This is a genomic window from Devosia faecipullorum (genome assembly GCF_015158295.1).
GTDB classification, from domain to species: domain Bacteria; phylum Pseudomonadota; class Alphaproteobacteria; order Rhizobiales; family Devosiaceae; genus Devosia; species Devosia faecipullorum.
In genome coordinates this window covers 55,087-111,686 of sequence record NZ_JACDXV010000008.1, presented here as the reverse complement: position 1 = coordinate 111,686, position 56,600 = coordinate 55,087, and the positions used below count along the sequence as shown (strand labels likewise).

The 56,600-nt window shown below is 62.2% G+C and carries 49 protein-coding genes (1 of these 49 running past the window's edge); 25 read left to right on the top strand and 24 right to left on the bottom strand.

The annotated features are described in order from the left end of the window. Positions 1 to 567: 567 nt before the first annotated feature. Positions 568 to 1,008: a glyoxalase superfamily protein gene (locus tag H0482_RS15175; RefSeq protein ID WP_193730904.1), complete on the bottom strand. Its 441-nt coding sequence runs from the start codon at positions 1,006 to 1,008 to the stop codon at positions 568 to 570. 280 nt (positions 1,009 to 1,288) lie between these two features. Here H0482_RS15175 and H0482_RS15170 point away from each other — a divergent pair, with 280 nt between their 5' ends. Next, positions 1,289 to 2,056: a sulfite exporter TauE/SafE family protein gene (locus H0482_RS15170; RefSeq protein WP_193730903.1), complete on the top strand. Its 768-nt coding sequence runs from the start codon at positions 1,289 to 1,291 to the stop codon at positions 2,054 to 2,056. A gap of 20 nt (positions 2,057 to 2,076) precedes the next feature. Here H0482_RS15170 and H0482_RS15165 read toward each other — a convergent pair whose 3' ends face one another. Then, positions 2,077 to 4,170 carry a molybdopterin-containing oxidoreductase family protein gene (locus H0482_RS15165; RefSeq protein ID WP_193730902.1) on the bottom strand — a complete coding sequence of 698 codons (2,094 nt, stop codon included), beginning with the start codon at positions 4,168 to 4,170 and terminating at the stop codon, positions 2,077 to 2,079. Between the two features lie 87 nt (positions 4,171 to 4,257). Then, positions 4,258 to 4,875, bottom strand: a complete 618-nt coding sequence (locus H0482_RS15160; protein ID WP_193730901.1) for a hypothetical protein — start codon at positions 4,873 to 4,875, stop codon at positions 4,258 to 4,260. A gap of 307 nt (positions 4,876 to 5,182) precedes the next feature. On the opposite strand from H0482_RS15160, the gene H0482_RS15155 reads away from it, so the two are divergent. Continuing rightward, positions 5,183 to 6,394, top strand: a complete 1,212-nt coding sequence (locus H0482_RS15155) for an MFS transporter (protein ID WP_193730900.1) — start codon at positions 5,183 to 5,185, stop codon at positions 6,392 to 6,394. A 27-nt stretch (positions 6,395 to 6,421) separates the two neighbouring features. On the opposite strand, the gene H0482_RS15150 is transcribed toward H0482_RS15155, so the two are convergent. Next, positions 6,422 to 8,320 carry a DEAD/DEAH box helicase gene (locus H0482_RS15150; protein ID WP_193730916.1) on the bottom strand — a complete coding sequence of 633 codons (1,899 nt, stop codon included), beginning with the start codon at positions 8,318 to 8,320 and terminating at the stop codon, positions 6,422 to 6,424. 281 nt (positions 8,321 to 8,601) lie between these two features. Then, entirely contained in the window at positions 8,602 to 9,024 is a 423-nt protein-coding gene (gene ndk / locus H0482_RS15145) for a nucleoside-diphosphate kinase (protein ID WP_193730899.1), read from the bottom strand. Positions 9,025 to 9,302: 278 nt separating this feature from the next. On the opposite strand from ndk, the gene H0482_RS15140 reads away from it, so the two are divergent. The 4 genes from H0482_RS15140 to H0482_RS15125 all read left to right on the top strand — a co-directional run bounded on the left by H0482_RS15140 (position 9,303) and on the right by H0482_RS15125 (position 14,288). Continuing rightward, the gene (locus H0482_RS15140; protein WP_193730898.1) at positions 9,303 to 10,448 is read left to right on the top strand and encodes a hypothetical protein; all 1,146 of its coding nucleotides are present in this window, start codon (positions 9,303 to 9,305) and stop codon (positions 10,446 to 10,448) included. A 174-nt stretch (positions 10,449 to 10,622) separates the two neighbouring features. Further along, entirely contained in the window at positions 10,623 to 12,491 is a 1,869-nt protein-coding gene (locus H0482_RS15135; protein ID WP_193730897.1) for an ABC-F family ATP-binding cassette domain-containing protein, read from the top strand. A gap of 121 nt (positions 12,492 to 12,612) precedes the next feature. After that, complete coding sequence (locus tag H0482_RS15130) at positions 12,613 to 13,422, top strand: DUF4344 domain-containing metallopeptidase (protein ID WP_193730896.1); 810 nt, start codon at positions 12,613 to 12,615, stop codon at positions 13,420 to 13,422. Positions 13,423 to 13,466: 44 nt separating this feature from the next. Beyond that, positions 13,467 to 14,288, top strand: a complete 822-nt coding sequence (locus tag H0482_RS15125; protein WP_193730895.1) for a DUF4344 domain-containing metallopeptidase — start codon at positions 13,467 to 13,469, stop codon at positions 14,286 to 14,288. Positions 14,289 to 14,306: 18 nt separating this feature from the next. Here the strand turns inward: H0482_RS15125 and H0482_RS15120 are convergent, their stop codons facing one another. Continuing rightward, positions 14,307 to 14,924: a YitT family protein gene (locus H0482_RS15120; protein ID WP_193730894.1), complete on the bottom strand. Its 618-nt coding sequence runs from the start codon at positions 14,922 to 14,924 to the stop codon at positions 14,307 to 14,309. Further along, the gene (locus H0482_RS15115; RefSeq protein WP_193730893.1) at positions 14,921 to 15,388 is read right to left on the bottom strand and encodes a DNA polymerase III subunit chi; all 468 of its coding nucleotides are present in this window, start codon (positions 15,386 to 15,388) and stop codon (positions 14,921 to 14,923) included. The genes H0482_RS15120 and H0482_RS15115 overlap by 4 nt, the downstream gene beginning before the upstream one ends. A gap of 137 nt (positions 15,389 to 15,525) precedes the next feature. On the opposite strand from H0482_RS15115, the gene H0482_RS15110 reads away from it, so the two are divergent. The 5 genes from H0482_RS15110 to rsmA all read left to right on the top strand — a co-directional run bounded on the left by H0482_RS15110 (position 15,526) and on the right by rsmA (position 20,576). Continuing rightward, the gene (locus tag H0482_RS15110; protein WP_193730892.1) at positions 15,526 to 16,596 is read left to right on the top strand and encodes an LptF/LptG family permease; all 1,071 of its coding nucleotides are present in this window, start codon (positions 15,526 to 15,528) and stop codon (positions 16,594 to 16,596) included. After that, positions 16,593 to 17,666, top strand: coding sequence for an LptF/LptG family permease (locus tag H0482_RS15105; protein ID WP_193730891.1), 1,074 nt, complete (start codon positions 16,593 to 16,595; stop codon positions 17,664 to 17,666). The genes H0482_RS15110 and H0482_RS15105 overlap by 4 nt, the downstream gene beginning before the upstream one ends. 103 nt (positions 17,667 to 17,769) lie before the next feature. Further along, complete coding sequence (locus H0482_RS15100) at positions 17,770 to 18,657, top strand: peptidylprolyl isomerase (RefSeq protein WP_193730890.1); 888 nt, start codon at positions 17,770 to 17,772, stop codon at positions 18,655 to 18,657. Between the two features lie 84 nt (positions 18,658 to 18,741). After that, on the top strand, positions 18,742 to 19,731 hold the full coding sequence (pdxA, locus tag H0482_RS15095) for a 4-hydroxythreonine-4-phosphate dehydrogenase PdxA (protein ID WP_193730889.1): 990 nt from the start codon (positions 18,742 to 18,744) through the stop codon (positions 19,729 to 19,731). After that, positions 19,728 to 20,576, top strand: a complete 849-nt coding sequence (rsmA, locus tag H0482_RS15090; RefSeq protein ID WP_193730888.1) for a 16S rRNA (adenine(1518)-N(6)/adenine(1519)-N(6))-dimethyltransferase RsmA — start codon at positions 19,728 to 19,730, stop codon at positions 20,574 to 20,576. Before pdxA ends, rsmA begins: the two co-directional genes overlap by 4 nt. Positions 20,577 to 20,624: 48 nt before the next feature. On the opposite strand, the gene H0482_RS15085 is transcribed toward rsmA, so the two are convergent. The 8 genes from H0482_RS15085 to fabD all read right to left on the bottom strand — a co-directional run bounded on the left by H0482_RS15085 (position 20,625) and on the right by fabD (position 28,444). Beyond that, positions 20,625 to 21,887, bottom strand: coding sequence for an MFS transporter (locus H0482_RS15085; RefSeq protein WP_193730887.1), 1,263 nt, complete (start codon positions 21,885 to 21,887; stop codon positions 20,625 to 20,627). Positions 21,888 to 21,902: 15 nt separating this feature from the next. Continuing rightward, positions 21,903 to 22,541, bottom strand: a complete 639-nt coding sequence (gmk, locus tag H0482_RS15080; RefSeq protein ID WP_230989679.1) for a guanylate kinase — start codon at positions 22,539 to 22,541, stop codon at positions 21,903 to 21,905. A 9-nt stretch (positions 22,542 to 22,550) separates the two neighbouring features. Further along, positions 22,551 to 23,432, bottom strand: coding sequence for a YicC/YloC family endoribonuclease (locus H0482_RS15075; RefSeq protein WP_193730886.1), 882 nt, complete (start codon positions 23,430 to 23,432; stop codon positions 22,551 to 22,553). Positions 23,433 to 23,434: 2 nt separating this feature from the next. After that, complete coding sequence (mltG, locus tag H0482_RS15070) at positions 23,435 to 24,550, bottom strand: endolytic transglycosylase MltG (RefSeq protein ID WP_193730885.1); 1,116 nt, start codon at positions 24,548 to 24,550, stop codon at positions 23,435 to 23,437. A gap of 291 nt (positions 24,551 to 24,841) precedes the next feature. Further along, entirely contained in the window at positions 24,842 to 26,104 is a 1,263-nt protein-coding gene (fabF, locus tag H0482_RS15065) for a beta-ketoacyl-ACP synthase II (protein ID WP_193730914.1), read from the bottom strand. A gap of 28 nt (positions 26,105 to 26,132) precedes the next feature. Next, positions 26,133 to 26,369 (bottom strand): acyl carrier protein, encoded by a 237-nt coding sequence (locus H0482_RS15060; RefSeq protein ID WP_046103861.1) that lies wholly within the window; start codon positions 26,367 to 26,369, stop codon positions 26,133 to 26,135. 339 nt (positions 26,370 to 26,708) lie between these two features. Further along, positions 26,709 to 27,446, bottom strand: a complete 738-nt coding sequence (fabG, locus tag H0482_RS15055) for a 3-oxoacyl-[acyl-carrier-protein] reductase (protein ID WP_193730884.1) — start codon at positions 27,444 to 27,446, stop codon at positions 26,709 to 26,711. Positions 27,447 to 27,493: 47 nt separating this feature from the next. Further along, positions 27,494 to 28,444 carry an ACP S-malonyltransferase gene (gene fabD / locus H0482_RS15050; protein WP_193730883.1) on the bottom strand — a complete coding sequence of 317 codons (951 nt, stop codon included), beginning with the start codon at positions 28,442 to 28,444 and terminating at the stop codon, positions 27,494 to 27,496. Positions 28,445 to 28,677: 233 nt separating this feature from the next. Here fabD and H0482_RS15045 point away from each other — a divergent pair, with 233 nt between their 5' ends. The 9 genes from H0482_RS15045 (at position 28,678) to H0482_RS15005 (ending at position 38,449) form a co-directional block, all read left to right on the top strand. Then, a complete protein-coding gene (locus tag H0482_RS15045; RefSeq protein ID WP_193730882.1) occupies positions 28,678 to 30,171 on the top strand; it encodes a GGDEF domain-containing protein in 1,494 nt (497 codons plus the stop codon). Between the two features lie 210 nt (positions 30,172 to 30,381). Then, positions 30,382 to 30,783 carry a 30S ribosomal protein S6 gene (rpsF, locus tag H0482_RS15040; protein WP_193730881.1) on the top strand — a complete coding sequence of 134 codons (402 nt, stop codon included), beginning with the start codon at positions 30,382 to 30,384 and terminating at the stop codon, positions 30,781 to 30,783. Between the two features lie 18 nt (positions 30,784 to 30,801). Continuing rightward, the gene (gene rpsR, locus H0482_RS15035) at positions 30,802 to 31,056 is read left to right on the top strand and encodes a 30S ribosomal protein S18 (RefSeq protein ID WP_067450285.1); all 255 of its coding nucleotides are present in this window, start codon (positions 30,802 to 30,804) and stop codon (positions 31,054 to 31,056) included. Positions 31,057 to 31,268: 212 nt separating this feature from the next. Then, the gene (gene rplI, locus H0482_RS15030; RefSeq protein ID WP_193730880.1) at positions 31,269 to 31,835 is read left to right on the top strand and encodes a 50S ribosomal protein L9; all 567 of its coding nucleotides are present in this window, start codon (positions 31,269 to 31,271) and stop codon (positions 31,833 to 31,835) included. Between the two features lie 235 nt (positions 31,836 to 32,070). Then, complete coding sequence (locus H0482_RS15025) at positions 32,071 to 33,555, top strand: replicative DNA helicase (RefSeq protein WP_193730879.1); 1,485 nt, start codon at positions 32,071 to 32,073, stop codon at positions 33,553 to 33,555. Positions 33,556 to 33,557: 2 nt separating this feature from the next. After that, positions 33,558 to 34,685 carry an alanine racemase gene (alr, locus tag H0482_RS15020; RefSeq protein ID WP_193730878.1) on the top strand — a complete coding sequence of 376 codons (1,128 nt, stop codon included), beginning with the start codon at positions 33,558 to 33,560 and terminating at the stop codon, positions 34,683 to 34,685. Positions 34,686 to 34,777: 92 nt separating this feature from the next. Further along, a complete protein-coding gene (locus H0482_RS15015) occupies positions 34,778 to 35,494 on the top strand; it encodes a tetratricopeptide repeat protein (RefSeq protein ID WP_193730877.1) in 717 nt (238 codons plus the stop codon). Positions 35,495 to 35,521: 27 nt separating this feature from the next. Then, complete coding sequence (gene der / locus H0482_RS15010; RefSeq protein ID WP_193730876.1) at positions 35,522 to 36,970, top strand: ribosome biogenesis GTPase Der; 1,449 nt, start codon at positions 35,522 to 35,524, stop codon at positions 36,968 to 36,970. A gap of 192 nt (positions 36,971 to 37,162) precedes the next feature. Beyond that, positions 37,163 to 38,449: a hemolysin family protein gene (locus H0482_RS15005; RefSeq protein WP_193730913.1), complete on the top strand. Its 1,287-nt coding sequence runs from the start codon at positions 37,163 to 37,165 to the stop codon at positions 38,447 to 38,449. 82 nt (positions 38,450 to 38,531) lie between these two features. Here H0482_RS15005 and H0482_RS15000 read toward each other — a convergent pair whose 3' ends face one another. The 6 genes from H0482_RS15000 to H0482_RS14975 all read right to left on the bottom strand — a co-directional run bounded on the left by H0482_RS15000 (position 38,532) and on the right by H0482_RS14975 (position 44,716). Then, entirely contained in the window at positions 38,532 to 39,125 is a 594-nt protein-coding gene (locus H0482_RS15000; RefSeq protein ID WP_193730875.1) for a GNAT family N-acetyltransferase, read from the bottom strand. A 2-nt stretch (positions 39,126 to 39,127) separates the two neighbouring features. Continuing rightward, positions 39,128 to 39,862, bottom strand: coding sequence for an SDR family NAD(P)-dependent oxidoreductase (locus H0482_RS14995; RefSeq protein WP_193730874.1), 735 nt, complete (start codon positions 39,860 to 39,862; stop codon positions 39,128 to 39,130). Beyond that, complete coding sequence (gene purF, locus H0482_RS14990) at positions 39,862 to 41,355, bottom strand: amidophosphoribosyltransferase (RefSeq protein WP_407925741.1); 1,494 nt, start codon at positions 41,353 to 41,355, stop codon at positions 39,862 to 39,864. Before purF ends, H0482_RS14995 begins: the two co-directional genes overlap by 1 nt. 127 nt (positions 41,356 to 41,482) lie before the next feature. Beyond that, complete coding sequence (locus tag H0482_RS14985; RefSeq protein ID WP_193730872.1) at positions 41,483 to 42,106, bottom strand: CvpA family protein; 624 nt, start codon at positions 42,104 to 42,106, stop codon at positions 41,483 to 41,485. A gap of 116 nt (positions 42,107 to 42,222) precedes the next feature. Then, a complete protein-coding gene (gene radA / locus H0482_RS14980) occupies positions 42,223 to 43,629 on the bottom strand; it encodes a DNA repair protein RadA (protein ID WP_193730871.1) in 1,407 nt (468 codons plus the stop codon). Positions 43,630 to 43,765: 136 nt separating this feature from the next. Next, on the bottom strand, positions 43,766 to 44,716 hold the full coding sequence (locus H0482_RS14975) for a LacI family DNA-binding transcriptional regulator (protein WP_193730870.1): 951 nt from the start codon (positions 44,714 to 44,716) through the stop codon (positions 43,766 to 43,768). 208 nt (positions 44,717 to 44,924) lie between these two features. Between H0482_RS14975 and H0482_RS14970 the strand changes: the two genes are divergently transcribed. The 5 genes from H0482_RS14970 to H0482_RS14950 are packed head-to-tail and all read left to right on the top strand — an operon-like array spanning position 44,925 to position 50,971. Then, positions 44,925 to 46,034, top strand: a complete 1,110-nt coding sequence (locus H0482_RS14970; protein WP_193730869.1) for a BMP family ABC transporter substrate-binding protein — start codon at positions 44,925 to 44,927, stop codon at positions 46,032 to 46,034. A gap of 18 nt (positions 46,035 to 46,052) precedes the next feature. Further along, complete coding sequence (locus H0482_RS14965; RefSeq protein ID WP_193730868.1) at positions 46,053 to 47,582, top strand: ABC transporter ATP-binding protein; 1,530 nt, start codon at positions 46,053 to 46,055, stop codon at positions 47,580 to 47,582. Beyond that, the gene (locus tag H0482_RS14960) at positions 47,582 to 48,646 is read left to right on the top strand and encodes an ABC transporter permease (RefSeq protein ID WP_193730912.1); all 1,065 of its coding nucleotides are present in this window, start codon (positions 47,582 to 47,584) and stop codon (positions 48,644 to 48,646) included. The genes H0482_RS14965 and H0482_RS14960 overlap by 1 nt, the downstream gene beginning before the upstream one ends. After that, the gene (locus H0482_RS14955; protein WP_193730867.1) at positions 48,643 to 49,566 is read left to right on the top strand and encodes an ABC transporter permease; all 924 of its coding nucleotides are present in this window, start codon (positions 48,643 to 48,645) and stop codon (positions 49,564 to 49,566) included. Before H0482_RS14960 ends, H0482_RS14955 begins: the two co-directional genes overlap by 4 nt. 19 nt (positions 49,567 to 49,585) lie before the next feature. Then, on the top strand, positions 49,586 to 50,971 hold the full coding sequence (locus H0482_RS14950) for an ADP-ribosylglycohydrolase family protein (protein WP_193730866.1): 1,386 nt from the start codon (positions 49,586 to 49,588) through the stop codon (positions 50,969 to 50,971). A 481-nt stretch (positions 50,972 to 51,452) separates the two neighbouring features. Here the strand turns inward: H0482_RS14950 and H0482_RS14945 are convergent, their stop codons facing one another. From H0482_RS14945 to H0482_RS14935, 3 genes are all read right to left on the bottom strand, one after another. Beyond that, positions 51,453 to 52,106, bottom strand: coding sequence for a DUF4276 family protein (locus H0482_RS14945; protein ID WP_193730865.1), 654 nt, complete (start codon positions 52,104 to 52,106; stop codon positions 51,453 to 51,455). A 2-nt stretch (positions 52,107 to 52,108) separates the two neighbouring features. Then, positions 52,109 to 53,338 carry an AAA family ATPase gene (locus tag H0482_RS14940; RefSeq protein WP_193730864.1) on the bottom strand — a complete coding sequence of 410 codons (1,230 nt, stop codon included), beginning with the start codon at positions 53,336 to 53,338 and terminating at the stop codon, positions 52,109 to 52,111. 128 nt (positions 53,339 to 53,466) lie between these two features. Continuing rightward, a protein-coding gene (locus tag H0482_RS14935; protein ID WP_193730863.1) for a type I restriction endonuclease subunit R crosses the window boundary here: on the bottom strand, positions 53,467 to 56,600 show its 3' portion. The gene runs 37 nt beyond the window's last position; 3,134 of the gene's 3,171 nt are visible here — the last part of the coding sequence; its start codon lies beyond the right edge, outside the window; its stop codon occupies positions 53,467 to 53,469.

Genomic DNA, 56,600 nt, shown 5'->3' with positions numbered 1-56,600 from the left:
ACGACAAACCATCCAGCATCGGCGCTTGCAGCACCGCAAGCTCGCCGCATAACATCAACCCAAAGACGAGGCCGATACTCCGCTAATCCAAGACCCAAACTGCGCCAAATGATCTGACGACGGACACATGGGTTTTCTCTCGGGCTCCGCTCCGGGTAGCCCTAGTGTTACGAATGTGGTGATGTGCTTTAGTGTAGGTACCGGCCAAACGGATCGGGCGGCACTGGCGAGAGAGACGGCGTCCCTGGGCGGACAGTCGGTTGCGTCTTATATGGTCCAGAAATGGTCGGGATCGTTTCGACCAATAGGTTCGAACCTAGTCGTACCTGAGTGCTTCCATGTCTCTTATATGGCAACCGAAACCCACGCCGCCCTTCACAGCGACCTTTGCAGTGTTACAGTATCGTGCTACAAAACGTGCCGCAGCGATGAGCCGAGTGGCCCAGAATTGCTGGACTTTCGGGATGGATGAGGAAATTCCCTTCCTCTCCGCCATTTTCATCAAAATGTTCTAAAATGAGCAGTGCCGCACATGCGGTGGTGAGCGGCGCTGTTGGTGTAATGTCGTCAGGCGGGCGTCAGCCGCATCTGGGGCTGGCCGTTGCCGCGCAGGGCGGGAGATATGCCGCGACTGTCGATCGTGGCGGTGACGCGGTGGCGCAGTGCCGCGAACATGAAGGTCGGGGTGACATTGACGGGCCCGTCGAACTGCACGGTGACGGTGAAGTACTCACGATTGCCCGACATTTGGACGCCGATCAGCAGGCCAGTGAAGCTCTGCTCGAGGTAGAAGCCTTTGACCCGCATGCCGACTTGAAAGGGGACGGCGACACGCTCCGGCAGCGCTGCGCGGGCAGTGTTCCAATCGCGATAGCCGTGGGCGCGGGCAATTTCCTCGAGTGCAGCGCCATGGGTGATTGGCTGGCCCAGGCGTACGCGATCTTCGCGCAATTGTTTCGCCTCGGATTTCAGACTGGTGACGGAAGGGGTATCGAGCGAAAAAGACATATCGGGTCTCTCCAGAAAGGAGGCGACGTCTTGCATGGGTGCCCGCATTGCCATGATGCGCCTTGGGAGAAAACAACCGAAGGGACCATAAAAAGGCTGGACTTCACCATGGATCTTGCGATCCGCGGGCGGCAGGCGCCAGCAACCAGTGGCAGAAATGGGCTCGATTGGAGAGCGAGTCAAGTCTGACCCGATCACTTGCAGTGATGGGGTGATCAGACAATTGTGTTAGCGATCGGCCCGGCTTGCGGCTAGGAACGGGTTGATACGGAGAAAAACCATGACCGAGCTATTATTGTTCCTCGCGGGCCTATTGGGCGGCGCGCTCAATTCACTCGCGGGCGGCGGCTCTTTCATCGTCTTTCCAGCACTGCTGTTTTCCGGCGTTCCCCCGGTCCTGGCCAATGCCTCCAATACCTATGCCGCCCTGCCCGGCTATGTCAGCGGCGCCACCGGCTATTGGAAAGCCATGGCGCCTTACAAGGATCGACTGATCGTTTACGGGATCGTGTCGGCGCTGTTCGGCTATATTGGCGCCGAATTGCTGCTGGTGGTGTCGGACGAGCTCTTCTCCATGGTCGTGCCCTGGTTAATGGGCTTTGCAGTAGCCCTATTCATCTTCGGCAACAGGATCAACACGGCGATCAAGGCGCGGAGCGGCGAAAGGCGCGGCATGAAGACGCTTGGCGCCGCACTCTTGCTGGTGCTGCTGGCTGCGGTCTGCGTCTATGGCGGGTTCTTCAATGCCGGGCTGGGAATCCTGCTGCTGGCTTTCCTCGCGATGGCCGGGATGACCGACATTCATGCGATGAATGGGCTCAAGCTCTACATCTCTTCGATCGTCGCCCTGGTCGCAGTGCTGCGTTTTGCCTTTGACGGCAGCATCGACTGGTATCACGGCTCCATCGCACTGGTGGGGGTGACCATTGGCGGCTATGTGGCGGCGCGGCTGGCCCGTTTCATCCCGTCGCTGTGGATCCGAATCGGGGTCATCGTCTATGGCATCGGCATGACCGGCTATTTCTTCTGGGTGGCCTATTTCGCCTGAGCCGGGCCCAGATCGGGGCCTTAGCCGGCCTTCCTGATCCAGACAGCCGCGTCGTGGAAGGCCGCGCCGCCAAATGGCGGGGCGGGACTGGCATTGGTGAGCATGTTGATGCCCCTTCCCCCGCGATGCGCCTTGTTGCGATGTAGGCCCTCGGCGATGAGAACGCCGGTGCGCAGCCCATCGAAAAGTCGGGCGGTGAGTTCGACCTGACCGCGGCGATTGCCAAGGATGACGGCATCGCCGTCAGCAAGGCCGATACGAACGGCATCTTGCGGATGGATGAAAACCGATGGCTCGCCCTCGCGCTTGAGGCTGCCCGGCGTCTGGTTGAAGCTCGAATTGAGAAAAGCACGTGCTGGCGAGGTGGCGAGCTTGAAGGGATGCTCGTCATCCGCCGCCTCGTTGATGGCCCAATGGTCGGCAAAACGCGGCATTGCGACGGGGTCGCAGGTCCAGCGATAGCCCTTGCGATCCGCGACCTCCTGCCAGTTGGGCTGGAAGCGGAAGCGACCATCGGGCCAGCCGAAGCCATTGGCGAAGCGGGCGACGTCATCAGGACGCTCGCGATCGATGAAACCGGTCTTTTCCACCTCGTCCAGCGCCGGATAGTTGGAACGGGCGAAGGTGTCGGCCACCACGTCTCTGTCGCTGGCGTGGAACACCGGATCATCGCTGCCGAGGCGCAGGGCGATGGCGTTGATGACCTCGTGGTTGGAGCGGGCCTCGCCCGGCGCTTCGACCACGGCCGGTCCATAGAGAATACGGGTATGACCGCCCCGCGTGTAATAGTCATTGTGTTCGAGGAACATGGTCGCAGGCAGCACGATGTCGGCCAATTCCGCCGTTTCGGTCATGAATTGCTCATGCACGACGAGGAACAGATCCTCTCGCATCAGCCCCTGCCGGACCAGCGCCTGATCGGGAGCGACCGCCGCCGGATTGGTGTTCTGCACGATCATGGCGTGAACCGGCTTGCCGCCCTGGAGCGCCCCGGCATCGCCGGTGAGGATCGGGCCGATCTCGGACATGTCGAGCAGGCGGGGATTGCCCTTTTGCAGATGGACGCCCTCGAGACGGGATTTGTCGAGGGCCCAGGTGCCGGAATTGGAGTGGAAGGCCCCGCCGCCCCGATGCTGCCAGGCTCCGGTCATGGCGGGAATGCAGAGCACAGCATGAACAGCGGTGGAGCCGTTGCGCTGGCGGGAAAAGCCGTAGCCGAGGCGGAAGAAGCTGCGCGGCGTCTTGCCGACCAAATGGGCGAAGGCTTCGATCTCCGCCACGGACAGGCCGGTGATCGCCGAAGCCCATTCCGGTGTCCGGGTTTGAAGGTGAGATTCAAATTCGGGAGAGAAATCGGTGTATTTCGCCATGTAGCGGCGGTCGGCGAGATTGTCGCGCAACAGTACATGCATGACCGCAACGGCCAGCGCGCCATCGGTGCCAGGACGCAGGACCAGGCCCATATCTGCCTGTTCCATAGTCGCATTGCGGTAGATGTCGATGACCACGATTTTCGCGCCGCGGATTTTGCGGGCGCGCATGGCGTGGGTCATGACATTGACCTGGGTATGCACCGCATTGGTGCCCCAGATGACGACGCAATCGGCTTCCGCCATCTGCTCGGGGTTGACGCCACCAAGAAGGCCGGTGCCGGCGATGTAGCCGGGCCAGGAGAGCCCCACGCAAATGGTGTCATATTGGTGGGAATAGCCGCGCACGGCGCGCAGGCGTTCGATACCGTCGCGATGCACATGGCCCATAGTGCCGGCGTAAAAATAGGGCCAGACCGATTCAGGACCGGATCTGGTTTCGACCTCGAGAAAGCGGGTCGCAATCTCGTTCAGCGCCTCGTCCCAGGAAATGGCCTGCCATTGACCCGAACCTTTGGGGCCGGCGCGGCGCATCGGGTGCAGCAGTCGCTCGGGATGTTGGATGCGCTCGGCATAGCGCGCGACCTTCTCGCAGATCACGCCCGCCGTGTAGGGATCGTCCTTGGCCCCGCGGACACGGCCGACCGAACCATCGGCCAAAATATCGACATCCAGCGCGCAGACGGACGGGCAGTCATGCGGACAGACGGAGCGGATCGTATGCTTGGAAACCGGTGCGTTCATGGCGGCGACGCTATTTCAGCTGGATCAGGGCGGCAAACGCATTGTGGTTATGACCCGGATCAAGCGGAATGATGGCGCCGCGCGCGTCTAGGCGGCAAATGCCTTGGTGGCACTTTCCGCGTTGCGTCGGGCGCGGGTTGCGGCATGTTTGGCCAATTGCGCCGCGCCGCCGTGAAATTGCGAGAAGGTGATGCGGCCATTGGCGGCGCTGATGGTTATGCCGCGCCAATTGGGTCGAACGGCATGAATGTCGGCCCAGTTCAGAACTGTCTCTCGGCCCGTCAAAGACCGATGGGCAATCTGCCGGTGGTCCCAGCGGGTGTGGGTGAACAGGCCGAGCATGCCGATGGACACCGACCCCGCCGCCAGAGTGAGCACCGCTATGTAGGTGGCGATCAGCTGGGTCGTATCGGCAATGCTGCCCATGACGATGACGGCAAAGAGCAGGACAGACGCTAGGGCCGCCGAACCGTAGCAGGCGAAATATTCCACGAGAGACGGCCGCAATTCGGCCCAGCCGCCTTCGATGATGAACCCCTCCTCCGGCTGCACGAGGCGCAGCGCCAGAAACGCCGCATAGCCGAATGCGACGATGCCAGCGGCACGGGCGAGCGGCAAATGCGCGGTGAGCGGCACGTGTTTTAGAATGATAAGAAAGGTGATCGTAAACAGCGGCAAAGCCACTTCCTGCCAACGCAAAGGCACTCTTGTTCTCTCCAGGGTGCAGGCCGGCGACGCAAGTTCGGCAAAGCTGATGAGCCATAAGGGGGTACATCGCGGCGATTTGGCTATTCACAATTTTGCCATAAGTGGGCCAGACCTCGGCTTGAGCGATTTAATGCAAAGAGTCAGCAAGCTTGCGAGTTGAGTCGGATACAGCCGATAACAAATTGAAAAAGCAGGAATAATTCAGAAAAATTCGCTGATCGTCATTTTTCTCAGATCACCGAAAACGATTTAATGGACACATTGCCGCCGGCCCTGTAGCTCTGCGCTCCGCTGGGAGGGGCGGATGACGACAAAGCCACGTTTGCCGGTGACGGCGCTGTTCGGGATGAACATGTTCTTCTCGGGCGTCACCTATGCCGCCACCATCCCCTATGCCTCGCTGGTGGGCGTGGATGCGCTGGGCCTGTCGCCGGCCTTCTTCGCTAGCGTCATGGCGGCAGGCTCGATCCTGGGCACGTTCGTGTCACTGGGGCTCGGCTATCTCTCGGACAAACTGCCCGACCGGAGACTGCTCGTTCTGCTTACCGCACTGGCCGGCATGCTGGCCCATGGCCTGATCTATCTGTGGCCGAATGCGATGAGCTTCATCATTTCCATGGCCCTGATCATGCCCGTCGCGGGGGCGTGCTATGGGCAATGTTTCGGCTATGTGCGGGTCTACTACGTCAAGCACATGCCCCAGCGCGCCGATTTTATGGTGACGGTCCTGCGCACCGTCTTCACGCTGGCCTGGATCGTCGTGCCGCCGCTGGCCGGCTGGGTGGCGGCGGAATTCAGTATTTTCAACGTCTATCTCGCGTCCGCGCTGAGCTATGCCGGGGTCGCCGCGATTTTCCTGTTGCTCATCGGCGACAAGGCGACAGCCGTGCAGATCGCGCCGCCGCCGCGCCTTGAGGGCGCCTCACGCTTTTCGTCATTCGCCTTGCGTCCCGGCACGCTGGCCGGGCTGACAGGGCTCGTGGTGATGACCGGAGCGATGCGGATTCTGACCCTGACCATCGCCCTGTTCATCGTCACCGACCTCGGCGGGTCACTGACCGATGTGGGGCTTTACGCCGGCATCACGGCGGCAATCGAGGCCCCGTTCATGCTGCTGCTGGCCTATTTGACGACGCGGCTGACAAAGGAAACCCTGCTGGCCGCAGCAGGACTGGTCATGGCGCTGTTCATCAGCCTTGCCAGCATGCTCACCAGCGTGAGCGACTTGTTCTGGCTATTGGTGCTGAACGGATTGGGCACTGCGGCGCTGATGAGCGTCAACATCGCCTATGTGCAGGACGCCATCAAAGGCCGGGTCGGGCTCTCGACGTCGCTGATGGATGTAGTGGCGATCGCCGCAAACCTCTTGGGCGCGGCCGGGTTCGGCCTGCTGGCCGCCAATGGCGATTATCGTTTCGCCCTGGCGATTGCGGCGGCCATTGCCATCCTTGGCGCCGCGATCATGGCCTTGGGCAATGTGGGCCGGCTGGGACGAATCCAAGCCGACCCGGCCTGACCGGAAAACCGGAACGGCTTGGCTGGATCAGTCGTCGGCGCGGCGCTTCTTGTGGTCCTTGGGCTTGGCCGCCTTCTTCTTGGCCGGGCGGGGCTCGCCTTCGGCGACGGGCTGGGACCATTTCGGCTTGCCCTTGTCTTTGGCGACGGGCTTTGCCGCTTTCACCGGCTTTTCGGACGGCTCGGCGGGCCGCTCAAAATCATCGGGACGCAGATTGGATGAACCATAGCGCTGCTTGCGGTCGGCGCGCTCGGGGCGCGGCGCCAGTGGATCGTATTTCTCCGGGGGGCCGGGCGGACGACGCCGGGATTGCGGGCGTTCCTGCCGTTCGCCGGGGCCATCGATGGACGAAATGTGGACGCCCCGTTCGCCGGTGCCGTTCTTGCCGACCGAGCGGAGGAAGGAATCCACCTTGTCGGCGGCGACCTCGAAATGGGTTTCGGTATCGAAAATACGGATCGAGCCCACGGCGGCCTTGCTGACCCCGCCGGCCTTGCAAATCATGGGCAAAAGCCAGCGCGGCTCGGCGCGTTGCTTGCGGCCAAGATTGACCTTGAACCAGGAACCCCCTGCAAAAGCCTCACGAGTGCGGGGCGTGCGCTCGGCTTCCAATTCAACCGCAGAAACGTCTTCAGGAATGGGCCGGTTTGCGATTTGCATGCGAAAATATGCTGCTGCAATCGCTTCTGGAGACCATTTCGCTAACAGACTGCTCACACTTGCCTGCTCGTCCTCGGTGATGGACACGCCAAGCAGGGGATTGTCCAGAATCTGCTCGCGATAACGCGCATCGATGGCCTCGGCGGAAGGCGGCGCGATCATCTCCGCCTCGATTTTCGCGGTGCGCAGAATGGAGAGCGCGACGCGCTTGCGGTGGGCGGGAGCGATGACGACGCATGTGCCCTTGCGCCCTGCCCGTCCGGTGCGGCCCGAGCGATGCAGCAAGGTCTCGGCATTCATCGGCAGATCGGCATGGATGACCAGATCGAGATTGGGCAGATCGATGCCGCGCGCGGCCACGTCGGTGGCGACGCAGATGCGGGCGCGCCCATCGCGCATGGATTGCAGCGCATTGGTGCGTTCGGCCTGGGTCAGTTCGCCCGAGAGGGTCACGACGTCGAAGCCGCGATTGTGCAGGCGCGCCGACAGATGCTTCACCGCCTCGCGGGTGGAGGCGAAGACGATGGTATTGGTGCTCTCGTACCAGAGCAGCGTGTTGATGACGGCATTTTCGCGCTCGGCGGCGGGAACAGCCATCAGCTTGTAGTCGATATCGGCATGCTGCTGGCCGGCGCTGGCCGCGGTGATGCGCAGGGCATCGCGCTGGAAGGTCTTGGCCAGATCGGCGATGGGGCGCGGCACCGTGGCGGAAAAGAGCAAGGTGCGCCGATCCTCGGGCGCGGCGTCGAGGATGAATTCGAGATCTTCGCGGAAACCGAGATCGAGCATTTCATCGGCTTCGTCGAGGACGACGGCGCGCAGGGCAGACATATCGAGCGCGCCGCGGGTGATGTGGTCGCGCAGGCGGCCGGGCGTGCCGACGACGATATGGGCGCCCCGCTCCAGCGCACGGCGCTCTGTACGCTGATCCATGCCGCCGACACCGGCGGCGGTCTGGGCATGCATCTCGGCATAGAGCCAGTCAAGCTCGCGGCGCACCTGCATGGCCAGTTCGCGCGTCGGGGCAATGACCAGAGCAAGCGGCGCGCCGGGCGGGGGCAGAATGAGATCGTCGCCAAGCAGAGTCGGAGCAATGGCCATGCCGAAGGCTACGGTCTTGCCCGAGCCGGTCTGGGCTGAGACGAGCAGGTCACGGCCCTCGGTATGGTCTTCCAGAATGGCGGACTGGACCGGGGTAAGGGTCTCATAGCCTTTGGCCTCAAGGGCGCGGGCAATCGGTGGGGAGATATTTTCAGGCAGGGACAATGTCGTACTTTCGGAGCGGGATACACCATGGGTGCCGTGTCCCCCGTTCATCCGGGATGCTCCGACATAAAAATGGTGTTCATCAATGGGGCCCTGGCCATCATGGCGGAGGACCAGCGTTCGGCACTATAGCACGAACAAGCAAAAAGGCCGCCCGGCGGGCGGCCTGGTGTTTTATTTGTGGGAGCATCGTCCCGGCCTTTCGCAAGACTCAGGGCGTTCGTCCCTCAAATCGCTCCACCGGAGCGATTTGTCGGCCGGCTAATGCCAGCCGCCGGGTCTCACCCAACGAGCTCTTCATCCGAGAAGAAGAACTTGATTTCTTCGGCAGCGGTTTCGGGAGCATCCGAACCGTGGACCGAATTTTCACCGACCGACAGAGCGAACAGCTTGCGGATGGTGCCTTCATCGGCATTGGCCGGATTGGTGGCGCCCATGATTTCGCGGTTCTTGAGAATGGCGTTTTCGCCTTCGAGAACCTGCACGACGACCGGGGAAGCGATCATCTGCTCGACCAGTTCACCGAAGAAGGGGCGTTCCTTGTGGACCGCGTAGAAGCCTTCGGCCTGAGCGCGGGTCATGTGGATCTTCTTGAGGGCGATCGGGCGCAGGCCGTTCTCTTCGAACTTGGCGATGATCTTGCCGATCAGATTACGGCGGACGGCATCGGGCTTGATGATGGAGAAGGTGCGTTCGATCGCCATGGCGGTCATGTCCTGCATTTGCTTGGAAAAGGTGGGGCCTTGTAACGGGAGAGCGCGCAGGGCGCAAGACAGCGCAGAGCAACGCACCATTGCGTCCATCGCGCAAAATGTTGAGAAGTCGGCCGAGCCTGTCTAGAGACGGCGTGCGTTCTATTGAACGCAGAGTGCCGCTCTATCTTTTTGTTATCGCATCGCTTTTGCAGAAAACCGGATTCCACTTTTCTGCACGATACTCTAGAGACGGCAATGACACCGGACCAGAGGGCCAAGACCCCAAGATGAACGCCGAGATGCACCATGCCAATTCCGCCGCATTCCTGGATGCAGGCGGGGCTTTTCGCCGTCAGCCACGTGCACAGGGCAGGACGCGGCCGCAGGCATTCCACGATAATTACGATGCGCTGCTGCTCTTTTACGATTGCTTCCGCTCGGGGCGCGACGTGCTCCTGGTCGGACCACCGCCGCATGGATTCGAAAAGGCGCAAAAATCGGCCCGCATTGTCGGCCTGCCCGGCGAAATCCCGCTGACGGCCCGCCACCACGGTTCGGTATCGGTGATGATCACGCAATTGACGGGGGTTCCGGCTGAAGTCGACACGATCCGCGTGTCGCTATCGGACGGGCAAAGCTTCCTGCTGCCGATCCAGCCATCGCATATCGAGGATTTCGCCGGGCGGCGGCTCGCCTTCACCATGAGCAAGAACAACGATCTGCTCTGGATCGCCGAATGGGCGCGTTTCCACGCCAAGGAGCATGGCACCGACGCCATCGTGTTCTTCGACAATGGCTCGACACGTTACGAAACCGACGAGATCGCCGCCACGATCGCGGCCCAAGGCATCGCCAAAGTCGCGGTTCACAGCTGGCCCTATCTCTATGGCGCGCCGGACCCGGCCATCAGGCTCAATCCCTTCTATACCCAGTTCCTGCAAGTGGGGTCGATGAGCGTCGCGCTGCGCCGTTATGGGATGGAAAGCGTGGGCGTGCTGAACTGCGACGTGGACGAATTGGTCACGACCTCCGGCAAAGCCAGCATCTACGAGGCCGTCGAGCAAACGCCTTCGGGACTGATCGTGATGCAGGGGCGCTATATCGAAGTGGTGCCGGACGGGGCAGACACGCCTTTTGGCGATCACCGCGACTATTCGCACTATCTCGCCGATCCCAAGCTGGCGCTGTCGGGGCCGAAGAAATGGATTCTCGACCCCAAACGCGCCTGGGTGAAGAACCTCAAGGTACATCCCTATATGCACTGGATCGAGAACCGGCCGTCCTTCTCGAAGACGCGGGACGCGGCGATCTTCTATCGTCATTTCCGGGCGATCAATACCAATTGGAAAGACCGGCGCACCGAGCTGGCACCCCTGCCCCAGCAGGATTTGCTGATCGACGAGGACTTCCGCCAAAGCTGGCGCGAGGAGTGACCGATCGGCCACCCTCAGGCTGCGGCCATTTCGGCGACAGCATGACGCGCATTGCCTTCTCGGCCGGGAATCCCTAATTCGGGCGGCAAAGAGTTTCGCGCGTTTGGCGCGTTTCATGCGTCCCTGCCCCAATCGGCGCGCGCGGGGGCCACGCCAGCGGATTAATCGATTGCCATGTTGAACATCAATAATCTGACCTATCGCATTCAGGGCCGCGTGTTGCTGGAAGACGCGTCTTTCGTGTTGCCGGACAATGCCAAGGCCGGGTTTGTCGGCAAGAACGGCACCGGCAAGACCACGCTGTTCAATCTCATCCAGGGCTATATCGGGGCCGATAGCGGCTCCATCGAAGTCAACAAGAAAGCCCGGATCGGCGCGGTGGCGCAGGAGGCCCCGGCTGGCGACGAGACGGTGCTGGAGGTGGTTCTGGCCGCCGACAAGGAGCGCACGGCGCTGATGGCTGAAGCCGAAACCGCCACCGATCCCGACCGGATCGGCGAGATTTATACGCGGCTGGCCGACATCGATGCACACACAGCCGAAGCGCGCGCTTCATCGATCCTCAAGGGGCTGGGCTTCGAGCAGGACCGGCAGAATGCGCCGACGCACGAGCTATCCGGCGGCTGGCGCATGCGCGTGGCGCTGGCGGCGGTGCTGTTCAGCCAGCCCGACCTGCTGCTGCTGGACGAGCCGACCAACTATCTCGACCTCGAAGGCACGCTGTGGCTGGAAAAATACCTCGCCACCTATCCCTATACCGTCTTCCTGATCAGCCACGACCGCGACCTGCTCAACAAGGCGGTCAATTCCATCGTGCATCTCGAGCATCGCAAGTTGACCTTTTACAAGGGCAATTACGACACGTTCGAAAATACCCGCCGCATGCAGATGGAGCTCAATAACAAGAGCCGCGAAAAGACGCTGGACCAGATCGCGCATCTGCAAAAGTTCGTGGATCGCTTCAAGGCCAAGGCCACCAAGGCCAAGCAGGCGCAGGCCCGCGTCAAGATGATCGAAAAGCTGCGTCCGCCCGAGGCCATGTTCGACGAACACGCCGCCCCGTTTCAGTTCCAGCAGCCCAAGGTGGACCTGCCCACGCCGATGATCACTCTGGACAAGGTGGCCACCGGCTATGGCGACAAGATCATCCTGCGCAATGTCACCCAGCGCATCGACCCGGATGCGCGCATCGCGTTGATCGGGGTCAACGGCAATGGCAAATCCACCTTCGCCAAGCTGCTGGCCGGCGACATTCCGGTGATCGACGGCAGTCTCAAGATCAACAAGAAGCTCGATATCGCGCATTTCGCCCAGCACCAGATGGACAAGCTGCGGCCCGAGGAAACCCCGCTCGAGCATGTTACCCCGCTGATGCCGCTGGAAAACGAAGCGAAGCGGCGGAGCCGGCTGGCGCAGATGGGGCTGACCACCAGCCGCATGGATACCAAGGCCAAGAACCTCTCGGGCGGCGAAAGGGCGCGGCTTCTGATGGGGCTGATCACCTTTTCCGGCCCCTCGATGATGATCCTCGACGAGCCTACCAACCATCTGGACATCGATAGCCGCGACGCGCTGGTGCATGCGCTCAACGACTACGAGGGCGCGGTGCTGATCATCAGCCATGACCGGCACCTGATCGAGGCGACCTGCGATGTCCTGTGGATCGCCGAGGGCGGCACGATCCGCGAACTGGACGAAGACCTCGATTCCTACCAGCGCAACATCACTTCCTCCAAGGAGGGCAAGGGCGGCGCGGGCGGAGCCGGTGCGCGCAAGGCGAGCAAGCAGGAAGCGGCTGCACGCCGGGCCGAACTGGCGCCGCTGAAGAAATCGGTCGCCGATGCGGAAACCAAAATGGGCCGGCTGAAGACTGAGATCGACAAGATCGAGGCGCAGCTGAACGACCCCAAGGTCTATAACGGACCGCCGGACCGCATGATCGCGCTGGGCAAGGACAAGGCACGGTTCAGCGCCGATCTCGCAGCCATCGAGGAGCAATGGCTGGAATTGAGCACGGAGCTTGAGGAAGCGGAACGGGCTTAGGCGGCCTGTCTGGCCGCTCTTTTCCCCTCCGCTCCGGAAGCACTCACCACGTCGCAGCGTGAGATCGTTGACAGAAAAGGCCGCTTGCCCTCTTGTGGCCGGGAATGCGCGTGAGGGTAAGATGGGCCGCCTGCTGCTGTTGATCGTGCTGCTTGTCGGGCTCGGCGCCGTTCCCGCCCAGGCCGATATGCTTTCCGGCCTCACCAAGGCCCAGCGCGCCGAAACACTGCGCTTTGCGATCAATAACAGCCTGTTCACGCTTTATCACGAAGTCGGCCACCTGCTGATCGACAAGCTCAAGCTGCCCATGCTGGGGCGCGAAGAGGATGCCGCGGACAATATCGCCACCTGGCTGCTGCTGCAAAAGGGCACACCGGACGCCAACAGGACGCTGGAGGACGCCGCCAAGGGCTGGAAGATGACCGGCATGCTCTATGGCGACAATTATGACGAAGACGATTACGCCTTCGGCTATACGCCCGACCGTTTTCGCTCCCTGCAGATCGTCTGCCTGATGGTGGGCGCCGACCGGTCGGCCTTCCGGCCCGTGGCCAATGCGTTTTCGCTGGAGCCCGACCGCCAGCGCAGCTGTCATTTCGACTATGGCGTGGTGGACCGTTCGCTCCGCGCCCTGCTGGACAATGCCGGCAGCGGCACCAAGGTGGACGTGCATTATCATGACGGCGGGCGGCGGCTGCGGCTGGCGGAGCGGATCTTGCGCCAGAGCGGCATTTTCGACGATGTCGCCGAAGAAGTGCGCCGGGGCTACAAGCTCGATGGAAGGGTGAAATTCACGGCGCGCGGCTGTGGTGAGCCCAATGCGTTTTACGACCCCGACGCGGCCGAAGTGATCTTCTGCTACGAACTGGTCGAGGATTTCCTGAACGTCTATGTGGACGATTTGCCGGCGCGCACGCGGCCGAGGAACTGATTTTTTGCGGCAGCGGGAACGCCCCCTGCCGCGGGGGGCAATCGATGAAGACTATTGTTGCGGCATTGGCCGCCTCGCTTTGGCTCGGCCTCATGGCCGGGGGCGCTGTCGCCGAGGACAGCGAAGACGACATCCTGGCCGCCGCCATGGCTTTCGCCATGCACGATGCCGCCTTCACCATGTATCACGAGATCGGCCACATGCTGGTGGGCGAGCTTGAATTGCCGGTCCTGGGCAAGGAAGAAGATGCCGTGGACGCGCTGGCAACCATCTGGCTGCTGGAATTCGACGAGAGCGAGGACAGCTATGACGCGCTGATCGATGCGGCGGATGGCTGGTATTTCAACGCAGTCAATTCCACCGGATCGGGGGTGGACGAGTTTTCCTATTATTCGGACCATAGCCTCGACATCCAGCGGGCCTATGCCATGGTCTGCATGATGGTGGGCAAGGACGCCGACATCTTCGGGGACACCGCCGATGCCTATGAAATCGACCCGGACCAGCAGGAGAACTGTTCCGATATCTATGATCAGACCTTCACCTCATGGATGCGGCTGCTGGAGCCCCATCTGACCGGGGAGGACGAAATCTCCGACATCGAGGTCATCTACGAGGATGCAGGCGATTACGAGGAATATGCCGAAGCGCTGAAGCAATATGGCATCATGGAATATGCTGCCGGCACAGTGGCGGCCAGCTTCGCGCTGCCGGGACCGGTGACCTTTCGCGCCACCCAGTGCGGCGAAGCCAATGCCTTCTACGACCCGAGCGAAAGCGAAGTGATCTATTGCTACGAAATGGCCGAGCACATGGTCTACATGTATCTCTACGACATCATGGGCTGGGGCGACACGGCGAACTGAGACCGCGCAATTGCCGGCTCAGCTGAAGCCGACATAGCGGCCGGGGCGGTGGTTGAGCGCGACGATCATGTTGAGCACCAGCGCGCCGGCCACCGAATAGGCCACCTTGTCCAGCGGCAGGATGAAGAAGGCGGCGATGAGGATGAGCGCATCCACGCCGAGCTGGAAATAGCCGGCGCGGATGCCGAAATTGTCCTGAAGAAACAGCGCCAGGATATTGATGCCGCCAACGCTGGCCTTGTGGCGGAACAGCGACAGTATGCCCAGCCCGATCAGCCCGCCCCCCACCAGCGCCGCGAAGAGCGGATCGATGGCGTCGATGCCGATCCAGATCGGGAACCTGCCGGCAAAGAAGGACACGATGCCCACGCTGGCCATGGTCTTGAGGGCGAAGGGCCAACCCATGCGCAGGAAGGCCAGACCGTAAAACGGCAGATTGACGGCAAAGAACAGCCAGCCGAAGGGAATGCCGGTGGCATATTGCAGTAGCAGCGCCAGGCCGGCGGTGCTGCCGGTGGTCAATTGCGCCTCGGCGTAAAAGGCGATGCCGAGCGATACCAGCGTGGTGCCGATGAAGATGGCGAAGATGTCCTCATACCATTTGTGATGACTGGGCGAGGACAGGTCCTGGGTCATGATGGCGCGTTTGCCTTGGCTTTTTCGATCCAGCGCCCGCTGTCTTCCTGCTGCCAATAGGTGAGCGGATGGCCTGCATCTTTCAGTGCCCGCCAGGCCAGACGCGCTTCGGCCAGGGCATCGGGATCGTGACCGGAGAACAGATAGACCAGCCTGTCATAGCCATCGGCGGATTGGGGCACGGCGCGATCGACGAAGAAACGCACATTGGCGCCGTTGGCATTGTTCGACCCGGTGGTGAGGAGCACGGGCTGGTGCGCGTCACTGTCCTCCCCATCCATGCCGTGGGGCAGGAAGGAATCGTCCCGAAACGTCCAAAGATGGCTGTCCAGCGCCTCGGCCCGCTCGCGCGAGCCGATTTCCACCACGGCGCGCCAGCCCCGCTCAACCGTCTTTTCCAGCAAAAGCGGCAAGACCGAATCCAGGGAGCGCGTTTCGAGGTGGTAAAAAAGGATATCGGCCATGGGCGGAGCTTATCGCCGCGAAGGGTGGTTCGCCTAGCCGCTTTGTCGCCCACCCCCGGACCAAAAGCGCGCTGCGCCATTGTTTCGCCGCGCGAACTACCCCAAGGTGACGCGCGGTTCGACCCTGACGAAACTCGATGAGAAAACTCACTGCCTATCTGACGCGCCTGTTTGCGACCGACGCGGTGATCCTGTTCGGCATCGTGTGCGTTCTGCTATGGCTGGTCAATTGCCTGCGCTCATTCGAAGTGGTGTCCGTCAAGGGGCAGGATTTCGGCACTCTGGCGGTTCAGGCGCTCTACACCATGCCGCCGTTGGCCTTGTCGTTTTTCTATATCTGCGTGGGCATCGGCATGGTGCGGGCGCTGTCGGCGCTGCAAAACAGCCACGAACTGCATATCATCCACACCAGCAATGGCCTGGCCGGGCTATGGCGGGCGACGCTGGCGACGACCAGCGTGGCGTCGCTGTTCGCATTGCTGCTGGTGCATGTGGCCGAACCGCTCGCCAATCGGCAGCTCAACGTCCTGTCCGCGGCAATCGCGGCGGACCTGGTGAGTTCGACGCTGAAACCCAACCGCTTCACCCAGGCAACGCCGGGCGTGGTGATGATGATCGGCGGGCGCGCCGATGGCGGGGAGATCACCGAATTTTTCGCCGATGACCGACGAGACCCTGAAACGCGCCGCACCTATATCGCCAAATCCGCCCGGGTCATGGCGCTGAACGACGATTATATTCTCGAATTGCGCGACGGCACGCTGCAATATCTGGCCGCCGATGGCCGCTATTCGGAAATCCGCTTCGCCCGCTATGACGTCAATGTGGAAAGCCTGAGCCAGCCGGGAGTGCGTGGCGATCCGCTGGCGGAGAAGGATAGTTTCACCCTGATTGGTGAGGCTCTCGAAACCGGGCAATGGTCCGACGCGGTGATCAGCCGCCTGCTTGACCGCTCCGCCGAGGCCTTGCGGGTGATCGGCCTCTGCCTCTTCGTCCTCGCCATCGCCGGTTTCCCCAGCGGGCGGCGGGCGCGCGTCCGGCTGCCGCTGGAGGCCGTGGTCATGGTGGTGGCCTTCATCGAGCGCGGCATCGGTTCCTATAGCCCGCTCGGCGTCGGCACCGGGGCCGTGGTCCTGATCGGGCTCTCCGCGGTTCTGCTGGCCGTGCGCCTTTGGCCGCGCCGCCCACAAGTCGCGGCGGCAACATGATCAACCGCATCGATCTTCTGGTTCTGGGGCGGATCGGCGGCCGTGTGCTGATTACCGTGCTGATTTTCTATGGACTGATCGCGCTGGTGGAATCGCTGGACACCTGGCGTTTCAACTATGTCGCCGAGCAGAAGGGATTGCCGACGGCGATCCTGATGGTGGCGATGAGCGCCGTGCGCTGGACCATCAAGACGCTGCCGGTGACGGTGCTGATGGGCGGCATTCTGGGTCTGGCCGATCTCAAGGCGCGCCATGAACTGACCGTCATCAAGGCCAGCGGCATGTCGATCTGGCGGGTGCTGCGCGGGCCGGTGGCCGCGCTGGTGCTGATCAGTTTCCTGATCGCGCTGGGCGCCGAGACCATCAGTACGCAGATCAACCGCGAACTCAGCCCCACGCCGCCGGGCCAGGCGACGCAGTTGACGCCGGCAGGCGAAATCTGGCTTGAGCAGCGCAGCGGCGAGGATCATTACGTGCTGATGGCGCGCGGCATGGCACCGGGCGGGGCATCGCTGGCCGATGTCACCGTGTTTTTCCTCGACGCCCGCGAGACGCCACGGCTGTCTGCCGAGGAAGCCATTCTGGAAAACGGCTTCTGGCACATGCCGGTCGCCACGTCCCGCCGAGCCGATGCGCCGCCGCAGCGCGTCTTCAATGTCAGAATACCGACAAGCTCCTCGCTGGCCGAAATCAAGCTGCGGACGGCCTCCACCGAAGACCTGACCTTTTTCGAACTGGCAGAATTGTTGCGAAACGGCGTATCCGATCCCGAAATCCGCGCCGCCACTACCATGCGGCTGATCAAGCTATTGGCATTGCCGCTGGTGCTCACCGGCTCGCTCCTGATCGCCTTCGCCTTCACCGCCGGCTATAGCCGCAGAAGCCAGATGGGACCGGCAGTGCTTTACGGGGTGGTGCTCGGTTTCGTCGTGTTCGTCATCACCGAAATGGCCGACCGGGCAGGATCGACGGGGGTGCTTCATCCGCTTTTTGCCGCCGTCGCGCCGGCCATTGTCGCAATCGTGATCGGACTGAGCGTGTTGCTCCGCAAGGAGGATGGACGAATTTGAGCGATGCCAATAGCCGGTTCGGATTTTGGCCGTATTCCTCAACCAATTGACAGCAAGGACCGGACGCCGCATTGAAGGCGTTACGAAACGAGCGGACCCGATCATGACATTTGCAGATTTCCGGCGCCTCGCCGCCGCCCTGTTCATCGCCTTCGGTGTGGCGAATGCCGCGACCATACCCGCGCAGGCGGCTACGGTGGCGACCGTCAACGGCGAGCCGATCAGCGACGTGCAGGTGGACCAGCGCATGCGCCTGTTCCGCATGGAAGGCAACAATACCGGCCGCAACGGCGCGCTGGAGCAGTTGATCACTGAAGCCATCCAGAACCAGGAAGCCAAGCGGCTGGGCATCACCGTGTCCAACGCCCAGGTCGATGCGGCATTCCTCCAGATTGCCCGCAATCTCAATGTCAGCCGTGACCGCCTGCAATCGATGTTGCAGGAGGGCGGTGTCGGTTCGGAAACCTTGCAGGCGCGCCTGCGCGCCGCCATCGCCTGGAATGCGGTTGCCGAGTCGGTGGTGATGCCGAATGTGCAGATTTCCGAACTCGAACTGGATCAGCAGGCCGCCCAGAAGGTCGCCGATTACCAGAATTTCGACTATATCCTCAAGGAAGTGACCTTTATCGGCGGCGGCGGCCGCTCGGGCCAGGCCAACAATTACCGCGCCAATTTCGCCGGCTGCGACAGCGCGGTGCAATTGTCGCTTACCTTTACCGATGTCGCTGTTGTCGATGTCGGCCGCCGCCACGCCACCCAATTGCCCGAAGCCATCGCCAAGGAACTGGCGGGCCTCAATGTGGGCGGCATCACCAAGCCGCGCGCCACCGAGGCGGGCCTGTCCATGCTCGCGGTCTGCGAGAAGGTGCAGGCGCAGGATCTGACCTTCGTGAAGGGCGGATTGCGCGACCAGGCCGGCAGCGGCGCCTATGAGCGCGAAGTGAAGGCCTATATGGACCGACTGCGCGCCAACGCCAAGATTTTCCGCTGATCGTGCGGGACGGGGCAATTTCGCCCATGCATCAATAGACCGGCAGCCGCAAATCCTGCGGCTGCTTTCGCTTTTGGGGGCAGCATGACCACGCCTTTGGCCGTCACGATGGGCGAGCCGGCCGGGATCGGGCCGGACCTGCTGCTCCGGCTTTATGCGGAACGGGTCGCGCGCGATCTGCCGGCCTTCTCGGTCTTCGGGCATGCCGGATTTCTGGCGGATCGCGCCAGGCGGCTGGGGCTCGATATTGCCGTGCGCCCGGCGAACCCCGAGGACGCTTCCGGCCTGTTCGCATCGGCGCTGCCGGTCATTCACATCGAGGGCATTGTCGAGGATCAGCCCGGCGAGGCCCGGGAGGCGTCGGCGCCGGTCGTGATCGGCGCCATCGCGCAGGCAGTCGCCGCCGTTCGGGCAGGCCGGTGCCGGGCCTTGGTGACGGCCCCGATCCACAAGGCGGCGCTCTATCAGGGCGGATTCCAGCATCCGGGCCATACCGAATTCCTGGCGGAATTGTGCGGCGCAAGATTGCCGGTGATGATGCTGGCCCATGACGATTTGCGCACCGTGCCGCTGACCATCCATGTGCCGCTCAAGGACGTGCCCCGTCTGGTGACGCATGGCCTGATCGTCGAAACGCTGGGGGTGATGGCGCACGACCTGCGGCAGCATTTCGGCATCGAGACGCCGCGCATCGCGGTGGCCGGCCTCAATCCACATGCGGGCGAGGACGGCGCTATCGGGCGCGAGGACGTAGAGATCATCGCTCCGGCCATTGCCGAGGCGCGGGCCGCCGGGATCGACGCCATCGGCCCCCTGCCCGCCGACACGTTGTTTTTCCCGCCGCATTGGCGGCAATATGATGCGGTGCTGGCCATGTATCACGATCAGGCGCTGATCCCGATCAAGACCGTCGCCTTCGATGCTGGAGTCAATGTCACGCTGGGCCTGCCCATCGTGCGGACCTCGCCGGATCATGGCACCGCCTTCGGGCTGGCCGGGACGGGCAAGGCATCGCCATCGAGCTTCGCCGCCGCCATCGCCATGGCCGACACAATGAGCACGAGACTGCCATGAGCCAGATCGACAAGCTTCCTCCGCTGCGCGAGGTGATCGCCACGCACGGCCTGCGGGCCAAGAAGGAATTGGGGCAGAATTTCCTGCTCGACCTTAACCTGACGGCGCGCATTGCCCGGGTGGGCGGTTCGCTGGAGGGGGTGCGGGTGATCGAGGTTGGGCCCGGCCCCGGCGGGCTGACGCGGGCCTTGCTGGCCGAGGGCGCGAAAGAAGTCATCGCCATCGAGCGTGACGCAAGGGCGCTGCCCGCCCTGGCTGAAGTGGCCGAGGCCTATCCCGGACGGCTGACCGTGATCGGCGGCGATGCCATGGAGATCGACTACCGCACATTGGCGGACGGGCCGACGCGACTGGTGGCTAACCTGCCCTATAATATCGGCACGCAATTGCTGACCGGCTGGCTGACCATGGAGCCCTGGCCGCCTTTCTTCGAGAGCATGACGCTGATGTTCCAGCGGGAGGTCGCCGAGCGGATCGTGGCCCGGCCCGGCGATGACGCCTATGGGCGGCTGGGCGTGTTGGCCGGATGGCGCAGCGAAGCGCGGATCGCCTTCAATGTGGGGCGGCAAGCCTTCGTGCCGCCGCCCAATGTCACCTCCGCCGTGGTGCATATCGTGCCCAAGCCGGTGGAGGCGGGACTGCCGGTAAAGCTGGTCGAGCAGGTCACGAAAGCCGCCTTCGGACAGCGGCGCAAGATGGTGCGGCAATCGCTGAAAGCGCTGGGCGTGCCGGCCGAGGGATTATTGGCGGCGGCGGGGCTCAAAGGCGACGAGCGGGCCGAAGAGCTGCCCATCGAGGCATTCCTGGCCATGGCGCGGGCTCTTCCGGGTTTGAGGCAGGGCTGACGGCCTCATATGCGTCGTCCATTGCCCGGGACAATCTGAAAGTCCGTCCTAGGCCGCTGCAGGCGGTGTGGCGGGCTTTTCCGGCATGGACAGCGGCGCGATGAAGGCAAGCCGGATGGCCACGAGCAAGGCGAGGAATGCCGCGCCGCCACAGACCACCATTACACCGGGCCAAGCCCAGGCCGTCCAGGCATAGCCGCCCAAAGTGCCGAGGATCGAGGCGCCCAGGTAATAGGTGACGAGATAGATGGCCGACGCCTGCGCCTTGCCGACAAGTGCGCGCCGCGTCACCCAGGCGCTGGCAATGCCATGGGCGGCGAAGAAGCCGATCGTGGCGATGGCAAGTCCCGAAATGATGGCGAAGGTCGAAGGAATGAGGGTAATGGCCATGCCGATGCCCATGATGGCCACCAGCGCCCAGAATACCTTGCGGCGGCCAAGTCGCTGCGACAGGCCACCGGCCCAGGTCGAACTGACGCTGCCCAGCAAATAAACCAGGAAAATCGAGGCGATGGCCGAATGGCTGAGATCGTAGGGCGGCAGGGCCAGACGAAAGCCGGCATAGTTGTAGAGCGTGACGAAGCCGCCCATGAGCAGGAACGATGCAGCAAAAAGCCACGGCAGGGCGGCATCATCGAAGCTGGCTCGGCAACGGCGCCAGAGCTCGGGCAGCCTGATCGGATCGCGCAGAAAATGGCGGGGGCGCGGCAGGAGCACGGCCACCGCAAGGGCGGCCAGCAGGATGAGAACAGCAAGAATACCGGTACCGAGGCGCCAGCCCAAAAGATCGGAGAGGACGCCCGAGAGAACGCGCCCGGCCATGCCGCCAATGGCGGTGCCACCGATATAAAGACCCATGGAAAAGCCTAGGGCATCGGGGTCCATCTCCTCGGAGAGATAGACCATGGCGACGGCGGGAATGCCGGCCAGCGACACGCCCATGAGCGTGCGCAGCGTGATCAATTCCCACCAGACCTGGGTGAACGGCAGGAGGCATCCCAGCGCCGCAGTGATCAGCAGCGCGCCGACGATGAGGGTGCGGCGGCCCAGGCGGTCGGCGAGCAGGCTGGCCGGGATGAGCGCCATGGCCATGGTGGCGGTGGTGGCGGAGAGGGCCAGCGAGGCCGTGCCCGCGTCGCGCACCCAATATTGGGCGAACATGGGCAGGAGCGGCTGCACCGAATAGAGCGAAGCGAAAACGGAAAAAGCGGCGAGAAAGAAAGCGATATTAGCGCGCAGGAATTCGGGCGTACCGCGGCGGATGGCGGCCGGGGCAGCAGCGCTTGGCGTTATGTCCCCACCTTCAGCCATTGATTCAACACGCTATCACAAAGAATCGATCTGGCTTTGCAAGTCTTTGACAAAGCTGGGCAAATTGAGCTGACGCTCGCGCTCGAGCCGGGCAGAATCGAGGATGGAGCGGACGCGCGAGACCGATTGCCCCAGATCCTGATTGACGATCACATAGTCATATTCGGAAAAATGATCCATCTCGATGCGGGCATTGCTCAGCCGCTTTTCGATGGTGCCGCTGCTGTCCTGCGCCCGGCGCTCCAGCCGCGCGCGCAATTCCTTGATGGTGGGCGGCAGGATGAACACCGTCACCATGTCCTTGCGGCTGTTACGGTAGAGCTGCAACGTGCCCTGATAGTCGATATCAAACAGGATATCCTTGCCCGCCGCCAATTGCTCTTCCACCTTGGCGCGCGGCGTGCCGTAGAAATTACCGTGGACCTCGGCGGATTCGAGCAATTCGCCATCCGCCTGCATGCGGCGGAACTGGGCCTCGTCGATAAAATAGTAATGCTTGCCCTCGACCTCGTCAGTGCGTCGGGCGCGGGTGGTCACCGAAACAGAGAGACGGATATTGTCGTCGGCATCGAACAAGGCCCGCGAAATGGAGGATTTTCCGGCACCTGAAGGAGAGGCAATCACCAGCATGACGCCACGACGCTGAAAATCCATTTTGAAACTCTACTCGATGTTCTGAATCTGCTCGCGTAGTTGATCGATCGCCGCCTTGAGGTCAAGACCGATGGCGGTCAGCTCCACTGCGTTTGCCTTGGAGCAGAGTGTATTGGCCTCGCGATTGAATTCCTGCGCCAGAAAGTCGAGGCGACGGCCAGCCGGACCGCCCTCGGCAATCAGCTTGCGGGCCGCCGCGATATGGGCGCGCAGGCGATCCAGCTCCTCCTGAATATCGGCCCTGGTGGCCAAGAGCAGCGCTTCCTGCGCCAGCCGGTCCGGTGACAGGGATGCATCGGCGCCGAGGGCCGCGAGCTGGTCGCGGAGCCGGGCCTCGATATGATCGCGGGTGCGGACAGGATGATTTTCGGCGCGGTCGCACAGAGCGGCAATGGCGTCGAGATGGGCGAGCAGGACAATGGCGATCTGGGCGCCTTCCTGCAAACGCGCCTGCTTGAGCGCGTCGATGGCTTCCGCCGCGCAGGACAGCAGCAGCGCAGATAATTCATCCTCATCGAGCGCCCCTGCCCCATCGGCACTTTCCAGCACGCCGGGCAAGGCCAGGATGCCGTCAAGGCGGGGTGGCGCGGCTTCGATGCGCTGCTCAAGGTCGGCCAGCGCCGCGAGCACGTTCTCGAGCGCCTGCTGATTGACACGCACACCGCCGCCTCCGGCGGAGATGTCGAGGCTGGCCAAGAGATTGACCGAACCCCGGTTCAGCGCCTTGGACAGAAGCTGACGCAGCGCGATTTCGGCAATGTCGAGCCCCGGCGCGAGGCGCAATCGCAGATCGAGGCCACGGCCATTGACCGATTTGACTTCAACACGCAGGCGCATGGCCCCGCTTTGCCGCTCGGCACGGGCAAAGCCGGTCATGCTCGATAGCGCCATGCTCACTGTTCGGCCTGACCAGCTTCTTCCGCCGCCTCGGCTTCCAATGCCTGGCGGGCCGCTTCGGCCTCCGCTTCGGCCTGGGCCGCAGCTTCGGCGGCTATGGCGCGGTAGGCGGCGACATTCTGCTGGTGCTGGGCATAGGTCTCGGCAAAGACGTGGCCTTCTTTCGGCGTCGCCCCCTTGGCTACGAAGTAGAGATATTCGTGGCTGTCGGGGTTGGCGACGGCGCGCAGCGCCTCGATGCCGGGATTGGCAATCGGGGTGGGTGGCAGACGGTCGATCTGATAGGTGTTGTAGGCCGTCTTTTCCTCGATTTCGGAGCGGCGAATGCCCCGATCGAGCGTCGATTGGCCCAGCGTGATGCCATAGATGATCGTTGGGTCCGATTGCAGGCGCATCTTGGTGCGCAGGCGATTGACGAATACGGCGGCAATCTGCGGACGCTCGGAGGCAACGCCGGTTTCCTTCTCCACGATGGAGGCGAGGATCAGCAATTCGGCCGGCGACGCGAGCGGCAAGTCCGGCTGGCGCGTCTCCCAGACTTCGGCAAGGGCCTGCGTCATGGCCAGCTGCATTTTTTCAAGCACGGACTGACGACTATCGCCCGGCATGTAATCGTAGCTGCCGGGCAGGATTGAGCCTTCGGGCGGCAATTGGCCGATCACCCCCGTCAGGCGGTCATCGGCATTGATGCGCTGAATGGCCTGCCAGACGGTCCAACCCTCGGGAATAACCACCGCATAGCGCAACGGATTGCCCTCGGTGAGTTCCTTATAGACGTCGGCCATGCTGGCATGGGCAGGAACGATGAAATCGCCCGCCTTGATGATGGTGCTGTTTTCGACGCGAGTGCCGAACTGGCTGAAAATCATCGAATTGCCGATGATGCCCTGTTCTTCGAGGCGCGTTGCGGTGCTCGACAGCGAGGCTCCGGCTTCGACGCGGAAGACCCGCTCCTCGTTGAGGGGGCCTTCGCCATAATATTGGCTGGCGACGAATAGCAGGCCGCCGGCGACGACGACGAGCCCGATGACCAGCAAGGTCAAAAGGCCGTTGAGGATGTCGATCAGGGCATTGCCGGAACGACGGCGGCGCCGTTTTTTGCGGTCATTCATCGTGCAGCATCACTCGCAATGGGCCATGCAGAAGCCGGGATGGCCTTACTTGATTATATTTTGAGTCAAACTGTGGCGAAGCGCCGACAAAGACAAGGGGCACAAGGCGGTTAAGCGCCTTGTGCCCCTTACAATTCGTGGAAAAGTTTAGAACATGTCCGGTCTGGCGGAATTGTTCTCTCCCCTTCGTCACCACCCGCGTGATCCAGCGATGACCAGGGGGAAAAGGATTGCCCGGTCCTCGGATCAAGTCCGAGGATGGCCGGGCAAAGACGATGGGACGGAGGGGGTCTAGCTGACCTTGCGCATCACCAGCGAAGCATTGGTGCCGCCGAAGCCGAAGCTGTTGGACAGAGCCACGTTGATTTCTTTCTTGAATGCCGTGTGTGGCACAAGATTGATCTCGGTCTCAACGGACGGATTGTCCAGATTGAGGGTCGGCGGGGCAATGCCGTCACGCATGGCGAGCAGGCAGAAAATGGCTTCCACGGAACCGGCGGCACCCAGCAGGTGGCCGACGGCGGATTTGGTGGAGCTCATCACCGTATTGGGTGCGGCAGCGCCCAGGACGCGCGTCACCGCGCCCAGTTCGATTTCGTCACCCAGCGGCGTCGAGGTGCCGTGCGCATTGATATAATCGATCTCGGACGGCGAAATACCGGCGCGCTTGATCGCCGCGCTCATGGCGCGGAAGCCGCCATCGCCATCCGGCGAGGGGGCGGTGATGTGGTAGGCATCGCCGGAAAGGCCATAGCCGATCACTTCGCCATAAATCTTGGCGCCACGGGCCTTGGCCCGCTCGTAATCTTCCAGCACGACAATGCCGGCGCCCTCGCCCATGACGAAACCATCGCGGTCCTTGTCATAGGGCCGCGAGGCGGCGGTGGGATTGTCGTTGAAGCCGGTGGACAGGGCGCGGGCGGCGGAGAAGCCAGCCAGCGACAACCTGTTGACGCAGCTTTCCGTGCCGCCGGCGACCATCACATCCGCATCGCCAAGGGCGATGAGGCGGGCGGCGTCGCCGATGGCGTGGGCGCCCGTCGAACAGGCGGTGACCACGGAATGGTTGGGCCCCTTGAGTCCGAAACGGATCGACACATGGCCAGAGGCCAGGTTGATCAGGCGTCCCGGAATGAAGAAGGGAGAAATGCGGCGCGGACCCTTTTCATGGAGGGTGACGGAAGCATCATAGATGCCGCCGACGCCACCAATGCCCGAGCCGATCAGAACGCCGGTGCGTTCCTGTTCCTCGGGGGTCTTGGGCTCGACGCCCGCATCCTGAATAGCCTGGGTGGCGGCAGCCATGGCATAGACGATGAACGCATCGACCTTGCGCTGCTCCTTCACCTCCATCCATTCGTCGGGGTTGTACTTGCCATCGGCATAGTCCCCGAGCGGAATGCGGTGGGCGATCTGGCAGGCGATATCGTCGATCTGGAAATCGTCGATGCGCTTGGCGCCGCTCTTGCCTGCGAGAATATTGGCCCAGGTGGGCTCAACACCACAGCCAAGAGGCGTGACAAGCCCCAGTCCAGTGACGACGACTCGGCGCAATTCCATGGTCCGCGGCCTATCCCAGCTCTTAGCTGGTCGCCTTGGTCAGGAAAGCGACGGCATCGCCGAAAGTCTGGATCGACTCGGCAGCGTCGTCGGGGATCTCGACGGAGAATTCTTCCTCGAAAGCCATCACCAGCTCGACCTGATCCAGGGAGTCGGCGCCCAGATCATCGATGAAGCTGGCCTTTTCAGTGACCTTCTCGGCGTCAACATTAAGGTGTTCCACAACGATCTTGCGAACCCGATCAGCGACATCGCTCATATTTGACTTCCCTTTTAGAAATCGAAGTTTCGTTCCGCTTCTTATTGGCGATAAACCAATTCTTCAAGCGGGATTGGCTTGCCGGAGGCAGTGTAGGCGTCCCGAAGAACACCTGCAAGGCGGCCCGGCAAGGGTAAACGGGGCGCGAGGTAACACGTTTCCCCGCAAATAGCCAATCGTGATTTGCCCGGTTTCCAAGGCTTTTGGGTGGAAAAGTCCATCCGGGAACGTGAGAAATGGGCCAAATCGCCCATCCCACGCAGCGCGTCACCCTCGGGCTCGCCCCGTGGCAGGCGGGGCGCTCCGCCATTCGAGCATGGCCATGGGGGCCATGATGGCTCAGATCATCGCCATGCCGCCATTCACATTGAGCGTGTGGCCGGTGATATAGGCAGCGGCGTCGCTGGCGAGGAACAAGGCGCAACCGGCGATTTCCTGAGCCGTGCCCAGACGGCCGGCGGGAACCGAGGACAGAATCGCGTCGCGCTGCTTGTCGTTGAGTTCATCGGTCATGGCCGAAGCGATGAAGCCGGGGGCGATGGAATTGACGGTGATATTGCGGCTGGCCACTTCATGGGCCAGGGCCTTGTTCATGCCGATCAGACCAGCCTTGGAGGCGGCATAATTGCCCTGCCCCGGATTGCCCATGACGCCGACCACCGAGGAAATGCCGATGATGCGGCCCCAGCGGGCCTTCATCATGCCGCGCAGCACCGCCCGGTTGAGATGAAAGGCCGCCGTCAGGTTGACGGCGATGACGTCGTCCCATTCCTCGTCCTTCATGCGCATGAAGAGATTGTCGCGCGTCATGCCGGCATTGTTGACCAGAATATCGACACCGCCCATCGCCGCCTCGGCAGCGGGAACCAGCTTGTCCACCTCGTCAAGCCGGGACAGGTTGGCGGTCAGAATCGGACAATCCTTGCCGATGGCATTGGCCGTCTCTTCCAGCGCGCCGACACGGGTGCCCGAGAGGGCGACAGTGGCGCCGGCAGCTGCGAGCGCCTTGGCGATTTCGCGGCCGATACCGCCGCTGGCGCCGGTAACAAGGGCGCGTTTACCAGTCAGATCAAACATTTAGGGCCTCTTGCGAGAAACAGGAATCAAGCGCTTGATGGAGAGATTCAAGCATTGAATTGTGCGGCGAAGGCGTCGATGTCGGCTGGGGTACCGATGGCTTGTGCCGTGGCCTCGGGGGCGATGCGCTTTGCGAGTCCGGTCAGAACCTTTCCGGCCCCCAGCTCAACCAGATTGGTAACGCCGCCAGCACCGGTGAGCCAGGTGACGCTCTCGGTCCAGCGGACCACGCCGGTGACCTGCTCGACCAGACGCCGGCGAATCTCGGCCGGATCGGAAATCGGGGCAGCGAGAACGTTGGAGACGACCGGGACGCAAGGCGCGTGCATCGCTACTTCGGCGAGCGCCGCTTGCATAGCATCGGCGGCGGGCTGCATCAGCGCGCAATGGAACGGGGCGCTCACCGGCAGCAGCAGCGCGCGCTTGGCCCCCTTGCCCTTGGCGATCTCGACGGCCCGCTCGACAGCAGCAGTGGCCCCGGACACCACGACCTGGCCGGGCGCATTGTCATTGGCGACGTCGCAGACCTCGCCCTGCCCGGCTTCGGCGGCAATTGCCCTGGCGGTTTCCAGATCAAGGCCCAGCAGCGCCGCCATGGCGCCATGACCGACCGGGACGGCCTTCTGCATGGCCTGTCCCCGGGTGCGCAGCAGACGGGCCGCGTCGGCGAGCGAGAAGGTGCCGGCGGCGCAGAGGGCGGAATATTCACCCAGCGAATGCCCGGCGACATATTTCGCGTGGTCCTTGAGGAAAACGCCCTTCGATTCCAGGACGCGGGTCACGGCGACGCTGACGGCCATCAGTGCGGGCTGGGCATTCTCGGTCAGGCGAAGAATATCCTCGGGGCCTTCGAACATGGTGGCCGACAGGCGCTCGCCCAAAGCCTCGTCAACCTCCTGAAACACGGCCCGCGCCTCCGGATGGGCGGCGGCAAGATCCTTGCCCATGCCGACGGCCTGGCTGCCCTGCCCCGGGAAAGTGAATGCGGTAACGGACATCTGTCGTCCCCCTCTGGCTCGCTGAATGCCGCACTTGTCTAACATAGCGCGCGCTTTGCCTGCGGCTTTGCCGTCTGCGTGTGGCGGAGTCAAGGCGGGCAACGAAAGGCCAAAGCAACCATGGGGCCCAAGAGACTGCCACGAAGTGGAAAGCCAAGGGCGTCGATCTAAAAACTTAACTTATGCTTGGCATGCTTTCCATTGATGTGAACTGCGGCAATCGGAGTCCATAAATGGGTGGAGAACCAGGAGCCCGGAAAAAGCTGGACGTGATACCACGGCAGGCCATGGGCGAGTCCCTGGTCATCGGACTGCTGATTTTCGGCGCCTGCATGCTCGGAATTTATACGAGGCTGATTCTATCCCTCGCCAGCATCTGGCCAGCCAATGCGATCCTGCTGGCTATCCTGCTCTGTCGCCCCTCCGCAAATCGCCCGATGACATGGCTGGCGGCTGCCACCGCCCTCATGGCGGCCGACCTGCTTTCCGGCAGCGACCTGCTCGCATCCGCCCTGCTCAACGGCGCCAATCTCGCCACCGTAGTCGGCGGGGTCATTGCCGCGCGCCTGATCGACCGGGAGGACATTTTCACCCCCAGCCCCAATAATGCGATGGCCGTCGTCGTCATCCTGGTCGTTGGGGCAGCATGTTCGTCGCTCGCGGGCGCCTTTGTCGGCCCATTTCTGTTCGGCATGAACTGGCCGGACGCCACCCTGCTCTGGTTCACCAGTGAATTCGTCAATCTGGCGATCTTCGTGCCGGTCATCCTGGCCTTTACGTCGTCGAACAGAAACGAACTGCGTCTGCTGTCACGCCGCGAAACTGAAGCGCTGAAGCAACTCGCAGCCATAGCCCCCCTGCTCGGCTCCATCGCACTCATGCACATGATCGGCGGGCCGGGGGCATCGAGCTATGTGGTGCCGAGTCTATTGTCGTGTGCCGTGATCTTTCTGCCGTTCGCCAGCGCCATACTGACAATGTTCACCTGCACCTGGATCCTGATCGTCGCGCCTTTGGGACTGATCCCGCTCAATTTCGACCTCAGCGCCGAGTCGGACGCCTCCTCGTTCCGTCTCGGCGTCAGCATGATCTCGATCGGCGTGTTTATGGTTTCATCCATCAACGCCGCGTGGCGGCGGACCAACGAGCAATTGCAGCATATGGCTGCGCACGATTCGTTGACAGGATTGGCCAATCGCGGCGCGTTCATGCAAAGCCTGAGCCAGCAACTCGCCAAGCCCGGCCATGAGAAAACCAGCCTGCTGATGATCGACGTCGATCATTTCAAGTCAACCAATGATACACATGGCCACCCGATGGGCGACCTGGTCCTGCAGGAACTGGCCCGGACGCTACGATCGACTTTGCGGCAAGGATCCGTTGCCGGTCGACTGGGGGGCGAGGAATTCGGCGTCATCGTCGACGGGCCGCAAGCCAGCGCCGGAATGGCGGTGGCGCAACGAGTCCATGCTGCGATCAGTGCCATACGGATTCCCACCGAAACCGGCGGCAATCTGACGATCTCGGTCAGCATCGGGCTGGCCGAAGCCTATGCGGGCACATCGGCCGACCAATTGTTCACTGCCAGCGACACGGCGCTCTACGCCGCCAAGCATGCGGGCCGCAACCGCATCGTCGCGCTGGGCGATGCCCCAGCTCCGCAGCAGGCACCGCGCGCGCAGGTTGCGAAGGCCAGGAAGCGCAGGGGCGAGCGGCACCCCGCCTGACTTGCCAATCCCGCCGCCTTGCTCTATAGCGCCGCCAGCAATTCGTTTGGCCGGGGGCTGAACGGAGGGTTTTTCCTTTTGGAGAAATAGGGTCTTTCGGACCCGGCCTCCCGTGTTCCCGCTCTTTGCAAGACTGCTTTGACGCCTTTCCGGCTTCGAAGGGGCTCCGCGCCAGGCATTGCGTATCGAAACCGAAAGGAAGGCGCATCAATGGCCCTTTACGAACACATTTTCCTCGCTCGCCAGGACGTGTCCCAGCAGCAGGTCGAGGAATTGACCACTGCCCTGACCGACATTCTCGCCCAGGGCGGCGGCAAGGTGACCAAGAACGAATATTGGGGCCTCAAGGGTCTCTCCTACCGCATCCGCAAGAACCGCAAGGCGCACTATACCCTGCTCAACATCGAAGCCGCTCCGGCTGCCGTTGCTGAAATGGAACGCCAGATGCGCATCAATGAAGACATCCTGCGCTTCATGACCGTGCGTGTCGACGAACTGGAAGAAGGCCCCTCGGCCATGATGCAGAAGCGCGACCGCGATGACCGCGATGGCGCTCCGCGCGGTGGCGACCGTGGCGGCTTCTCGGGCGAACGCCGCCCCCGTCGGTTCTAAGATAAAGGAACAGGATAAATGGCTATCAAAGACCTTACCACTTCCCAGGCCCGCCGCCCGTTCCAGCGTCGTCGCAAGACCTGCCCGTTCTCGGGCGAAGGCGCACCCAAGATCGACTACAAGGACGTGCGCCTGCTCTCGCGCTACGTTTCCGAGCGCGGCAAGATCGTGCCGAGCCGCATCACCGCCGTTTCCGCCAAGAAGCAGCGTGAACTGGCCCGCGCCATCAAGCGCGCCCGTTTCATCGGCCTGATGCCCTACGCAGTTCAGTAAGAACTACGCCCTTCCTCTATCGGCATTGCCCGGCTCGTCTGGGCAATCCAGAGGATGGCAGAATGGACCACCCGCACAAGCCGGGTGGTGATGAAGGTTGAGGGGTCGGATGGCTTCTCAACCTAAAGCGTCCGGAGGACGCAAAGCTGGGGACGTGAATGGTTCACATCTCCTAACCGCCCCAGAGGCGGGACAGCCAAAGGAAAAAGCAAATGAAAGTCATTCTGCTCGAACGTATCGGCCGCACCGGCGGTATCGGCGCCGAAGTCAATGTGAAGGACGGCTTTGCCCGTAACTTCCTGCTTCCCCAGGGCAAGGCCCTGCGCGCCACCGAAGCCAACCGCAAGCGTTTCGAAAACGAGCGCGCTCACATCGAGCAGCGCAATGAAGAGCGCCGCAATGCCGCCGCCGGCGTCGCCGAAGGCCTCAATGGCACCACCGTCGTCCTGATCCGTCAGGCCGGCGAAACCGGCCAGCTCTATGGTTCGGTCGCTGCCCGCGACGTCGTGGAAGCCCTTGCCGGCGAAGGCTTCACCGTTCAGCGCAACCAGGTCGACCTGGCCGAGCCGATCAAGTCGGTCGGCGTGCACAGCGTCGCCCTGTCGCTGCACCCCGAAGTCGCCGTCTCGATCATCGTCAACGTCGCCCGCTCGGCCGACGAAGCCGAACGTCAGGCCGCCGGTGAAGACGTCACCGTGCATCATTTCGAAGCCGATGAAGGTGGCGATTTCGCCGCCGGCCAGGCCGATGCCGCCCAGGACGACCGTTTCGAAGACTGAATTCTTCGCGCGAGCGTTGAATTTTAAAGGCCGGGCCCTGTGCCCGGCCTTTTGCCGTATAAGGGACAGAATCGGTTCAATAGCCCCGCAAGCCTGCACGATCACAATCCCCGTTGTCCCCGCTGTTCACATGGAACGTTTGCGGTACATTAACCCTCGCAAGTTAGGGCGAGTCTTGTTCGAGACTCGCGCCGAGGCGCGTGGTTAAGAAAGGTTAATACCCACCGAGTTCATCATGGCCGAGATCGCACGCATTCACCCCGCTGAGGAAAAATCCTTCCGCACGGCCCCCCACAACGTGGATGTGGAACAGGCGCTGTTGGGCGCCATCCTGATCAACAACGACGCCTTCTATCGCGTCGCCGACTTCCTGATGCCGGAGCATTTCTACGAGCCAATCCACCGCGAGATTTATGAGCTGGCGGGCAAGATCATCCGCGCCGGCAAGGCAGCGGAACCGGCGACGCTCAAGACCCACCTGCCCGACCAGCTGCTGCCCGACGTCACCATGATGCAATATCTGTCGCGGCTGGCAGCGGAAGCGACCACGGTGCTCAACGCCGCAGACTACGGGCAGGCCATCTACGATCTCGCCATTCGCCGCAACCTGATCCAGGTGGGCGAGGAAATGGTGTCGGTCGCCTATGATGCCGATGTCGAGATGACCCCTGTCAAGCAGATCGAGAAGGTAGAGGGCGAACTGTTCCAACTGGCCGAGAAGGGCCGCTATGACGGCGGCTTCCAGCCGTTCGGCGCCGCGCTCAGCGCCTCGATCCAGATGGCCGGCGAAGCCTTCCAGCGCGACGGCGGGCTCTCGGGCGTCGCCACCGACCTGCACGACCTCGACCGGCAGATGGGCGGCCTGCAGCGCAGCGACCTGATCATTCTCGCGGGTCGCCCGGCCATGGGCAAGACCTCGCTGGTGACCAATATCGCCTATAACGTCGCCAAGGCCTGGCGCGGCGAGGTGACGCCGGACGGGCATTCCAAGACCGTCAATGGCGGCCAGGTCGGCTTTTTCAGCCTCGAAATGAGTTCCGAACAGCTCGCCACCCGTATCCTGGCCGAGCAGGCGGAAATCTCCTCGTCCGACATCCGCCGCGGCCGCATCCATGACAACCAGTTTTCCAAGCTGGTGGATGTTTCCAACATGATGAGCAAGGTTCCACTGTTCATCGACGACACGGGCGGCATTTCGGTGGCCCAACTGGCGGCCCGCGCCCGCCGGCTCAAGCGGCAGAAGGGGCTCGACCTTTTGATCGTGGACTATTTGCAGCTGCTGTCCGGCTCCTCCAAGGCGTCGAGCCAGAACCGCGTGCAGGAATTGACCGAGATCACGACGACGCTCAAGGCGCTGGCCAAGGAGCTGGAAGTGCCGATCATCGCGCTCAGCCAGCTCTCCCGCCAGGTCGAAGCGCGCGACGACAAGCACCCGCAACTGGCGGATCTACGCGAATCGGGGTCTATCGAGCAGGACGCCGACGTGGTTCTGTTCGTGTACCGCGAAGAATATTATCTCAAAAACAAGGAGCCCAAGGAGGGAACGCCCGAACATCTGGCCTGGCAGGGGGAAATGGAAAAGGTGCACGGCAAGGCGGAAGTCATCATCGCCAAGCAGCGCCACGGTCCCACCGGCACGGTGCAGTTAAGCTTCGAGGCGCAATTTACCCGCTTTGGTAACCTTGCTCGGGCAGACTACCTGCCCGAACGCATGGAATAGGCATGACGCTGACATCCGGCCTTGGCGGCCAATTGAGCATCGATCTGGGGGCTTTGGCCCGCAACTGGCGCGCCCTCGACAAGGTGAGCGCGGGCGCTTTGACGGCCGCCGTGGTCAAGGCCGATGCCTATGGCACCGGCATCGACATGACCAGCAGAGCCTTGCATGCGGCGGGCGCGCGCTTCTTCTTCGTGGCAACGCCCGATGAGGGCATTGCCGTGCGGGCCGCCGTGCCGGACGCGCACATCTTCGTGCTTTACGGGCTCTATCCGGGCGCGGCCAATCTCTATATCCGGCAAAACCTGATGCCGGTCCTGTCCTCCATGTCCATGCTGGAGGAATGGCTCGCCAAATGCGTCGAGCGCAACGAGGCCTATCCTGCCGGGTTCCATTTCGACACCGGCATCAACCGGCTGGGCTTCCGGCTGAATGAAGCAGCTTTGGTGCGCGAGCGCATCGACGCGCTGGGCTATGCGCCGCAGATGATCATGAGCCATCTGGCCTGCGCAGATATTCCCAATCACGAGAAGAACCGCACGCAATTGGCGCTGTTCGGTTCGGTGCGCTCACAATTCCCCACCATTCCGGCATCGCTGGCCAATTCGGCGGGACTGATGAGCGGGCGCGACTATCATTTCCAGATGGTGCGCCCAGGCGTAGCGCTTTATGGCGGGCGGGCTGTCACTGGGCGCAAGAACCCGATGCAGCCGGTGGTGACGCTGCATGTGCCGATCCTGCAGATCACCGAGGCGCGCACCGGCGAAAGCGTAGGCTATGGCGCGACCTATACACTCAACCGCAATTCGCGACTCGCCGTGCTCGGCTATGGCTATGCGGATGGATTTTTCCGCACCATGTCCGGCACCAACCAGCATCCGGGCGGCAAAGTCTTCATTCGCGGCAAGGCCTGCCCGGTCGTCGGGCGGATTTCGATGGACCTGACGATCGTCGACGTCACCGAACTGGGCTCCGATCTGCCCGATCCAGGCGAGGGCGCGGAAGTTCTGGGGCCGAATATCGGCATCGACGAGCAGGCCGAGCTGGGCGGCACGATCGGCTATGAAATCCTCACCAGCCTCAAGGGGCGGTATAGCCGGAACTATGTCGGAGACGGACGGCTGCCGGAATAGTCGCCGCTGACGGCGCCGGCTCGCATCCGGTTTGCATTCCAGAGGGCGCGTGATAAAGCTGCGCCCGATTTAGAACGCATCGACGGCTGGCCATGTCCAACGAAAATATCTTCCGCGAAATTGACGAGGAACTGCGCTCCGACCGCATGCGGGCACTGTGGCGCCGGTTTGCGCCCTTCGTGATCGGCGGCGCCATCGCTATCGTCGGGCTCGTGGCCGCGAATGAGGGCTGGAGCTGGTACACCAAGAGCCAGTCGTCGCAATCCTCCGAGCAGCTCTATGCGGCGCTGGACACTGCTGGGCAAGGCGACCTCGCCGCCGCGCAGGCCAAGCTCGAGCAATTGATGAAAGACGGTTCGGGCGGCTACCCGGTTCTGGCCGAGTTCCGCAAGGCGGCGTTGCTGGCCGAGCAGGACGACATTCCCGCCGCAATCGCCGCCTATGACGCGCTGGCCAATAGCCAGTCCAATATGCGCCTGCGCGAACTGGCTTTGCTGCTGGCGGGCAATCTTCTGGTCGACAATGGCTCGCTGGCCGATGTGGAGGCTCGCATCGCCACCCTCGCGACCGATGACGGCCAGTTTCGCCGCATCGCCCGTGAATTGCTGGGTCTGGCTGAATACAAGGCCGGCAATTTCACTGCTGCCGAAGCGCGGTTCCAATCCGTGCTCGATGATCCGCTGGCCGATGCGAATATTCGCAACCGCATGGCCTATTACATGGCGCAGATGCTGTCCGCCGGTACGGCGAGCGCACCGGCAGCCGATCAGGCCGAAACGCCCGCTTCCGGCGAGCCAGCCACCGAATAATCCGGCCTCGCCGAAGGGAATATCGCCATGACGGTCACGTTAGCCATTGTCGGCCGTCCCAATGTGGGCAAGTCCACCCTGTTCAACCGGCTGGTGGGCCGCAAGATCGCGCTGGTCGACGACACGCCCGGCGTCACCCGCGACCGCCGCGAGGCCGAGGGACATATCGCCGACCTGACCTTCCGTGTACTCGACACGGCGGGCTATGAGGACGTGCGCGATGGCAGCCTCGAAGACCGGATGCGCCAGCAGACCGAATTGGCGATTCAGGAAGCCGACATCATCCTGTTCATGATCGACGCCAGGGCCGGAGTCACTCCGCTCGACCAGCGCTTCGCCCAGGTGCTGCGCAAGGCGGGCAAGGGCGTGCATCTGGTCGGCAACAAGGCCGAGAGCAAGGCCGCCGAGGCCGGTCTGGTCGAAGCGTTCAAACTGGGTTTCGGCGAGCCCATCGCGCTGTCCGCCGAGCATGGACTGGGCCTGTCCGAACTCTATTCCATCGTTTCGGCCGCCATTGACCGCGCCGCCGAAAAGAAGGCCGAGGATGAAGCGCGCTCGGGCGCCGTGGACGATCTCGATATTCTTCCCGAAGTCGATGTCGATATTACCCCCGACATGCTCGAAGGCGAGGGCGAAGACGCCACGCTGCGCTGGAATCCGCGCCGCTATCTCAACGTGGCCATTGTCGGACGCCCCAATGCGGGCAAGTCCACGCTGGTCAATCGAATGGTGGGCGAAGATCGCGTTCTGGTCGGCCCCGAGGCCGGCATTACCCGCGATTCCATTCTCGTGCCGTGGGAATGGGAAGGCCGCACCATCAATCTGGTGGACACAGCCGGCATACGCCGCCGCTCCCGCGTGCAGGAAAAGCTCGAAAAGCTGGCCGTGGGCGATAGCCTGCGTTCCATCCAATATGCCGAAGTCGTCGTGCTGCTGCTCGACGCCACCATTCCCTTCGAGAAACAGGATCTGGCTTTGGCCGATCTGGTGGAGCGCGAAGGGCGCGCCATGGTCATCGCGCTCAATAAGTGGGATCTGATCGAGGACAAGAACAAGGCTCTTGCCGAATTGCGGGAAGCCTGTGAGCGCCTGCTGCCGCAGATCAGGGGCGTGCCGCTGGTGACGCTCTCCGGCCTGACCGGACGCAATATCGACAAGCTCATGGACGCCATCTTCGCCATCGAGCGGAGCTGGAACGCCCACGTCTCCACCTCGCGGCTCAATCGCTGGCTGGCGGGCATGCTTGAAGGCCATCCGCCTCCGGCAATCTCGGGCCGGCGTCTCAAGATGCGCTATATGACGCAGGCCAAGACACGACCGCCCAGCTTCATCGTGTTCGCCTCCCGGCCCGACGCCGTACCGGCCTCGTATCAGCGCTATCTGGTCAACGGGCTGCGCGAGGCCTTCGACATGCCGGGTACACCGATCCGTCTCTGGATCCGGGGCGGCAAGAATCCCTACGCCAACAAGAAATAACAAGGGTAGCAAAGGCGTCTCGGCGCCTCTAATCCCTTGTTATATCGCGTTTCTATCCCGCAAAACTGTTTCAACTTTTGCGGGAAATGCCCGATCCGCCCATTCGCCTATTCACATAGCCACGATCTTCCTTATATTGCACGGCGTCGTAGCACCCCGCCATTGGTCGCGGCGTGCCAACATTGCACTTTGTTGCTTACAGAAATCCTCATCGTCGTCGTTCTGATTCTCGTGAACGGCGCTCTGGCCATGTCTGAACTGGCCGTCGTATCTTCCCGTCCCGCGCGTCTCAAGGTTTTGGCCGATCAAGGCAATAAGGGCGCCGCACAGGCCATCAAGTTGGCCGAAAATCCGGGCAAGTTCCTCTCCTCCGTGCAAATCGGCATCACCCTGGTCGGCATTCTCGCGGGTGCCTTTTCGGGCGCCACGCTGGGCCTGCGCCTCGCCGAGATCCTGCGCGTGTCCGGCCTGACATCGGGCATTGCCGATGTGATGGGCACCGGTGTCGTCGTGGTCGCCATCACCTATGTCACCCTGATCCTGGGTGAACTGGTGCCCAAGCAAGTCGCCCTGCGCAATCCCGAGGGTGTTGCCTCCCGCGTTGCCGGTCCCATGACCATGCTGGCGCTGGTCGGCACGCCGATCGTCTGGTTTCTCGACATTTCCGGCAAGTTCGTCCTGCGCCTACTGGGCCAAAGTGGCCAGGCCGAAGAATCGGTGACCGAAGAAGAGGTCCGCACTATCATCGCCGAGGCCACTACGGCGGGCATTTTCGAAACCGAAGAACATTCGATGATTTCAGGCGTCATGCGCCTGGCCGACCGTTCCGCACGCGGGATCATGACGCCGCGTCTTGATGTGGAAGTGGTCGATGTCGAGGATTCCTACGAGGAAAACCTCAAGACCATTCTCTCAAGCAGCCATTCGCGCATCCTGGTTCAGGAGGGCGATGCCGATTCCATTCTCGGCGTGCTGTCGTTGTCCGACCTGCTTCCGGCGCTGGCGGCAGGGCAGCAGCCTGACCTGCGCAAGCTGGTGCGGCCGGTGCCGGTGGTCATGGAACATGCGGATGCGCTCGACGTTATCGACGCGCTGCGCAAGGTCAGTGCCCAATTGGCGCTGGTGGTGGATGAATATGGCCATTTCGAAGGCATCATCACCTTTGGCGACGTGCTGGAAGTCATAACCGGCGTCTACAACGAGGAGCCCGGCGACGAACCGGCTGTCGTCGAGCGCGAGGATGGCTCCTGGCTCGTGGCCGGCTGGATGCCGGTGGACGATTTCCGCGAGCGCTTCCGGGTGCCCGTCCCCAAGGACGCGCGCTACGAGACCTTGGCGGGCTATGTGTTGGCCAGCATCAACCACCTGCCGGTCGTGGGCGAGACCTTCGAGCGCGATGGCTGGCGGTTCGAAGTGGTGGACCTCGATGGCCACCGCATCGACAAGGTGCTGATTGCGCCCCTGGTCGTGCCGAGTTGAGACATAGTGGAGCGGCGGGAGCCTGACTTACCCCCTGCCCTGCCCGATCAAATGAAAAGGCCCGGAGCGATCCGGGCCATTTTCATAAGGTTATGCCGAACCAGACAGCGCCGCCGCCGACCGGTAGTCGGTTGAAGCCGCTGCGGCTCCAGAAAGCGATGCCGCCCTCGTTGGTGGCGCTGGCGCCCAGGTGAATGCCGCGCACACCAGCCGATCTTGCCTGATCGATCCACATGTCGAGCAGTTTCGTGCCGATCCGCTGCCCGCGCAGACGCGGCAGCAGGTTCATGTGGATATGCGCCGGATAAGGTTCAACCAGTTCCGCCGGCGAGCCATGCGGCTGCATGATGGTGGCGATCCGGCCCCGATCCATATCGGTCATGCCCCGCGCATTGGCGTAATGCTGGCGCAGTTGCGGCCACCATTCCGCTTCCAGCTTCTGAGAAAAGCGCACGCTGTCATGGGTGCCGACGACATAGCCGGCCACGCCGTCCTCGTCTTCGGCGACAAAGACATTGTTCGGCTCCAGCGCGCCATAGGGGGCCGAATAAATATGCCCGAGCAGAAGCGGATCATTATGCAGCGGCGTGGCGTCGCGGCCGGCATCGCCGGTTTCGAGGCAGATGCGATAGAGCGCATCGAGATCGTCGGGACGATAGGCGCGCAGAATGACCACGATCAGATGGCTTCGAACTTGCCGGTCGCCATGTCGAACAGCTTACCATGCTCTTGCAGCGCCGGGCTCAGCAGATCGATGAGCAGCGGCGCCACGGCCTCGGGCGTGGGCAGCGTTTCAGGGTTCTCGCCCGGCATGGCCTTGGCGCGCATGGCGGTGCGCACCGCGCCGGGATAAAACAGATTGGTCCGGACATTGGTCTGCACGACCTCACCGGCATAGGATTTGATCATGGCGTCCAGTGCCGCCTTGCTCGCGGCGTAGAGCCCCCAGAACGGGCGGGCGGACCGCGCCGAGGACGAGGACACGAACACCGCACGTCCGGCTTCGGACTGGCGCAACAGCAGGTCGAGCGAGCGCAGCAGCCGGTAATTGGCGGTGACGTTGACCGCCAGAACCTTGTCGAAATCATCGGGCTTGATATGGGCGACCGGGCTCAGCACGCCTAATTGGCCTGCATTGGCCACCAGGCCGTCCAGATGTCCCCAGCGCTCGAAAATCGCCGCGCCCAGCCGGTCGATGGCCTCGCCGTCGCGCAGGTCAAGCGGAACCAGGGTGGTGGAGCCGCCGAGCTTCTGGATTTCGTCGTCGAGGTCTTCGAGCCCGCCCACGGTGCGGGCTACGGCGATCACATGGGCGCCACGCCGAGCCGCCTCAAGCGCCGCCGCGTAGCCGATGCCCCGCGAGGCGCCCGTAACCAGTACGTTCCGGCCTTCCAGTTCGTTATTTTCGGTCATTAGCCAGCTTCCTTGAGCAGCGACACCTGCTTGGGATCGCTCATGGTCCTGCCATTGAGATCGGTCAAGTGCGTCGGATAGTCGCCCGTAAAGTAATGGTCGGTGAATTGCGGCGCCTTGGGGTCGCGACGGACGCCCCCTACGGCCTCGTAAAGCCCGTCAATGGAGAGAAATTGCAGCGAATCCGCACCGATATAGCGGCACATCGCATCGAGGTCCGCATATTGATTGGCCAGCAGCTTGTCGGGGTCCGGCGTGTCGATGCCGTAATAGTCCGAGTGGAAGATCATCGGGCTGGCGACGCGAATATGCACTTCCGTAGCGCCTGCGTCGCGGATCATCTGCACGATCTTGATCGAGGTCGTGCCGCGCACGATGGAATCGTCGATCAGCACCACGCGCTTGCCGGCGATTTCGGCGCGGTTGGCCGAATGCTTGAGGCGCACGCCGAAGGCGCGGATCTGCTGGGTCGGCTCGATGAAGGTGCGGCCCACATAATGATTGCGGATGATCCCCAATTCGAACGGAATGCCGCTCTGCTGGGCATAGCCGATCGCAGCCGGGGTGCCGCCATCGGGCACCGGCACAACCACATCGGCCTCTACCGGCGCTTCCTTGGCCAGATTGATGCCCATGTTCTTGCGCGCCTTGTAGACGCTGCGGCCCGAAACCATGGAATCGGGGCGCGCGAAATAGACATATTCGAACAGGCATGGCCGCTCGGGCGTCTTGCGGGCAGGCTTACGCTCTTCCACACTGATCGAGCCATCGGGCTGGAGTTCGCAGACGATGACTTCGCCGTTTTCCACGTCGCGGATATATTTCGCACCGATAATGTCGAGGGCGCAGGTTTCCGAGCAGAAGATCGGCTTGCCGTCGAGTTCGCCCATGACCAGCGGCCGGATGCCGACCGGGTCGCGCGCCGCAATCAGCTTGGTGCGGGTCATGGCCAGCATGGCATAGCCGCCTTCCATCTGACGGATGGCGTCGATGAAGCGGTCGGTGCTGGAGGAGTGACGCGACCGCGCAATCAGATGCAGCACCACTTCGGTGTCCGAGGTGGACTGGCAGATCGCGCCGGTGGCGATGATCTGGCGGCGCAGCGTCAGGCCATTGGTGAAATTGCCGTTATGCGCGATGGCGATGCCGCCCACTTCCAGCTCCGCGAACAGCGGCTGCACATTGCGCAGCGCCACTTCGCCGGTGGTGGAATAGCGGGTATGGCCGATGGAGATATTGCCGGGCAGCTTCGCCAGCACGGCGGGGTCGGTATAGTGATCGCCCACCAGGCCCATGCGCTTTTCCTGGCGGAATTGCTGGCCGTCGAAGCTGACAATACCGGCGGCTTCCTGCCCGCGATGCTGCAAGGCATGCAGGCCCAGGGCGGTAAGCGTCGACGCATCGTCATGCCCTAAAATGCCAAACACGCCGCACTCTTCATGCAGCGTGTCGCCATCGAGATTGAAATCGTCATCGAAGCTGCGATGCGTCACGGGAGGCTCCATGCGAAAGACTGCGGATGGCTGGCAGGCCAATAGCGCATTTTCCCGCCGGCCAGCAATCACAAGTATGGTCGGTCGGCAGGCAGAAGGCGGATGCGGTGCCCGCCATGCTCATCCATCAGGCTGGCGGATCGATCACCGGGTCGGAGGGATCCACCGTCGTCAGGTTCGGATCGACGTCCCCACCGTCCTGGGGCGCGGCAGATGTCGCCGGCTCGTCGCTGAGATTGGCGCCGCCGCCCTTGAGAATATCGGTCACCTGCTGCTCGAGCCCTTCGGGCAGCATGGAAATCAGCGTGTCGCCCATATTCCGCAGATGCGGCAGAGTCTGCGCCTTGGCGGCCCAATCGGGCAGGTTATTAGGCAGCAGCCACAGGCCGAAAATGGTGATGACGATGGCAATGAGAATGCCGCGCAGCACCCCGAAGACGAAACCCAGTGTGCGGTCGATCGGCCCGATGCGGCTGTCCACCACGAAATCGGCGATGCGCATGGTCAACAGGTGCAGCACGATCAACGCCAGGATGAAGGTGACCACCACCGTGGCGATGTCGGCCACGACCGGCTCGGCAATATATTGCCGGGCAATGTCGGGGTGATAATACAGCATATAGACGGCGATGGCGGCGGAGCCGGCCCAGGTCGCCAGCGACAGCACTTCGCGGGTCAGCCCCCGCGCCGTGGCCAGTATCGCCGAGATCAGCACCAGCACACCCACACCAACGTCAAACGCTGTCAGCATATGTTTTCGCCTGTTTTCGAGCCGCCGGGCCAATTGCGGCGACCATTAAACACTTTAGCGGGCGCTGCCAAGGCCAACCTCCGGGCCGCACTCGAATCTCACTGGAAACTGATTATTTACCATGAATCGTGCTCCGGCTCGGGAATCGGGCGCTTGCCCTGCGCGGCGATGCGGCTGACCATGTCGCTCAATTGGGCATATTCGGTGACATCGAGGCCATTGTTGCGGTCAGCCTTGCCCAGCTTGCCCGTCACCACCGAACCAAAGCCCAGCTTCTGAGCCTCGCGCAGCCGCAAGGCGCCATGCACAACGGGGCGCACGCCACCCGCCAGCGAGATTTCTCCGAAATAGACCGCATCGGCCGGCAGGGGCGAACCGGTCAGCGAGGAAATCAGCGCCGCGGCCACGGCAAGGTCCGCCGCCGGCTCGTTGATCTTCAGCCCGCCTGCGACATTGAGATAGATGTCGTTGGCGCCGATCCGCACCCCGCAGCGCGTTTCCAGCACGGCCAGAACCATGGAAAGACGCGAGGAATCCCAGCCCACCACGGCCCGGCGCGGCGTGCCGAGCGGAGATGGCGCCACCAAAGCCTGGATTTCGATGAGCAGCGGCCTTGTGCCTTCCATGCCCGCGAACACTGCCGAGCCCGCCGCGTCCTTGTCGCGCTGGTCGAGAAACAACGCCGAAGGGTTGGCCACCTGTTCGAGCCCGCGCTCGGTCATGGCGAAGACGCCGATCTCGTCGGTCGCGCCATAGCGATTCTTCACCCCGCGCAGGATGCGGAAGGTGTGGCTGCTGTCGCCTTCGAAATAGAGCACGGCATCGACCATGTGCTCGACCACGCGCGGCCCGGCGATCTGACCATCCTTGGTGACATGGCCGACCAGCACCACCGCCGCGCCGCTCTTTTTGGCAAAGCGCGTCAATGCCTGGGCCGAGGTGCGCACCTGGGTCACGGTTCCCGGCGCCGAATCCACCCTGTCGGTCCACAGCGTCTGGATGGAATCGATGATCACCAGATCGGGCGGCGGCCCGCCCTCAAGCGTGGCGAGAATGATCTCGACATTGGTTTCGGCGGCCAGCAGCACGCCGGCATCGCCCAGGCCCAGCCGCTGCGCCCTGAGCCGCACCTGCGCCACCGCCTCCTCGCCCGAGACATAGACGACGCGCTTGCCCTTATTGGCCAAAGCCGCCGCCGATTGCAGCAGCAGCGTGGATTTGCCGATCCCCGGATCGCCGCCCACCAGCAACGCCGAGCCCTTGACGAAGCCGCCGCCGGTTACCCGATCCAGCTCCACAAGGCCGGTGACGACGCGCGCCGCGCTCTCGGTTTCGCCGGACAGCGGCACCAGATTGGTCGGCCGGCCATTGGATTTGGCGGCCTTGGGGCCGGCGCCGACGCCCGAATCTACAATCTCCTCGACGATGGAATTCCATTCGCCACAGGCATCGCATCGCCCCTGCCAGCGGCTCGAAACCGCGCCGCAGGACTGGCAGAGGAATTGGGATCGGTTCTTGGCCATGTCGTCTTCTTGATTATCTACAAGCCCCCAAGGCCTGATTGCCCCGAAAGCTAGCAAGGGCCGCCCGGATATTCAAGAACATATAAGGAACAAAAAGGCCGGATCGCCGCCGGCCCTCATTTGACATCGGCCCAGGCTATGGCACGGCCTTCGTGCTCGTTCGCACCACGAGCTCCACCGGAAGCCGCTCCAGGATCACCGGCATGGCGACACCGGAAATCCTGTCCACGAGCAGGTCGACGGCACGTTCACCCAGGACATTGAGAGGCTGACGAATTGTTGTCAGGCCGATCAACGGCCAGCTGCTCCATTGCATGTCGTCAAAACCAATGACCGAAACGTCGTCGGGGACGCGCAAGCCCAGGCTCTTCAAGGCACTAAGCGCTGCTATGGCCACCAGATCGTTGACGCAGACAATTACGCTGACGTCCCGCCGTGCAATCGCCGCCACCGCAGCGTCCGGCAATTGCGGGACCAGATCGACTTGAACCTCCCAGACCAGATCGAGTTGCGATCCCGCACCCTGCACAAAGCCCTCGCGGCGCTCTTTGTTACTGACGTGATCCTGAAAGCCGGATAGCAGCCCTACCTTCCGATGCCCCAACCCGATGACATGTTCGGCCATGAGGCGCCCGCCGGTCAGGTGGTCGGCCATGACGCCATCCAGCCCCGGAAATGGCGCGTCCAGCGACACCATCGGCAATTGCGGCGGTGTCGACAGCGGAAAACTGGGATGCAACAGCGCGACGACCCCATCAATGCCGTGCCGCCCCAATGTCTCGATAACCTCGAGTTCGCGCATGGGTTCGTTGCCGGAATCGACCACAACGGTGGCATAGCCATGTTGCGCGGCGCGCCGCTGTACGGCCTGAGCGATTTCGGGAAATACCGGGCTGGTGAGCGTGGGCAGAATGCAGCCGATAAGGTGATGATGACCCGTTTTCAGCGCCCGCGCGGCATTGTTGCGGGAATAGCCGATTTCAGTGGCGACGCGACGAACCAGAGCGTCAACTTCCGGCGTCACCTTGTTCAGCCCGTTGAGCACATAGGAAACGGTGGCCGAAGACACCCCCGCCGCTTTCGCCACATCTTTGATCGTTGGACTTCGCCGTCGGCTCATTTCATTCCCCCGCCCGCACCACTTGGCAGAAATTTTCCTTATCGCCAAGTGTCGTTGGATGTTCGCCGCCTCACCCCTTGACAGCTCCCCGTATCACCGCTCTATCATTTACACGATTAAACGACCAGTATTTGGACGTTTTCAGAAAATGCCGAAGACACCAGGGAGGTTCATCATGGTCAAGGCGACGAACAGAACTCATGCGCGCCGCGCACTTCTCGGCCTGGTCAGCGCAGCGACATTGCTCGCAGCCACCAGTGCCGGCGCCATGGCGCAGGACAAGATCCTGCTGCTGATCAACGGCGCCCTCGGCGACAAATCCTTCTTCGATTCGGCCAATCGCGGGCTGGAGCAGATCAAGCAGACCTATGGCGACGATGTGGAAACGCGGGTGCTCGAGATCGGTGACGATCCGACCGGCTGGGAGCCGGCCCTGCTCGAAGTGTCCGAGCAGGATTGGGATCTGATCATCGGCGGCACCTTCTCGTTGTCCGAAATTCTGGGCGACGTGGCCGAACTCTATCCCGACAACAAATATATCCTGTTCGACGCCAGCCTTCCCTATGACGGCGGCGCTTATTCCAATGTCTATTCCATCCAGTACAAGCAGAACGAAGGCTCCTATCTCGGCGGCATCGTCGCCGCGAGCCTCCTGCAGAGCGGCCTGCCCGAAGGCACCGGCAAAAACCTCGGCTTCCTCGGCGGCATGGACATCCCGGTCATCAACGACTTCCTCGTCGGCTACATTGCCGGCGCACAGTCGGTGAACCCCGATATCAAGGTTTCCGTTTCCTATGCCGGCTCGTTCACCGACGCCGCCAAGGGCAAGGAACTCGGCCTTGCACAATACCGTGCGGGCGTGGGGATCGGCTTCATCGCCGCCTCGCAGGCCGGATTGGGCCAGGTGTCCGCCGCCGCCGAAACCAATCAATATGTTCTGGGCGTCGATTCCGATCAGGAGGCCATTTTTGCCGAAAGCGATCCGGCGCTGGCGAGCCGCGTCGTGAGTTCCGTGCTCAAGAACGTCGATGTCAGCCTCGTGCGTGCCTATGAAATGTATCGCGAAGGCAAGCTGCCCTTCGGGTCGGCTGAAAATGTCGGCCTGGCAGAAGGCGCTGTTGGCATCGTGGAAACCGGCAATTTCGAAAAGCTGGCATCCCCTGAAACGCTCGCAGCAGTCGAAGCGGCCAAGGCCGCCATCGCCGCCGGAGAGGTCGAAGTGCCGACCGCCTTCGGCATGGATAGCGGAAGCCTCAGCGCATTGCGCGACAGCGTCCGTCCGTAAGCCGGAGATCTTGCGCAGATGACGTCCAACGCTCCGATCGTCGCGTTCGAAAAGGTCTCCAAGACCTATCCGAACGGCACGGTGGCCCTCAACGATGCCACTTTCGACATTCGGAAGGGGTCGATCCACGCCATCTGCGGCGAAAACGGCGCGGGCAAATCCACGCTGATGAAAATCCTGTTCGGCCTTGAGCCCCATAGTTCCGGACAGGTTCTTCTCGACGGTGCCGCCGCTGATACGGCGGCACCGGACTTTGCCGGCCGCAATGGCATCGGCATGGTGCACCAGCACTTCTCGCTGGTGGCGCCGCTGACCGTGGTGGAAAATATCATCCTGGGCCACGAACCGCGTTCGGGGCTGTTGATCGACCGCCGCCGCGCCCGCGAGCAGGTGATCGAACTCAGCCGCCGCTACGAGCTCAATGTCGCCCCTGATGCGCGGATCGAGACGCTTTCCGTCGCGGCCCAGCAAAAGGTCGAAATTCTCAAGGCTTTGGCGCGGGAAACGCGCCTACTCATCCTCGACGAGCCGACTGCCGTGCTGTCGCCCCCCGAAATCGAGGAATTATTCGTTCGTTTGCGCGCCCTGCGCGACGATGGCATCACCATTCTCTTCATCTCGCACAAGTTGCATGAAGTGCGCGCACTGGCCGACACGGTCACGGTGCTGCGCGCCGGCAGCGTCGTGGATACATTGCCGCTGGCCGAGGTCAGCGATGCCGAAATCACCCGCATGGTGATGGGCAGGAACATCGATATCGTGCGCCGCGAGGCGAGCCCGTCCGGCGGCGCGCCGCTGCTCGAACTCTCGAACGTTGCCACCAACACCAGAGACACTGCGGACCGGCTGACGAATATCTCGCTGACCATTGGCGCGAACGAGATTGTCGGCATTGCCGGTGTCGATGGTTCCGGACAGCGCGGGCTGGTCTCGCTGCTGAGCGGCCAATTGCACCCGAATGCGGGCGCCATCCGATTTGCCGGCAAGGTCATGGACAAGGCCAGCACCGCCGATTGGAGGCGAGCCGGGCTTGCTCATTTGCCGGCTGACCGGTTTACCCAGGGCGGCACGCCGGGCCTGACGCTTATCGACAATGCCATAGCCGGCACCGATGGCGACCCTGCCATGCAATGGGGCCCCTTCCTGCGGCGCGGCGCGATCCGCAGGCATGTCAACGCCATGGTGCGCGAATTTGCCGTCCGCTTTCGCGGCATCAGCGAAAGGCTGGATTCCCTTTCCGGGGGCAATGCGCAAAAGCTGATCGCCGCCCGGGAACTGGCCGGTTCGCCGCGATTGCTCATCGCCGATCAGCCAACACGCGGCATCGACGTGGCTTCGGCGGCCTTCCTCCATTCCCGCATCGATGCGGTGGCACGCTCCGGCGCTGCCGTGCTGCTGGTCACGGCGGACCTCGATGAACTTTTGAGATTGGCCGACCGTGTCATCGTGCTGTTCGATGGACGGATCGTGGCCAACCTGCCCAATGCCGCCGACCTGACCCCGGCTGCATTGGGCCCCTATATGCTAGGGTTGGAGCAGGCAGCATGATCCGTTCCGCTCTTGCCGGTCTCACAGAATTCGCGCTGACCGCCCTGGTCATCGCCGCAGTCATCCTTGCCGTCCTCGTGCCGGTGGCGCTGTCACAACCGGACCCGGGACAGGTGCTCGGCCTTTTCCTGCTCGGCCCCTTCGGCACCATGCGCCATCTCGGCAACGTGCTGGAACTGGCAACGCCCACCATGCTCACTGGCCTGGCGGCGACGCTGATCTTCCGTGCCGGAAGCTTTAATCTCGGAGTCGAAGGCAGTTTCTTCCTCGGCGGCATTGCGGCAACGGCGGCGGCGCTCTGGCTGCCATTCACCGGCATGGTCGCGGCGCCGGCGGCCATTCTCGTCGGCGCGATAGTCGGCTCATTCGCCTGCTCGGTGCCCGGCTATCTCAAGGTCCGCTTCGGCGCGTCCGAAATGGTCAATTCGCTCGTCCTCAACTTTGCCTTCCTCTATGCCGGCATCTTCGTGCTCAACTACTACCTGCGCGACCCCAATGCGGGCGCGCTGATGTCATACCGTCTGCCCGGTGATTTCACGCTGGAGCGCATCATGGCGGGCACGCGGCTTCATACCGGTGTCATCATTGCCTTCATCGCCTGCGTGATCGGCGGCATCTGGCTCTACGGGACACGCGGCGGACTGAACCTGCGCATTGTCGGCGCCGGTCCCAGCTTCGCCCAGCACCTTGGCCTCAATAGCGGCGCGCTGGTCATGCGCGCACAAGTCATCGGCGGCCTCATTGCCGGCATGGCGGGGGCCATTGAGGTTCTGGGCCTCTACAACCGCTTCTCATGGACCGCCCTGCCCGGCCACGGCTGGACCGGCATCACCATTGCCATCCTTGCGCGTGAGAACCCGTTCCTCGTCATTCCGGCGGCCCTGTTCCTGGCCTATCTTCAGGTCGGCGGCGACATGCTGGCCCGCAATCTGGCGGTGCCGAGCGAAGTGGTCGGCCTCGTCACCGCCGCCATCATGCTGGTGGTGACCGCTACCGCCATTTTCCGGCATCCCGCCTTCCTGCGGCTGATCCGCGACATCAAGGGCCAGGAGCAGGCAGCATGACCGACGCCATCTGGTCCACCATCAGCGATCCGGCGCTGTTCGCGACTGTCTTGCGGGTGATGACGCCGCTGCTGCTCGCGGCCCTGGGCATCCTGATTTCCGACCGCGCCGGCGTGCTCAATATCGGCATGGAAGGCATGATGCTTTCCGGCGCTCTGGTCGGCGTTCTGGCCAGCGCCTGGACCGGGACACCGATCATCGGGCTTTTCGCCGCCATTGCCTGCGGCGCCGGGCTCGGTGCGCTGATGGCGCTGGCCATCAACGGGCTGGGAACGCATTTCATCATCACCGGCATCGCGCTCAATCTTGCCGCCGCTTCGGCGACAACGCTGGGCCTGTTCCTCGCCACCGGCGACAAGGGCATGTCCGGGGCGCTGCAAAGTGGCGTCCTGCCCTCCATCCACATTCCGTTGCTGAAAGACATTCCGGTTCTGGGCGCCCTGCTCTCGGGTCATCACATGCTGACCTATCTGGCGATTGCCTGCGTGCCGCTCGTCTCCATCATGCTGGCGCGCACGCCGTTCGGGCTGCATGTCCGGGCTGTCGGCGCCGATCCGAAAGCCGCCGCGGCGGCAGGTATATCGCGCAACCGAACCCAGCTTTACGCCCTCATGATATCCGGCATGTTCGGCGGCGCTGCGGGGGCCTATCTGTCGATGGGCTATGTGAGCTGGTTTGCGCAGAACATGACGGCGGGGCGCGGCTTTATTGCCATCGCCGCCGAGGTGATGGGCATGGGCACGGCCTGGGGCACATTCGCTGCCGCTGCGGTGCTCGCCATCGCTGAAACGAGCGCCATAACCATGCAGGCTCTGGGGCTCCCCAACGAACTCATGCAGATGATCCCCTATATCGTGCCGGTCATCGTGCTCACCGTTTATGCAGCCCGCCGCAAGGCCAAGGCCCGCACCCATTCCTGAACCATCAAGGACTAGACCAATGAAAGCCTGGGAACTCACCCGCGATCTTTTGCGCAACACCAAGCCCGTCGTGCGCAGCGCCGAGGAACAAACCTGGGATGCGAGCGCGGTCATGGCCGCCGGCGATGCGATGCTTGCCATGTTCTGGAAGAGCAATGTGCCGGGATCGGCAGCCCCCGAATGCCTGATGGCAGGAGCGCTGCAATCTTTGGAAAGCAAGGGCTATGTGCTTGCCCCTTATCATGAATTGCTGGCCGAGGGTCTGAAGGCGCTCGACGCAGGCGACTTCGAGCAGCTTTATGTGATCGACATGCGCCTGCGCACCATCATGCAGGCCGCGCAGCCCGACCCGGAGCATCCGTCGCAAAAGACGATTCGCTACAAGAGTTGGGAAGAATTCGACGCCGCAACCAGCTGGCCCGCAGACGAGAAAGTGGACGTCGCCGGAGCGGATTTCGCCGACCAGACACGCGCAGCCTGGCTTGGGCAACTTGTGGGCGCCGCCGCAGGTACGGCTCTTGAAGGCTATACGGCGGCAAACATCGCCGAAGTGTTCGGCCCGATCCGCGACTATGTCCGCGAACCCAACACCTATAATGACGACATCACATTCGAACTGGCTTTCCTTGAGGCCTATGGCGACAAGGGGCCGGCCATCACCGGCACCGATATCGCCGCGCGCTGGACCGGCATGATCCCGATGGGCTGGTCCGCCGAGGGCATTGCGCTCAACAATATCCGCCGGGGCATCATGCCGCCGGTCAGCGGCTGGCTCGAAAATCCTTTCGACGAATGGATCGGCGGCCAGATGCGCGGCACGATTTGCGGCATGGTGGCACCGGGCCGCGCGCGCGAAGCCGCCCGCCTGGCCTATATCGACGCCGAAGTCTCGGCGGCCGGCAATGGCATATTGGGTGAAGTTTTCAACGCGGTCCTTGCAGCGCGCGCCTACACGCTCTCGGACACACGCGAACTCCTGACATCCACCTGCGCGCTGTTCTCAACGGCAACGGAATATGGGGCGGTCCTCGCCTTCGCGCTCGATGCCTGCCGCACTTCCGATGACTGGCAGACGGCATGGGCCAAATGCGACGAAGAATATGTCGAATATAACTGGATCCATGTCTATCCCAATGCCGCAGCACAGGTGGTTGCGCTGTGGTTTGGCGAGGGAGACTTTGATCGGACCCTGGAAATCATCTGCGGGATCGGCCACGACGTGGACTGCAACGCCGCGCAGATATTGTGCGTTCTCGGCATCCAGAAGCGCAGCGGCGTGATTGCGGAACGGTGGTACGCGCCGCTGATCAAGGACGACATCGTCACCTATATGCGCCGCCCCGCACAGATCGCCTTCGGCGACCTCGTTCAGCAGACCCTCGACGCAGCTGCCATCGGGCGGTGAACAGCCCATCTTTGCGGCCGGCACGACGCCGGCCGCAATGGAATAGCCGGGATAAAGCTCAATGGCCGGACCGGACACACATTCGGCATTTCCGCCTAAATTGCGTTTCCCGGATGAGCCCGGATCACTCCCACTCGATGGTCAATAGGCTTGAGTTCGCATTGTAATGCCGTAATTTTCTGCCGTCGCTCGAAGTCCATACCAACTGCAATACCATCAAGCAAAGGAGGGGTCTGGATTTGCGGATCCGATATAGCAATACTTCCGGCTAAAGGCCTGTGTGCACTCTAAATGATGCATGCTTCATCGTGGCTGCATGTTGAAAGTGCGGATAAGTTAGCCGCCCGCGAAAAGCACGAAATCCTTCGCAGATAGCCATACTCGATAGGTCAGTTTGTCCCAAAGCATCAACTACTCGAGCGCGCGGCCAAGCTTTTCCTGTCGTGTTCACCAAAACCAATCCCGATTTTCTGCTACCTCATCAAGGATGATCTGCCACCAAGTGGCGCAGACCATCACGAAATTTGCCGAAGCTCGGGGAGAGATTGCAGTCGACTTCAAGCAAGGGTCCGATCTTTTCCGCCCATTCACATTTGACTTGGCCCGGTAGTGGCCAGCCTGCTTTCTTGATGGCAGCAGAACCACCTGGGTAAATGGCATCTGCCAGCATTTCCCAAGTGTTGCAAACACTATCCTGTATGTAATTATCAAGTATATTCACCTTGGCGCCTGGATAGGCGGTTTGCACTGCCTCACGGTCGCCGAAATACCAAGCCTCAATTTCTTCGATAGCAATTCGGAACAATGTGTTCGGGGCAGGCTTGCACCCTTCTGCCAGTGCTTTGAGTTCGTTTAAAAAATCCACGCAGTTGCGGCGGTCAGAATCCAGAACAACCACCACGGCATCAATGCCCGGTGTTTTCCCATAACCCCGAAGAATTTTCGGCAACTGGTCAAGCAGAATTCGCTTTGTAGGGTCGCCAACTGCATTTAGCTTCTGCGGAATGCGCCCGATACCTTTATAGGCGTGGAGCCGCCAAGTGTGTGGATAGCCGTGATCGCCCAAAATCTTGGGTAGTAATGATTTAAGCAAATTCTCGCCGGAAGCATCTTCCACCAGTATCTCGATGTGCATGATTACCTCGCATCGAGATAGTCGCTGTACCACAGCCCGCCCAGCGGCAAACCTTCTGCCACTAGATTTCTGACCACTTCGAGATCAGAGACCCGTCGTACTGTAGAATAACCATCCGTCCCTTTCTCCAATATCCACACTTCTTCCGGCGACAATGCATCAACGAAGTACGGCTGATGTGTCGTTACGAAGATTTGCGGTGCGTGTTTCTTTCCGCTGGCGTGGGCGCGAAACTCCTGCGCCAGCGATTCCAACAGCTTATGGTACAGTCCGTTTTCGGGTTCCTCGATACAGATGAAGGGGGGCGGATCAGGGTCTTCCAGCAACAATAAATAAGCAAACACTTTGAGTGTGCCGTCAGACATCTGCTGCGCGAAAAAGGGGTCATCAAACGCACCATCATTGAAGCGCAGAAGCACGCGCTTATCCGTGGTGATTTCCGTGTCAATCCTGGCGATACCGGGAATCTTGCTGGCAATGCGCTCAAGGATACTCTTGAAGCGATCCTTGTGCTCACGCTCCATGAATTGCACCACATTGCCGATGTTGTCACCATGCACATTCAGGTGACGCTGTGGTCCGGCGCTGGGAAGGCTGCGTGCCGCATCGGGATAGAAGTACGAGAGATACCAGCCCTTGAGGAAATCACGAAAGCGACTGATACGTGGATGTTCTTTCAATGTGCCTAATGTAGAAATGCCAAGTTCACGCGGATCGGTAAGTTCCACCGGGCTGCTGGCATTGCTTTCCTCATGTTCATCCTCGACGGCCTCCTCGCCAGCCCAGACCGTGCCCTTACCATGATCCAGACGTAAAAACGGAAACGGACGGCCGTGCTTTTGCCCCTTGCGGCGTTGCTTCAATATTTCGGACAAGACAAACGGTCGACCGCCGCTGTCCAGGTCAATGGCTAGTTCATAGGTGATCGGCCGTTCATTCTGAGCTTCGCGGTAGTAAATCTCGAAGCGGATCGATTCCTCCACGCCTTTTGATCGCAAGCGCTCGAATCCACCCCGTTGCTTCATGTCGCAAGCAGTTTCTACATCTGTAGCCAAGCAATCGGCGACAAATCCAAATGCATCGAACAGTGAACTTTTGCCTACGCCGTTCTTGCCAATGACCACTGTGAATGGCGTCAGAGGATCGCCATGCTGCTGCGCAGAGAGCTTACCTAGTGTCACATCGCGCAATGCACGGAAATTCTGAACGCGAAAACCTTCTATGATGGCCATTTTACTGTTCCTAGTTGTGCGTCAGCTCCATGTCGGAGAGAGCGAGTATAGTTGCCACCTTGTACGCGCAGTTTGGAGGCTGGCAGACTCTGCATCTTTCAGAAACCTACTGCATTCCTTGCCAACCATTACCAACCCAATACCCTACTATCAGCATACCGCCTCAACACAAAGTTCCACACCTGCGCCACTTTGGCGTCCCATAGTGCCTGCGGATAAGGCTCCTCGGGCAATTCGTTCAGCCGCACCCGGATTTCGCTGAACACAGCGCCTCGGGTTTCCTGCCCGCGCACCCAATCTATCGTATTGACCAGCCCGCGCAGCTTTGCCAGCAGCTCACGCGCCACCCGCTTTACTTCGGCCTCCTGCGCCGTGGTAAGCTGCGGTTCCGGCGTGGTGAGCAGGTCGAAGATCGCCAATTCGTCCTCGGTCAGCCCCTCGCGAGCCGCCCGTTGTTCTTCCTCGTCAAGGCCAGCGACGAAATCCTTCAGTGCCTCGAAGAACTTTTCCGCGTCGATGGAGCCGGCGTTGTATTCGGCAACGAGCTTTTCCAGCTTCTCGACCAGATCGGCGCGGGTGGGATTCACCTCGGCCAGCTTCCGGGCCTTCCCCTCGGCCTCCTCGCGCAACCGTTCGGTGGCGACCTTGGGACTTTTCTCGAAAAGCTTGGCGAGTTTGCCGAAGTCGATGCCGGAAAGGTCGACGCGCCCCTCCGCACCTGCGCCCTCGACAATGGGCGTCAAGATCGCCACGCCTTCCAGCTTGTCGTCGAGCAATTCGGCGATTTTAGCCTGGATGGCGGAGATGTCCGCCGGCCCCAGCTTCGCCTTTACCGCATCGGCCAGCATGTGGAACACCGCGACTGGCTTCAGATAAGGCGCGGCCCGTTCGTCGGGCAACAGCGCCTTGTAGGCTTTCGTCACCGCGCCCGCGAGCCGCCCGAACTCGCGCCGCCGCTCGTCGGGCGCGACCAGCACCTCCACCGCTTTTGCTATCAGGCCAAGCCGGGAGAGCGCATCCGCCGCCATGATCGCCGAAACATCCATGCCGAGCGGCTGCACGAAGGCGCCAGCCTGATCCAGCACGTCCTCCAACGCCTTTACCAGCGCCGCCTTGTCCTTGATCGGCGTTTCGTCCTTTTCGCCGCCGCCCGCGCTGCCGGCGTAGATCGCCAGCGCCTTTTGCAGATTGTTAAACACGCCCACATAATCGACGATCACACCGCTGGTCTTGCCCGATGCGTTGCGGTTGGCCCGCGCGATGGTCTGCATCAGCGTGTGGTTCTTCATCGGTTTGTCGAGATAGACGGTACCGATGCTGGGCACGTCGAAGCCTGTGATCCACATGGCGCAGACGAAGACGAGCCGCAGCGGATCGTTCTTGTCCTTGAACTTCTCCTCCAGGTCTTCCTTCTGCATCCGCTCACGATGAGGAAGGATGTCAAGACTCTTCTTGCGGAGGTTGTCCACCTCGTTCTGCCCCTGGCTGACGACCACCGCCATATCCAGTTCGCGCAGCCATTGCAGCCGCTCGGCAATCGCCGCCCCCTCGGCCTCATGCGCGGTCTTGAGTGCCGCCTCGTCCGCCGCGATCAAGCGGGCGACAGCCAATTTCACCCGATCATACATGGAAACGGCGGTCGCTTTGTCGATGGCGACGAACATCGCCTTCCCGCGATAGCCGCGCATGGCAAAGTGCAGCGCCACGTCTTCGGCCACCTTGTCGAGCCGGTCCGGGTTGGTGATGAGGGTATATTGCCGGCCGAATTCTCGCTGGAGCTTTTTCTCCTGCTCCTCGCTCAGCTCCACCTCGTCGAGAAGTTCGTCCAGTTCTTCCTTCAACTCGCCAGCGTTGAGCTGAAGCTCGGGTTTGCGCGATTCGTAGTAGAGCGGCACCGTCGCCCCGTCGCGGACCGACTGGGCGAAATCATAGACCGAGACATAATCGCCAAACACTTCGCGGGTACGGCTTTCCTCGCCCTGGATCAGCGGCGTCCCGGTGAAGCCGATGAAGGCCGCGTTGGGGAGAGCGGCACGCATGTTCGCCGCCAACTGGTCATACTGGCTGCGGTGCGCTTCGTCGGTGATGACGATGATGTCGGAACGGTCCGAAAGCACCGGCATCGCTTCCCGGTCGGCGGTCGAGAATTTCTGGATCAGCGTGAAGACGTAACGCTCGTTTCCTGCCAGCAATTCCTTGAGATGCACACGGCCGCCAGCCTGCGCCTGGTCGATCTGTTTGGTGAGCGCGCCGGTGCTGGCGAATTGCCCGGCGATCTGGTCGTCCAACTCGGTGCGGTCGGTGACGATCACGAAGGTGTAGTTGCCGCCCAGGCGACGCAGCACCTTCTCCGCGAACATCACCATGGAGAGGCTCTTGCCGGAACCTTGCGTGTGCCAGAATACGCCGAGGCGGCCCTTGTTGGCGGCAACATGCTCCACCGCCGACATGGCCCGGTTCACGCCCAGCACTTGATGATATTTGCCGACGACCTTCCGCAAGCCGCCCTTGGCCTCATCGAAAAGCGTGAAGCTTTCGATCAGGTCAAGGAAACGCGCGGGTTCGCAGGTGGCGCGCAGCATGGTGGCGAGGCTAGGGTCTTCCGGCCCGTCCTCCTCCAGCTTTTTCCACGGGGCGAAGAAGTCGAAATCGGTATGCGATCCGCCCATCAGCGATTCATGGCCGTTGGAGAGGATCACGAAGCCGTTGAAGGGGAACAATTGCGGGATGGTGTCGCGATAATCGCGCAGGTTTTCATCGTAAGCGTTGAAAACCGGCTTGGAGAACGCCTTCCACTCCGCCAGCAGCAGCGGCAGGCCGTTGACGAAGCCGACGGTATCGGGGCGTCGTTTGTGCAGCAGGCCCTGAATCCACATCTGGCTGGCGACGAGGAAATCATTCGTCCCCGTATCCTTCCAGTCGATTACGCGGACGGTGAGGGTTTCGGCCTTACCGTTCTCGGGGTTCTTCACCTCCACCCGTACACCCTCGCGCAGCAGATGGTGGAACTCACGATTGGCGGCGATGGGGGAAAGGGCTGAGCGGTCCTGCGTCAACGCCGCCTCGGCCAGCGCGAGGGCTTCCGCCGGCAGGCCGGGGTTGAGCTTGGCGAGCGCGGCCTTTAGCCGGGCGGGGAGCCAAGCCTGATGAAAGCTGGTGCGGCCAGTGGGATTCTCCGGCCCCGGCGTCTCCTCCATCAGATTGAGATGCCGCCAGCCGAGTTGCTGCAACAGCGCCAGCGCCGGCTGCTCCACCGCGTCGT

Bases quoted from the DNA above. Each gene is read 5' to 3' on its own strand.
- H0482_RS15015 (WP_193730877.1), top strand. From the start codon at position 34,778: ATGTCCAACGAAAATATCTTCCGCGAAATTGACGAGGAACTGCGCTCC.
- H0482_RS14995 (WP_193730874.1), bottom strand. From the start codon at position 39,862: ATGACCGAAAATAACGAACTGGAAGGCCGGAACGTACTGGTTACGGGC.
- radA (WP_193730871.1), bottom strand. From the start codon at position 43,629: ATGGCCAAGAACCGATCCCAATTCCTCTGCCAGTCCTGCGGCGCGGTT.
- H0482_RS15155 (WP_193730900.1), top strand. From the start codon at position 5,183: ATGACGACAAAGCCACGTTTGCCGGTGACGGCGCTGTTCGGGATGAAC.
- mltG (WP_193730885.1), bottom strand. From the start codon at position 24,550: ATGAATGACCGCAAAAAACGGCGCCGCCGTCGTTCCGGCAATGCCCTG.
- H0482_RS15100 (WP_193730890.1), top strand. From the start codon at position 17,770: ATGACATTTGCAGATTTCCGGCGCCTCGCCGCCGCCCTGTTCATCGCC.
- H0482_RS15060 (WP_046103861.1), bottom strand. From the start codon at position 26,369: ATGAGCGATGTCGCTGATCGGGTTCGCAAGATCGTTGTGGAACACCTT.
- H0482_RS14955 (WP_193730867.1), top strand. From the start codon at position 48,643: ATGACCGACGCCATCTGGTCCACCATCAGCGATCCGGCGCTGTTCGCG.
- H0482_RS15105 (WP_193730891.1), top strand. From the start codon at position 16,593: ATGATCAACCGCATCGATCTTCTGGTTCTGGGGCGGATCGGCGGCCGT.
- rpsF (WP_193730881.1), top strand. From the start codon at position 30,382: ATGGCCCTTTACGAACACATTTTCCTCGCTCGCCAGGACGTGTCCCAG.
- H0482_RS14965 (WP_193730868.1), top strand. From the start codon at position 46,053: ATGACGTCCAACGCTCCGATCGTCGCGTTCGAAAAGGTCTCCAAGACC.
- H0482_RS15075 (WP_193730886.1), bottom strand. From the start codon at position 23,432: ATGGCGCTATCGAGCATGACCGGCTTTGCCCGTGCCGAGCGGCAAAGC.
- H0482_RS15045 (WP_193730882.1), top strand. From the start codon at position 28,678: ATGGGTGGAGAACCAGGAGCCCGGAAAAAGCTGGACGTGATACCACGG.
- H0482_RS15025 (WP_193730879.1), top strand. From the start codon at position 32,071: ATGGCCGAGATCGCACGCATTCACCCCGCTGAGGAAAAATCCTTCCGC.
- H0482_RS14940 (WP_193730864.1), bottom strand. From the start codon at position 53,338: ATGGCCATCATAGAAGGTTTTCGCGTTCAGAATTTCCGTGCATTGCGC.
- H0482_RS15175 (WP_193730904.1), bottom strand. From the start codon at position 1,008: ATGTCTTTTTCGCTCGATACCCCTTCCGTCACCAGTCTGAAATCCGAG.
- H0482_RS15135 (WP_193730897.1), top strand. From the start codon at position 10,623: ATGTTGAACATCAATAATCTGACCTATCGCATTCAGGGCCGCGTGTTG.
- H0482_RS14950 (WP_193730866.1), top strand. From the start codon at position 49,586: ATGAAAGCCTGGGAACTCACCCGCGATCTTTTGCGCAACACCAAGCCC.
- rpsR (WP_067450285.1), top strand. From the start codon at position 30,802: ATGGCTATCAAAGACCTTACCACTTCCCAGGCCCGCCGCCCGTTCCAG.
- fabG (WP_193730884.1), bottom strand. From the start codon at position 27,446: ATGTTTGATCTGACTGGTAAACGCGCCCTTGTTACCGGCGCCAGCGGC.
- H0482_RS15110 (WP_193730892.1), top strand. From the start codon at position 15,526: ATGAGAAAACTCACTGCCTATCTGACGCGCCTGTTTGCGACCGACGCG.
- gmk (WP_230989679.1), bottom strand. From the start codon at position 22,541: ATGGATTTTCAGCGTCGTGGCGTCATGCTGGTGATTGCCTCTCCTTCA.
- fabD (WP_193730883.1), bottom strand. From the start codon at position 28,444: ATGTCCGTTACCGCATTCACTTTCCCGGGGCAGGGCAGCCAGGCCGTC.
- H0482_RS15130 (WP_193730896.1), top strand. From the start codon at position 12,613: ATGGGCCGCCTGCTGCTGTTGATCGTGCTGCTTGTCGGGCTCGGCGCC.
- H0482_RS15140 (WP_193730898.1), top strand. From the start codon at position 9,303: ATGAACGCCGAGATGCACCATGCCAATTCCGCCGCATTCCTGGATGCA.
- H0482_RS15120 (WP_193730894.1), bottom strand. From the start codon at position 14,924: ATGACCCAGGACCTGTCCTCGCCCAGTCATCACAAATGGTATGAGGAC.
- ndk (WP_193730899.1), bottom strand. From the start codon at position 9,024: ATGGCGATCGAACGCACCTTCTCCATCATCAAGCCCGATGCCGTCCGC.
- alr (WP_193730878.1), top strand. From the start codon at position 33,558: ATGACGCTGACATCCGGCCTTGGCGGCCAATTGAGCATCGATCTGGGG.
- H0482_RS15165 (WP_193730902.1), bottom strand. From the start codon at position 4,170: ATGAACGCACCGGTTTCCAAGCATACGATCCGCTCCGTCTGTCCGCAT.
- H0482_RS15170 (WP_193730903.1), top strand. From the start codon at position 1,289: ATGACCGAGCTATTATTGTTCCTCGCGGGCCTATTGGGCGGCGCGCTC.
- H0482_RS15115 (WP_193730893.1), bottom strand. From the start codon at position 15,388: ATGGCCGATATCCTTTTTTACCACCTCGAAACGCGCTCCCTGGATTCG.
- der (WP_193730876.1), top strand. From the start codon at position 35,522: ATGACGGTCACGTTAGCCATTGTCGGCCGTCCCAATGTGGGCAAGTCC.
- H0482_RS15125 (WP_193730895.1), top strand. From the start codon at position 13,467: ATGAAGACTATTGTTGCGGCATTGGCCGCCTCGCTTTGGCTCGGCCTC.
- H0482_RS14985 (WP_193730872.1), bottom strand. From the start codon at position 42,106: ATGCTGACAGCGTTTGACGTTGGTGTGGGTGTGCTGGTGCTGATCTCG.
- H0482_RS14945 (WP_193730865.1), bottom strand. From the start codon at position 52,106: ATGCACATCGAGATACTGGTGGAAGATGCTTCCGGCGAGAATTTGCTT.
- pdxA (WP_193730889.1), top strand. From the start codon at position 18,742: ATGACCACGCCTTTGGCCGTCACGATGGGCGAGCCGGCCGGGATCGGG.
- H0482_RS15085 (WP_193730887.1), bottom strand. From the start codon at position 21,887: ATGGCTGAAGGTGGGGACATAACGCCAAGCGCTGCTGCCCCGGCCGCC.
- rsmA (WP_193730888.1), top strand. From the start codon at position 19,728: ATGAGCCAGATCGACAAGCTTCCTCCGCTGCGCGAGGTGATCGCCACG.
- rplI (WP_193730880.1), top strand. From the start codon at position 31,269: ATGAAAGTCATTCTGCTCGAACGTATCGGCCGCACCGGCGGTATCGGC.
- H0482_RS14970 (WP_193730869.1), top strand. From the start codon at position 44,925: ATGGTCAAGGCGACGAACAGAACTCATGCGCGCCGCGCACTTCTCGGC.